Origin of the sequence: Arthrobacter sp. OV608, assembly GCA_900110595.1 — a bacterium.
Taxonomy (GTDB): Bacteria; Actinomycetota; Actinomycetes; order Actinomycetales; family Micrococcaceae; genus Arthrobacter.
Window position 1 is genome coordinate 1 of record FOEZ01000026.1, and the last position, 47,324, is coordinate 47,324.

Here is a 47,324-nt window from a genome sequence, read left to right on the forward strand (position 1 = left end):
GTGTCAAGCTTCACATACTGCCCAGTGCCTTCCGCACGAAGCCGCTTATCCCGCTCCTGCCGATACTTCTCGCGAAGCGAATCACGCTCTTCCTCCGGCACAAAGCCCTCATTCTCCGAATTCATACAGAGCCTCCGCTTATCCGTTGCCTCACCGTGGATCGCATGCGACACCCCCACGAAATCGGACATGACCCTCAATGTCCGCACGCCGCTACATCCCACGGAATCCAATTAACCCTTCCGATGGTATCGTATCCAGATTTGGAAATCGAGTACCACCATGGAAGTGATTGTCGCTGACAGCACAAACCTGCATACGTATCCGCTGATGGACCGCACTAGTGCGGAGATACCCCCGCTGTCACACCACCGCCAACGGTCAACACCTGACCAGTGAGCACGGCGGAGGCCAGACTGATGAGCGTAAACGCGAGTCCATGAGCTCCTGGAGGCCTACAAGCTCACGCCGTGAGTAAATGTCCTTCGTTGGGCGAAGGGATAGATTGCTTTTCGTCGGGCAATGCGCGGCACTCACGTCAGCCATGGAACGTACCTACTCGACCAGATGGAAGAACCTGACGACAACAGGTGTTTCGTCAGTAATGCTCCAGTTGGGATCAGATGTCGCACCCTGAATAGCGGCAGCATACGATTGCCAGCCCTGGACGTGCACACGGCGCCAGTCTTCGACGCCCTCAAAGAATCCGCCCTCCGCGCTCGAAACGTCCTCTCCGACGGCCGCGAGTGGCATGATCCTCACTTCGTCGATCTCGATGATGCCGGCGACGCTGCCGTTGGAGCCGACGACCTCGTATCGATCGCCAGGTTTCGAGATTTCCTTCTGTTCAAGGTCGAAGATCGCGGCGAGTCTGCTTGTTGCGGTCTTCTTACCACTCAAGACAGACGCGATTATCCGATCCCGCAGTTCGCCTGGCTGTGCGAATTCGATGCGTTGCATTTTCTTTTTTCGCCAGTCGTCGCCAGACAGGTTCGCCCGGGTAACGGGTTCGATCACATCTGGCTCGTCCCCCTCACTTTCGGCCATCAGCTGCCCTCGCGCTGAAGGCGTCGGGCACGAGGTCACGTTCGATGGTTGTCTTCAGCGGCACTTCCTTCACAAGGCACAGCAGCACCAACGCGATGAGGGCAAGCGGCGCCATCCACAGCCTGAGAGGGGTGAGCGCGTCGTTGTAACCGTGCACGACGATGTCGCGCACCGGCGCCGGCAGCTCAAGCACACCCTGCGGCGTGAGCGACGAGATGTCACCGACCCGCGGTTCGGCGTCCAATGGCAATCGCTCGCGCATGATGTCGATCAGCCGCAGGGCGAACAGGCTGCCAATGACGGCACTGCCCAGCGACGCACCGATCTGACGACAGAAGGTGTTCGCCGCAGTCGCCGTACCCACGACTCGGTCCGGGAATGAGTTCTGCACGATCAGCAGCAGGATCTGGAGGTTCACGCCCAGCCCCCAACCCAGCAGTCCGATCTCGACGCAGAACCACCAAAGCGGTGTCTCGGGTGTCATCGTGCCCAGCAGGACGAGAGCGATAGCAATGAATGCCGCGCCGGTGATTGGCATCCACTTATATCGCCCGTACTTGCTGACAAGCCACCGCTCAACAGGGATGCGACAATCATCATGGCCATCATCGGCACCATAAGAAGGCCTGTCGATGTGGCATCCGCCCCAAAGGTCATCTGCAGGTACGTCGGCAAGTATCCCATCGCACCACATGGTGACGCCGACCAGCAGGCTCGCCGCGGTCGTGAGATTGAAGTTGCGGTCCCGAAACAGGGTGGGCGGAATGATCGGCTCGGTCGCCCGGCCCTCGATGAGAACGAACAGCATGGCCAGGACCGCGGTAGCCGCGATCAACGACAGGATTACGGGCGAGGTCCACTCGTAATCGTTACCCGCCCACGACGCCACCAGGATCAAACACGCCATCGCCCCGGCAAGCGTCATAATGCCGTATACGTCGATCTTCGGCCTCGAGCTAATACCCTTCGGTAAGTGCAGTAATGTGATCGCCGCGAGAAGCGCCAGCGTGCCAAGCGGGACGTTAAGTCAGAAGGTCCAACGCCAGCCAATTTCTTCTGTAAGCCAGCCACCCAGCAACGGACCGACGACCGACGCCACTGCGAAGACCGCACCCATGATGCCCATGTACTTGCCGCGTTCACGCACCGGCACGACGTCGGCGATGATCGCGTGCGACAGGATGATCAGGCCTCCACCACCGAGCCCCTGCACAATGCGCCCCGCGATGAGCACACCCATGTCGGGAGCGAGTGCGCCGATGACCGAACCGAAAATGAATGCGATGATCGCGAAGATCATGGGCCCTTTGCGTCCGATCAGGTCGCTCATCTTGCCGTAGATCGGCATCGTGATGGTCGAGGCCAGCATGAATGCGGTCATCACCCACAGCATCTGGTCGACACCGCCGAGCTCTCCCACCATCGTTGGCATCGCGGCGCTGAGCGCCGTCTGGCTCAACGCAGCGAGGAGCATCGCGAGCACCAGTCCGATAATAAGCAGGACCATCCCGCGCCTCGATTCGTGCGAGCGGGGGCGTGGAACAGTCCGGGAATCGGTCATGGCAGCGTACGCAGTACTTCTCGAAGTGTGTGTAAGGTCTCCTCGACCTGTACATGGATGTCCGACGACGCCGACTCGACACCGATCATCCGTGCCCACTGGCGCTGAATGAGCTGCGGATGCTCCGTCATCAGCATCTTGCGCTGCTCGAGTAGCTTCTCGTCGCTAGGCGTGAATACACCGACCATCACCGAAAGCATGTCTCCGTGGAGATCGTTCGACCCTCCGGAGCGGAGCTCGTCAAGCTCATCGTCGGTCGGCAGCCCTCATGCAGCCCTACGATCGCATCTTCCTTCGTCGGGTAGTAACGTGGTGTCGATCGTGGAAGCAAGAAAAAGCCTCCGCCGAGCAGGCCTCCGAACTGGTGCCGCGCCACAGACGGTGTCTCCAAAACGCTTGCCCGGGATTATGGAGATCAGCGGGGAAACCGTCTACCAGTACCTGCGCAAGCCACGAAGGCTCCTGCTTATTTTGCTGCTCAGAGCCAGGCAGGGAACGGGTGACTTGAAGTAATGCGCCCTTGTCGAGACCAGCTCTGACGCTGCAATCAGGTTTCGACGACGGACCGGAGGACTTTGGTCTCTCTGGCCCGCCGTCGCTGCGACGTCATCCACACAATGCCCGAAGCGCAACCCTCTGCTAAGACGAACTTTCCCAAGCCGCTTGAAAAGCATAGGGACAACCCCCGGCTGAGCCTACTGAGGCGCCATGCGGAGCGCCCCGTCCATGCGCACCGTTTCGCCGTTGATGTAGTCGTGTTCGGCGAGCATCAGAACGAGTTGCGCAAACTCGTCGGGCCGAGCGAGCCGTCCGGGGAAGGGAACACCCGCAGCGAGCCGTGCCCTGTAGTCGTCAGCCACGGTGGCCAGCATCGGGGTGTCTACTATTCCGGGGGCGATCGTGTTCACCCGGATTCCGGACCGTGCAAGGTCTCGAGCGGCCACGATCGTCATCGCGGCGACTCCGCCTTTCGATGCTGAGTATGCGATCTGTCCGATTTGACCTTCGAACGCCGCAACGGAGGCGGTGTTGATGATGAGGCCACGCTGGCCGTTTTCATCCCCGGATTTTTCGCACATTTTCTCGGCCGCGAGGCGCATCACGTTGAACGTGCCAACGAGGTTGATATCGATGGTTCGCTGAAATGTCGCCAGATCGTGGGTGCCTTTGGATGACAGGATCCGCCGAGCCGGCCCGATCCCCGCGCAGTTGACAGCAAGGCGAAGAACGCCATTTCCAACTGCATCGAGCGCCGCCCTCACCTCATCCTCTTTCGTAACATCCGCGGCTACGTAGGTCAGTCGATCCTTACTGGGGGCCTGCTCAATAGAGGAAGGCAGATCAATGCCCACCACGGCGGCGCCTCTCGCAAGGAGGGCATCCACGGTTGCCGCACCCAGCCCGGATGCGGCTCCGGTCACGAGGGCGGTTGTGTCTTTCAGTTCCACGATTCTCCTTCGTCTAAAATCATCAATCACAAATGCTCGGCATCCGCGGCAGACTCCGTATTCAATTCACGTCAAGCTACGGGAGGTGTCCGATTCCTGTTCGCGGAATGGCACAATCATCTCGGCCGCGCCGGCTTGGAAATCGGTCTGCGGTGTCACGCCCAGATCACGCTGAGCCGCACTGCCGTCGATGAGCGCCGTTTCCCAACCTCTGGAAGTGGATTCGTGAGAGATACACGCACCAGGAACCCAGTAGTTTGATCCCGGGCTGGTCACTAGTGCTATGCAAACGAGTGACCAGCCTGGGCATGCTTGAGAGGTTACCGGCCATTGAATACGATGTCAATCAAGTCGCGACCTATCTGAAATCCCACGGAGATAGGCGGATATGATGTGTGCTGCTTGGCTCGGCGCAGGAGCTTTTGACTACCTAATGTGATGTCTCGGCAGATCGGTGACGGTTCTACCTTAGGACATCGGCCCCGGCAACCACCACTGGTTCGGCAAAGACCACAGCCGCCGGCGCGGGTGCGCTGGCATTGGCATCGGGGAAGAACCGGGATTATATTGGCCTGGGCGCTTCGGCTACGGCTGACGTCCCCGGACTGCTGCGGGGTTATGCGCCCGGGCAGTCCCGATTGAATACGTTCGTCGTTCGACAGCCAAGGTCGCCGGGTTGGACGCTAGTATCTGTGGTGTGACCATTACAAGTGAAAAAGACATATTGACGAGCAGAGACATCGCGCGGATGAGCGGTGTGTCTCAAAGTACGGTGTCGCGCGTCCTGAGCGGACACCCTAATGTCTCGGCGAAGACCCGCGCCGCGGTCACGGAGATCCTCAATCAGACCGGGTTTGTGCCTAACGCCTCCGCTCGAGCAATGCGTACTCAACGCTCAAGGTCGATCGGTGTGGTCGTGTCTACGCCTGTTAACTTGTATGGGCTGGAAGTGATGGGACAGGTGCACGAACACGTGGCCCGTCACGGCCTCCGTTTGAGTGTGTGGCTTGCCGATGTTGATGGCAGCGCCCCGGATGCCTTGCAGGCGCTGCGCGAGCGGTCCGTCGACGGCTTGATCTACACCGCGGCGGTGGATCATATGCCGGAGCTTGAGGCCGACATAAATGCCGGCGCACCGATCGTGCTCATGGGGCGAACGATCCGCGGCGTGGCTACGGACACAGTGGCCGGAGCGAACGCCCAAGGCGGCCGCCGGGTAGCTGACTACCTGATCCAGCATGGCCGTCGTGACGTCGCATGGGTAGGAGGCCGCGCGTTCAGCCCAGGGCGTGAAATCGAGCAAGGTTTCCGGAATCGGCTAGCGAGCCTCGGGTCCCCAATAGACGAAAGTCGCGTCGTCTACGGAGACCTTTTCTACGCTTCCGGCGAGGCGGCAGTCGAGCAGCTCTGGAATAGCAAAAGCAAACCCGATACGATTTTCTGCGCCAACGATCTCGTCGCATACGGCGTACTTGACGCCGCCCGCAAGTCCAACATCCGTGTTCCGGAGGACCTCTGGGTGATCGGGTACAACAACATTCCGATCTCGGGCTGGGCTGCGTACGACCTAACCACGGTGTATCAGCCGATTACAGACATGGCGCGGGTAAGCGTAGAGCTGCTCCTGCAGCGGATTGAGGGAAAACAAGGGACCTCGCCACAGCGGCGACGGCTCGAGGGGAAGCTCATTGTTCGAGGCTCCACCGCCCACGCGCCCCACGAGTCGAGTTGAGACGAAGCCTGGACGCGGCCAGCTTCAGCCGCACCTTCCGCGGCGCCTTCGGCCTGTCCCCCACCAACTGGCACCGCCAGGCCTGATCCGACGCGCGAGCGTACGACGGCGGGCTGGCGCCGGCTTGGAGCCTAGATCAGCCCCTGTGCCAGCATGGCGTCGGCGACCTTGACGAACCCGCCGATGTTCGCGCCCAGGACATAGTCCCCGGGGGCACCGTATTCTTCGGCGGTGGCAGCGCACAGGTCATGGATTCCCACCATGATGTCCGTCAGGCGCTGCTCGGTGTGCTCGAAGGACCAGGAATCGCGGCTGGCGTTCTGCTGCATCTCCAGAGCGGAGGTGGCAACTCCACCGGCGTTGGCTGCCTTGCCGGGCGCGAACAGGACGCCTGCCTGCTGGAAGACCGCGACGGCGTCGGGTGTGCTCGGCATGTTGGCGCCCTCACCCACGGCGAGCAGGCCGCCCTGCACCAGGGCAGCGGCAGCGTCGCCGTCGAGCTCGTTCTGCGTTGCGCACGGCAGCGCCACTGTGGCGCCGGCATCCCACACCGAGCCGCCGTCCACGTAGGTGGCGCCCGGCTTGCGGACGCCGTACTCCTTGAGCCGTGCACGCTCCACTTCCTTGATCTGGCGCAGCAGCGGAACGTCGATGCCGGCCTCGTCGATGATGTAGCCGCTGGAGTCTGAGCAGGCAACCACAGTGGCGCCCAATGCCTGGGCCTTCGCGATGGCGTTGATGGCCACGTTGCCGGAACCGGAGACCACCACGCGCTGCCCGTCGAAGGAGAGTCCGCGGGTTTTGAGCATTTCGCTGGTGAAGATGACCGTCCCGAAACCAGTGGCTTCCGGCCGCACCAGGGACCCGCCCCAGGAGATGCCCTTTCCGGTGAGGACGCCGGATTCGTAGCGGTTGGTGATGCGCTTGTACTGGCCGAAGAGGTAGCCGATTTCGCGCCCGCCCACGCCGATGTCGCCGGCCGGGACATCGGTGTACTCGCCGATGTGGCGGTAAAGCTCGGTCATGAAGGACTGGCAGAACCGCATGACCTCGGCGTCGCTGCGGCCGCGGGGGTCGAAGTCGGAGCCGCCCTTGCCGCCGCCTATGGGCATGCCGGTCAGCGCGTTTTTGAAGATCTGCTCAAACCCGAGGAATTTGACGATGCCCAGGTTCACTGAGGGGTGGAACCGCAGTCCGCCCTTGTAGGGACCCAGCGCTGAATTGAATTCCACGCGGAAGCCGCGGTTGATCTGCACCCGGCCTTGATCGTCCGTCCAGGGGACGCGGAAAATGATCTGCCGCTCAGGTTCGCAGAGCCGCTCGAGGATGGCTGCTTCGAGGAACTCGGGGTGGCGGTCGTGGACCGGACCGAGGCTTTCGAAGACCTCGGTGATAACTTGGTGGAATTCCGCTTCACCGGGGTTTCTGGCCAGGACTGTATCCCTGATGGCCTCCAGCCGAGCATGCATGAACTTTTCCTTACGTGGCCGAACGAGGGCAGGCACACGCAGGGCGGCGCTGTCCCAAAGGTTTATGTTTCAACTTATCCGATTACGACTGCGGACTGTTAGGCGGGCGCCGCAGCTTCCGCTAATCTCCGTATTGTGACAGTTATATTCCACTTTATGAAATGTTTTTCGGGTGAACCTGCCGGCAGCGGGGCGGCCTGATGCCGTACGTCTGCCTCCTCCTCTCCGCCGCCGCGCTGCTGATCAACGGCCTGGCCATGCTGGGGCACGTACCTCGCCGTGACGCAGCCGTGCTGAGCCTGGTGGTGGGCATCGTCCAGCTGGTGCTCGGCGTCGTCGTCCTGTCCCCGGGCAGCTCTGCGGGCGGAGCGCTGACGGCCGCCGGCATGTTCCTGTTCGGCCTGACGTACGTCTACGTGGGCCTGGACTTTTTGCTGGGGCTAGGGTCGAAGGGGCTGGGCTGGTTCTGCGGCATGGTGGCCCTTGTTGGGTTGCTCCTGGCGGCGGCGTGGTTTGTCAAGGATCCACTGCTGGCCGTTCTCTGGCTGGGCTGGTCCCTGCTGTGGGGTTTGTTTTTTGCCTCGATGGCCCTCGGCCTGTCCCGGCTGGACCCGTTCACCGGCTGGGCGCTGGTCCTCACCAGCCAGGTGAGCGCCACCGTCCCGGCCTTTCTGGGGCTCGCCGGGCTGTGGCCGCGCAGCCCGACGGTTGCTGCCGCTGCAGCCGCCGTGCTGGCCGGACTGTTCGCCGCCGCCGGCGTCCTGGCACGCCGGACCCCTTACGCACACGGAAAGGCCCGATCCGGTGCAGCTGCACCAGACCGGGCCTCTAGCCAACGCCTCGCTGCCGAAAAGGACGCAGCGCGTTAGCCGGCCTTCCCAGGCTGCTGATCCGTTGCCGCCGTTCAATCCGGACCTCCGCCATGACACCGGCGGCGAACATCACGGGGACAGCCACCAGCAGGGCCTCCGGGTTGACCCACAACGTCCACGTGGTTGCGCGGACGCTGTTTGCTTCACTGGACGGCCTGGTTCTCCAGTACTTGGCGGGGGTGGATCGCGAGGAAATCGCCGCTTCCCTGGAAGAAGTGCACCAAGTCCTGCTGCTCAGGACCGGCGCCGCCACCTGAACCGCACCTCCATGGCATACTGCCCTAGACCAGAAATTGCCGGAGACACCGGCCGGAAGGGGCCCCTTGATGCAGGAACTCGCCAGTGTGGATGAGACGGCGCGGCAGCACGTCGTCGAGGCCATTGCCCGGGCGGACGTCAGCGCAGGAGCTGACTTCGAGCAGCGGTTCCACCGGCACTTCCCGGACCTCCTCCGGCTGTTCCATTCGCTGTACGGTTCGCGCGGGGACTGGCTGGACCAGCTCACTGCACTGGTCCTGCAATGCGCGCGTTCGTGGCAGGACCGCCCGGCGGAGCTGAAGGCCATCGATGGCGAGCGGGAGGCCAACCCCGGATGGTTCCAGGCCAACACCATGCTGGGCGGCGTTTGCTACGTTGACCGGTACGCGGAAATCCTCGAAGGAGTCCGGAGCCGCATCCCGTACTTCAAGGAACTCGGCCTCACCTACCTGCACCTCATGCCGCTGTTCCTGGCGCCCGAACCCCACTCCGACGGCGGCTACGCCGTCTCCAGCTATCGCCAGGTCAACCCGAAACTGGGCACCATGGGGCAGCTCCGCGATCTGGCCGCAGAACTCAAGGCCAACGGGATCAGCCTCGTGGTGGACTTCATCTTCAACCACACCTCGGACGAGCACGAGTGGGCCAGCCGCGCTGCCGCCGGCGATCCCGAGTTCAGTGACTACTACTGGATCTTCCCGGACCGCACCATGCCGGACGCCTTCGAACAGAACGTGCGGGAGATCTTCCCGGAGAACCACCCCGGTTCTTTTATCCGGATGGAGGACGGCCGCTGGGTCTGGGCGACATTCCACACCTACCAGTGGGACCTGAACTACTCCAACCCTGACGTTTTCCGCGCCATGGCAGGCGAGATGCTGTTCCTTGCCAACCAGGGCGTGGACATCCTGCGCATGGACGCGGTGGCCTTCATCTGGAAACAGCTCGGCACCCCCTGCGAAAACCTTCCCGAAGCCCACACCCTGTTGCAGGCCTTCAACGCCGTATGCCGGCTGGCGGCGCCGTCGCTGCTGTTCAAGTCCGAGGCCATCGTGCACCCGGACGAGGTGGCCCTCTACATCGACCCCGCCGAATGCCAGATCTCCTACAACCCGCTGCAGATGGCCCTGATCTGGGAATCCCTGGCCACCCGTGACGCCTCGCTGCTGGCCCAGGCACTGGAGCGCCGGCACAACATCCCGGACGGAACCTCCTGGGTGAACTACGTCCGCAGCCACGACGACATCGGCTGGACCTTCGCCGATGAGGACGCCGCCGAACTGGGCATCAACGGCTTCGACCACCGCCGGTTCCTCAACTCCTTCTACGTCGACCGCTTCCCGGGCAGCTTCGCCCGTGGCGTGCCCTTCCAGGACAACCCCAAGACCGGGGACTGCAGGATTTCAGGCACGACGGCGTCCCTGTGCGGCATGGAAATCGACCCGGCTGAGGCGGTGGAGCGGATCCTCCTGGCCCACTCGGTTGCCTTCAGCACCGGCGGCATTCCGCTGCTGTACCTGGGCGACGAGGTGGGCCAGGTGAACGACTACGGCTACGCCTCCGAGCCGGGGCACGAGGCGGACAGCCGGTGGGTCCACCGGCCGCACTATCCGGCCGAGCAGTACGCCCGCCGCCGGGATCCGTCCACTCCCGAAGGAGCGGTTTTTGCCGGCCTGAAGCGGATGATCGAGGTCCGGGCAGCCACGCCCGAACTTGCCGGCACCCGGCTCATCGACTTCGCCACGAACAACCGCAGCGTCCTGGCCTATCAACGCCCCGGGTGGCAATTCTGGATCCTTGCACTGGCCAACTTCAGCGACCAGCCGCAGTCCCTGCCCGCCGAAACCTTTTCCGGATACGCAAGTGCCGCCGTCGACCTTCTCTCCGAAGCCGGCCTGCAGCTGGACGAAGGAGTCACGCTCCTGCCCCGGCAGTACCTCTGGCTGCGCGTCACCCCCGTCTAATCCCAACTAAGTAGCGCTAAGTGCTGTTATGACTGCCCAAAACGACACTTAGCGCGACCCAGTTGGGCGGGCGGGGGCGGGGCGTGAAACCATACGGATCATGGCCTCCAAGATTGCGTACCAGGGTGAGCCCGGCGCCAACTCCAATATCGCGTGCAAGCAGATGTTCCCGGACATGGAAAGCGTGCCCTGCGCGAGCTTCGAGGACGCGTTTGAACTCGTCTCCAGCGGCGAGGCGGACCTCGGCATGATCCCCATCGAGAATTCGATCGCGGGCCGGGTGGCGGACATCCATGTCCTGCTGCCCCAGTCCAACCTGCAGATTGTGGGTGAGTACTTCCTGCCCATCCACTTCGACCTGCTGGGCATCCCGGGCAGCACCATCGACGGTGCCACCGAGGTCCACAGCCACATCCACGCCCTGGGCCAGTGCCGGAAGCTGATCCGCGAGCACGGGCTCAAGCCGGTCATCGCCGGCGACACAGCGGGATCGGCGCGCGAAGTGGCGGAGTGGAACGATCCGCGAAAACTCTCCCTCGCTCCCCCGCTCGCCGCGCAGATTTACGGCCTGGAGGTACTGGCCTCGCGGGTTGAGGACGATCCCTCCAACACCACCCGCTTTGTGGTCCTGGCCCGGGAAACGGCGCTGCCGGCCCGGGACGAACTCCCCGGGCCGGCCGTCACCAGCTTTGTGTTCCGCGTCCGCAACGTCCCGTCCGCGCTGTACAAGGCGCTGGGCGGGTTCGCGACGAACGGCGTGAACATGACCCGCCTGGAAAGCTACATGGTGGGCAACGAATTCGCGGCAACCATGTTTATGGCCGACGTGGAAGGCCACCCCGAGGACCTGCCGCTGAAGCTGGCCCTCGAGGAACTGGACTTCTTCACCACCGAGGTGCGGATCCTCGGCGTCTACGCGGCCGCGCAGTACCGGACAGCTCAGACCGTCAGCGGCTGACCCGAGGCCTGGTGCGGTTTGCGCAGGGCGGCGAAGAACTCCCCGAGCTCGGCCGTCGCGGTGAGCGGCAGGACGTTCGCCACGTACTGGTCCGGGCGGACCACCACCACCACGCCGCCGCGGTCCAGGCCGCGCTGGTCAAAAATGTCCGCGGCGGGGTCGGTGGCGTAGACCTTCTCGTAGTCCGTCAGCTTGAACGGGCCCACCTGCGGCTTGAAGACTGCGGGAACCTTTCCGATGTCCACGGCCGTGTGCGGCTGCTGGTAAATCACCTTCAGGTCGAACCAGGCGTCAGGATCAGCGGCCGACGGCGTTGCGGCCAGCGGCGAGTCCGGCGAGTTCGCGATCCACTCGGCGAAGTCCGCCACCCCTGAGTGCACTCCGGCCGGCGCGGCGTCGGCGAAGACGTAGATGCGCCACCGCCCGTCGGCCGTGGCGTGGTGGCCGAGGTGGAGCGGGTTGGTGTCGCCCACGCGCACCACGGGTGCCGATTTGAAGCGTTTGCCTACCGGGAAGCCCGTGGCCAGCGCCTGGTGCTTGGCGGGGGCCACCAGCATGGATGGCGCGTATTCGGTCATGAATCCGGCCGGGAATTCGGCGGTGCGCACGTAGAAATCCTCGAGGTCCGAGGGGTTTTCGAACTCCTCGGGCTTCTTGGCCATCATGGTGGACCATTCCTTGTCGAAGTCGATGAGGTTCTTTGCCACCACCTGCCGCTCGGCTGAGTAGGTGGACAGCAGGCTTTCCGGGCTGCGGCCCTCAAGGACGTGCCCCAGTTTCCAGGCGATGTTGAACCCGTCCTGCATGGAGACGTTCATGCCCTGGCCGGCTTTGGCGCTGTGCGTGTGGCAGGCGTCGCCGGTGATGAACACCCGCGGGGTCCGCGCGCCGCGCTCCTCCGCCAGGACGTCGTCGAACCTGTCCGTGAGCCGGTGCCCCACCTCGTAGACGCTGTGCCACGCTACATTGCGCACGTCCAGGGTGTAGGGGTGGAGGATCTCGTTGGCCTTCTCAATGATCTGCTCGATGCTGGTGTTCCGCACGGCGTGGTGGGTTGCGGGGTCCACCTCGCCGAGGTCCACGTACATGCGGAACAGGTGGCCGCCTTCGCGCGGGATCAGCAGGATGCTGCCCTTTTCGCCCTGGATGGCGCACTTGGTGCGGATGTCGGGGAAGTCGGTGACGGCGAGGGTGTCCATGACACCCCAGGCGTGGTTGGCCTGGTCTCCGGCGAGGGTGCAGCCAATTGCTGCGCGTACTTTGCTGCGCGCGCCGTCAGCCCCCACCACGTACTTGGCGCGGACCACGCGCTCCTGGCCCTCGTTGGGACCCGCAGTGTGGAGCAGTGTGACGGTGACGGGGTATTCGCCTTCGTTCGCGACGCTCAGTGACTGGAACTCATACCCGTAGTCGGGCTTCAGGCGGGTGGGCGAATTGGCGGCGAATTCGGCGAAGTAGTCCAGCACGCGGGCCTGGTTGACGATCAGGTGCGGGAACTCACTGATGCCCATCTCGTCGTCCACAGCACGGGCACTGCGGATGATGTTGGCGTGGTTGGCGGGGTCGGGCTTCCAGAAAGCCATCTCGGTGATGCGGTAGGCCTCGGCGATAATGCGCTCCGCGAATCCGAAGGCCTGGAAAGTCTCCACGCTGCGCGCCTGGATACCGTCGGCCTGGCCAATGGCGAGACGTCCGGGGCGGCGTTCGATGATCCGCGTGGTGACGTTGGGGAACATCGAAAGCTGCGCTGCGGCGAGCATTCCCGCCGGGCCGGTGCCAACGATCAGGACGTCAACCTCGTCCGGGAGTTCATCAGGCCGGTTGAGGCCGACGCCGGCTGCCGGCTTTACCCGTGGGTCTCCGGATACGTAACCGTGGTGGTGAAACTGCACGGGATTCCTCACTTCGTTGTGTGGCTGGGAGCCAAAGGATTGTTGTTCGATAATAGAATTTGGGTTTCCATATGAGAAAACCATGCTGTGGAGCACCACTGTACGCCAGATGTGACGGGGGCGACAAGGGCGGCAGAATTGGCAACGTGCCAGGCTTGACAAACGCCGGGTCGGAGCGTGAAAGTGATCGTATACGATTTCGTACTTCAGTAGGAGATGCTTTGGAGCAGGTCAACGGGGACACCCTCGCCGCGGCACGGAAGGTGATCGCGGTGCATATCAACTACCCCAGCCGTGCTGCGCAGCGGGGACGCACGCCGGCCCAGCCGTCCTATTTCCTCAAGCCGTCGTCGTCGCTTTCCCTGACCGGGAACGCCGTCGAACGTCCCGCGGGCTGTGAACTGCTGGGCTACGAGGGCGAGATTGCCCTGGTCATCGGCAAGGCGGCCCGCCGCGTCGGGATCGATGACGCATGGAGCCATGTCGCCGCTGTTACGGCCAGCAATGATCTTGGTGTGTACGACCTTCGCTGGGCGGACAAGGGCTCGAACCTCCGGTCCAAGGGCGGCGACGGGTTCACACCCGTGGGCCCGGCACTGATCCCGGCAGACGCCGTCGACCCCGCCGGCCTGCGCATCCGCACCTGGCACAACGGGCAGCTCGTCCAGGACGACACCACCGAGGACCTGCTCTTCCCGTTCGCCCGCCTGGTCGCCGATCTGTCCCAGCTGCTCACCCTCGAGGAGGGGGACATCATCCTCACCGGCACCCCCGCCGGCGCCTCCGTCGCCAGGCCGGGTGACGTCCTCGAGGTGGAAGTATCCGCAGGTGGCCTCACCACCGGCCGCCTGGTCACCCGGGTGGAGGAAGGCACGACGCCGTTCGCGGACTTTGGTGCCGGACCGAAGGTTGATGACCTGCAAAGGGAGGAGGCATGGGGTTCACGCGAAGCCGCCGGCCTCCCGGCGGTCGAAGAAACGGAGGCGGCGGCCGCCGTCGCGCCTTCCCTCTCCCCGGAGCTGAAAGCAAAGCTGGAGTCCGTGGCCACAGCCACCCTGTCGTCGCAGCTGCGCAAGCGCGGCCTTAATAACGTCAGCATCGACGGGCTGCAGTCCACCCGCCCGGACCGCCGCGTCGTGGGCCTGGCCCGGACCCTGCGCTACGTCCCCAACCGCGAGGACCTCTTCAAGACCCACGGCGGCGGGTTCAACGCCCAGAAGCAGGCCATCGACTCCGTCAACGAAGGCGAAATCCTGGTCATGGAAGCCCGCGGCGAAAAAGGCACCGGCACCGTGGGCGACATCCTGGCCCTGCGCGCCCAGGTCCGCGGCGCCGCGGCCATCATCACCGACGGCGGCGTCCGCGACTTCACCGCCGTGGCCGGCCTGGACATGCCCACCTATTTCGCCAACCCGCACCCCGCTGTACTGGGCCGCCGCCACATCCCCTGGGACACCGACATCACCATCGCCTGCGGCGGCGCCACCGTCCAGCCCGGCGACATCATCGTGGCCGACTCCGACGGCATCCTGGTGATCCCGCCGGCCATCGCCCAAGAACTCGTGGAGGACTGCATCACCCAGGAGCAGGAAGAAACCTTCATCTTCGAAATGGTCAAGCAGGGCAACAGCGTGGACGGCCTCTACCCCATGAACGCCGAATGGCAGGCCAGGTACTTGGAGTGGGAAGAAATGGAAGGCAGGCAACCCTCATGACTGAGACTGTGGCTGAGCTTACCGCTGCCCCCGGCAGCAAGTCCGAACAGGCCTACCAGGCCGTCAAAGCCCGGATCATCGAAGGCACCTACACCCCCGGGTACCGCCTGGTCCTGGGCAGCATCGCCAAAGACCTCGGATTCAGCGTGGTCCCGGTCCGCGAAGCCATCCGCCGGCTGGAGGCCGAGGGCCTGGTGACGTTCGAACGCAACGTCGGGGCCACCGTGGCCGGGATCGACCCCACCGAATACCTCTACACCATGCAGACCCTCAGCATCGTGGAAGGCGCCGCCACAGCGTTATCCGCACCGCTGATCGATTCCGTGGCGATTGCCCGGGCCCGCGCCGTGAACGAGGAGATGCGCGAATGCCTGGAGCACTTCGACCCCGTCCGCTTCACCCGGCTCAACCAGGACTTCCACAGCGTCCTGTTCGAACACTGCCCCAACCCGCACATCCTGGACCTCGTGCACCGCGGCTGGAACCGGCTCGCAGCACTACGGTCCTCCACCTTCCGCTTCGTCCCCGGCCGCGCCCACGACTCCGTAGACGAACACGAGGCACTCCTGAAGCTGATCGAAACCGGAGCCGACCCCGACTCGATCGAAAAAGCAGCCCGCCTGCACCGCTCCGCCACCCTGGACGCCTACCTCGCCCAAGCATCCCCATCCGAACGCAACGCGGGGTCAGTAAACGCCCAATATTAGGCCTCCAATGGGCCAAAAGTGACCCCGCGTTGCTCTCAACCACAGTAAGGACTTCAACGATGACGACCTCTGCAGAAACCGCCAAGCACTACGTGCCGCAGGACCTTCCCACCCATATCCAGCACTTCATCAACGGCCAGTTCGTCGACTCCGTGGGCGGCAAGACCTTTGATGTGCTGGATCCTGTATCCAACCGGAACTACGCCACCGCCGCGGCCGGCCAGAAAGAGGACATCGATCTGGCCGTGGCGGCCGCCCGCGAAGCCTTTGTCAACGGCCCGTGGCCGAAGATGAAGCCCCGCGAACGTGCCCGCATTCTTAATAAGATCGCAGACGCGGTCGAGGCGCAGGAAGCCCGGCTCGCCGAACTCGAAACCTTCGACACCGGCCTGCCGATCACCCAGGCCAAGGGCCAGGCCCTCCGGGCGGCGGAGAACTTCCGGTTCTTCGCGGACCTGATCGTGGCCCAGTTCGATGACGCCATGAAGGTCCCCGGCTCACAGATCAACTACGTGAACCGCAAGCCGATCGGCGTCGCAGGCCTGATCACGCCGTGGAACACCCCGTTCATGCTCGAGTCCTGGAAGCTCGCCCCCGCCCTGGCCACCGGCAACACCGTGGTCCTCAAGCCCGCCGAATTCACCCCGCTCTCGGCCTCGCTGTGGGCCACCATCTTCAAGGAAGCCGGCCTCCCGGACGGTGTCTTCAACCTGGTCAACGGCCTGGGCGAGGAAGCGGGCGACGCCCTGGTCAAGCACCCGGACGTCCCGCTGATCTCCTTCACCGGCGAAACCACGACGGGCCAGACGATCTTCCGCAACGCCGCGGCCAACCTCAAGGGCCTGTCCATGGAGCTGGGCGGCAAGTCCCCCTGCGTGGTGTTCGCCGACGCCGACCTGGACGCCGCGATCGATTCGGCCCTGTTCGGGGTCTTCTCCCTCAACGGCGAACGCTGCACCGCCGGCTCCCGCATCCTCGTCGAACGGGCCATCTACGACGAGTTCTGCGAAAAGTACGCCGCCCGGGCCAGGAACATCGTGGTCGGCGACCCGCACGATCCCAAGACCCAGGTGGGCGCCCTGGTCCACCCGGAGCACTACGAAAAAGTGGCCTCCTACGTGGAGATCGGCAAGTCCGAAGGCCGGCTCCTGGCCGGTGGCGGCCGCCCCGAACACCTCCCCGAAGGCAACTACATCGCACCCACCGTGTTCGCCGACGTCGCCCCCGACGCCCGGATCTTCCAGGAGGAAATCTTCGGCCCCGTCGTCGCGATCACCCCGTTCGAGAACGACGACGAAGCCCTCGCCCTGGCCAACAACACCAAGTACGGCCTCGCCGCCTACATCTGGACCCAAAACCTGACCCGGGCCCACAACTTCTCCCAGAACGTCGAAGCCGGCATGGTGTGGCTGAACAGCCACAACGTCCGCGACCTGCGCACCCCCTTCGGCGGCGTCAAAGCCTCCGGCCTGGGCCACGAGGGCGGCTACCGCTCCATCGACTTCTACACCGACCAGCAGGCCGTCCACATCACCCTCGGCTCTGTCCACACCCCCAAGTTCGGCAGCATCGAAACCTCCGCCGCCAACGAAGGCTAGGTTCCGGCACCCAGCCCGGCTGCCGCCGTCGTACTTATCCGAACCCTTTCAAAGAAGAGAGACCATCATGACCAACTTCGTCCCCACCCCCACTGTCCCGGCACCGGACATCGTCCGCTGCGCCTACATGGACATCGTGGTCACCGACCTCGCCAAATCCCGCGAGTTCTACGTCGACGTCCTCGGACTGCACGTCACCGAAGAAGACGAAAACGCCATCTACCTGCGCTCCCTGGAGGAGTTCATCCACCACAACCTGGTGCTCCGCAAGGGACCCGTCGCCGCCGTCGCCGCGTTCGCCTACCGGGTCAAGTCCCCCGCCGAGGTGGACGCCGCCGAGGCCTACTACCGCGAGCTCGGCTGCCGGGTTGAGCGGCGCAAGGAAGGCTTTACCAAGGGCGTCGGCGACTCGGTCCGCGTTGAGGACCCGCTGGGCTTCCCGTACGAGTTCTTCTACGAGGTGGAGCATGTGGAGCGCCTTACCCAGCGCTACGATCTCTACTCAGCCGGGGAACTGGTCCGCCTGGACCACTTCAACCAGGTCACCCCGGACGTCCCCCGTGGCCGCGCCTACCTCGAAGACCTGGGCTTCCGCGTCTCCGAAGACATCAAGGATTCCGACGGCGTCACTTACGCCGCGTGGATGCACCGCAAGCAGACCGTTCACGACACCGCGCTGACCGGCGGCAATGGACCGCGGATGCACCACGTCGCGTTCGCCACCCACGAGAAGCACAACATCATCCAGATCTGCGACAAAATGGGTGCCCTGCGCATCAGCGACCGGATCGAACGCGGCCCCGGCCGGCACGGCGTATCCAACGCCTTCTACCTCTACATCCTGGACCCGGACGGGCACCGCATCGAGATCTACACCCAGGACTACTACACCGGCGACCCCGACAACCCCACCATCACCTGGGACGTCCACGACAACCAGCGCCGCGACTGGTGGGGCAACCCCGTGGTCCCCTCCTGGTACACCGAAGCCTCCCTCGTCCTGGACCTCGACGGCAACCCCCAGCCCGTCATCGAACGCGAGGAAAAAACCGAAATGGCAGTCACCGTCGGCGCCGACGGCTTCTCCTACACCCGGCCCACCGAAGCAGCCGGGGCTGAGGGCTTCAAGCTCGGAGCGCAGCTGTAACCATGCTGGATGCCAAGACGATCGAGGCCATCGCGGACGAACTGCTGGAAGCCGGCCGCACCAGGACGCCGGTTCCCCGGCTGACGGCCCGCTACCCGCACATGACCGTGGAGGACTCCTACGCGGTGCAGCAGTTGTGGCGGCGCAGGAACGAGGAAGCCGGCCGGACCCTGGTGGGGCGCAAGATCGGCCTCACGTCCAAGGCCATGCAGGACGCCACCGGCATCACCGAACCGGACTACGGCGCCATCTTCGATGACATGGTCCTCGAAACCGGCTGCTCCGTTGAGTGGGACCAGTACACGCATCCGCGGGTTGAGGTGGAACTGGCGTTTGTGCTCAAGGACGGGCTCAAGGGCCCGGGCGTCACCATCTTCGATGTCCTGAAAGCCACCGACTATGTGGTCCCGGCCCTCGAAATCCTGGACTCGCGGATTGAGATGGAGGGCCGGACCATCGTGGACACCATTTCGGACAACGCGGCCATGGGCGCCATGGTGATCGGCGGCAGCCCCGTGAAACCGGACGCGGTGGACCTCCGCTGGGTTTCGGCCATCCTGTACAAGAACCAGACCGTGGAGGAAACCGGCGTGGCCGCCGGCGTCCTGGACCACCCCGCCAACGGCGTCCACTGGCTGGCCAACAAAATCGCCGCCCACGGCGACTCACTGAAAGCCGGGGACATCATCCTCGCCGGGTCCTTCACCCGCCCTCTCTGGGTCTACAAGGGCGATACCGTCCACGCCGACTACGGACCCCTCGGGAGTGTCACATGCCGATTCCACTAGAGAACACCTTCCGGGACGCTTTGGCTGAAGCCAAACGCCCACTGGCCGGGATGTGGGTCTGCTCCGGCAGCCCGCTGATCGCCGAACTCTGCGCCGGATCCGGCCTGGACTGGCTGCTGATCGACGCCGAGCACAGCCCCAACGGCCTCGAATCCATCCTCGCCCAACTCCAGGCCACCCACGCCTACCCCGTCCACACCCTGGTAAGGCCACCCGTCAACGACACCGTGCTGATCAAGCAGTACCTGGACCTCGGCGTCCAGAACCTGCTCATCCCCATGGTCAACTCCGTGGCAGAGGCGGAGGCCGCGGTCGCGGCCACCCGCTACCCGCCCCAGGGTGTCCGCGGGGTCGGCTCCGCGCTGGCCCGCGCCGCCCGCTGGAACCGGATCCCCGACTACCTCAACCGTGCCAACGAAACGATCAGCGTCACCGTCCAGATTGAGTCGACGGCGGCAGTGGATGCCGTGGCGGACATCCTCAAAGTCGACGGCGTCGATGCCGTCTTCGTCGGACCCTCCGACCTCGCCGCGTCCATGGGCCTGCTCGGACAGCAGGAACACCCCGAGGTGCGCGCCGCCGTCGAACACTGCCTCACCGCCGCGAAAGCCGCCGGCAAACCCGCCGGCGTCAACGCCTTCAACCCCGACACCGCCCGGCACTACCTCAACAACGGCGCCAACTTCATCCTGGTGGGGGCCGACGTCGCCCTCCTCGCCCGGGGCTCCGAAGCCCTCGCCAAGCAGTTCATCCAGCCCGCTGACGGCGGCACCCCCGCCAGCTACTGACGCCACCGCTTCCGAGCAGCGTAGGCGGGAAGGCGTCCGACGGCGTCACGCAGGGCATGCTTTCGGCCCACCTCGGACGGCGGGATCCCGGAAACCGGGGGTCCTGCCGTGGCGCGTCCCGCGAAAACATGCCTGGCGTGACACGGCGTTCGCTCCCGGACAAGGGCTCTGCGCACAAACACAAGAGCCCGCGGCAGGCGGTCACCCAGACTGGGAGCAACCCGCCGGCCATCCGGCAAGCGCCTGACTACTCGAAGTGGAGTACCCCATGGAAACTTACGATGCCCTTCTGGCGTCCATATCTCCCGCATCCGGCACCGGCCGTACCATCCTGGACCCGGCCACGGGTGAAGCCGTGGACGAGGCACCTATCCACTCCGTCGAAGACCTGGAACAGGCAATTGCCGCAGCCCAGGCAGCCCAGCCCGCCTGGGCTGCCTTGGGACACGACGCCCGGTCCGCCGCACTCCTGAAGGCAGCCGACGCCGTCGAACGCTCCGCCGAAGAGCTCGCCCGCCTGCTCTCCCGCGAGCAGGGCAAACCACTCAACGGCCCCAACGCCCGCTTCGAAGTGGGCGCCTGCGCCGCCTGGCTGCGCGTCGCCGCCACCACCCCTATGGAACCGGAGACGGTGGTGGACGACGGCGAAACCCACGCCGAGCTGCACTACAAGCCCATCGGCGTCGTGGGCGCCATCGGCCCGTGGAACTGGCCCATGATGATCACCGTCTGGCAGATCGCACCTGCCCTGCGCATGGGCAACGCGGTGGTGGTCAAGCCCTCCGAGTACACACCGCTCAGTGTCCTGGCACTCGCGAAGGTCATCAACGAAGAACTGCCCGAAGGACTGCTCACGGTCGTCAGCGGAGGGCGTGACGTTGGCGCCCGGCTGGCCGAACACCCGGCCATCGGCAAGATCATGTTCACCGGCTCCACAGCCACCGGCAAGGCCATCATCAAATCCTCCGCGGACACCGTGAAGCGCCTCACCCTGGAACTGGGCGGAAACGACGCCGGAATTGTCCTCCCCGACGCCGACCCCCCAGCCATCGCACAGGACCTCTTCTGGGGCGCCTTCATCAACACCGGCCAGACCTGCGCCGCCCTCAAGCGCCTCTACGTCCACACCGATATCTACGACGCCGTCTGTGAAGAACTCACCAAGGTCGCCGCAGCCATGCCCATGGGCAACGGCCTGGACGAAAACAACGTCCTGGGACCGCTGCAGAACAAGGCCCAGTACGACGTCGTCGCGAACCTCGTGGACGCGGCCAGGGCTTCCGGAGCCCGCATCCTTCTCGGCGGAAACCCTGACACCAGCCAGCCCGGCTACTTCTACCCCACCACCCTCGTGGCGGACATCGACAACAACAATCCGCTCGTGACTGAGGAACAGTTCGGCCCCGCCCTGCCCATCATCCGCTACGACACAGTGGACGAAGCCGTGGAGAAGGCGAACGCGCTCGACGTCGGACTCGGCGCCTCCGTCTGGTCCGCCAACCGCGACACTGCCCGCGAAGTTGCAGCACGCCTCCAGGCCGGCACCGTCTGGATCAACAAGCACGGCGCAGTGGACCCGCGGATCCCGTTCGGCGGCGCCAAACAGTCCGGCTACGGCCTCGAGTTCGGCGTCGAAGGCCTCAAAGCCCTCGGCGTGCCGCAGGTCATCAACGGCTGAACCCCTGCCGCCGCCCCATGGGCTAATCCAGCCGGCTTACCCCATGGCAGGGGCCGCGGCGGTCCGGCCCGAAAGCTGGCGGCGGGCCCAGCGGGCGAGCTTCTTGCCCTTGCCCTTCCACCAGTTGTCCTCATCCTTGTCGTGATGCAGGCGGAAAATGATGGCCATCAGCACGAACATCCCCATCACCACATCAATCCAGGACGCGAGCACCAGGGCAATCAGGACCGTCACACCGTTGGCAATGATGGAAGGAACGGCAAGTGTCCGGAAAACCGTGCTCGCCACATATCGCCGGTGGGACCGCGGCACGGACAGGGCACGCACCATGTCGAAGCACACGCACACCACCACCACCGTCTGGCCGAGTGCCAGCAGGATCTGGCCCGGGATCGAGCCGCTGAATGCTGCCACGGCTTCCATGCCCGGGCTCACGGCCGGGCCTTGCTTTGAGAACCAAACATAAAAACCCCCAGAAACGTGGAACCACTGCTGCTGATCCAGCGGCAGTGGTTCCATTCAAGTTTCCGGGGGTAAAAGCGTCACGAGTAGTGGGTACTCGAATTTCAGCCGGCACGTATAAAGCGGTACCTACTGGCCAATCGCCCGCGGCCGCCAGAGCACCATGGCCTGGGACCGTGGCCGGGGGCGCTGCCCGCGGGCCAGGCTGACCACGTCTCCCGCAGCGCCTGCCGCGAAGATCCGGGAATCGAATGGCTGTGGGCGGCGGCTGAGTTCCTCGGAGAGTTCCGAGACCCGGCGCTGCAGGGCTGCTACCTGGTTTTCGAGTTCCAGGATCCGTTTGATGCCTTCGAGTGAGACGCCTTCCTGGGAAAGCCGCTGCACCTCGCGCAGCATGTTGACATCCCGCTGGGAGTACCGGCGGGACTTGCCAGGCGCGCGGCTGGGCGAAACGATGCCCAGCCGGTCGTACTGGCGGAGCGTCTGGGGGTGCATGTCCGCCAGTTCAGCCGCTACCGAGATGACAAAGATCGGCTGGTCTGAGTTGATGTTCGCGGCGTTGATGTCCACGGCTCACCCCGTTGCTATAGCCGGGCCTTGGCGGCCAGGCCCTCTCGGACGTCGGCATCGGCGGTGGCCTCAGCAAACGCCTTGACCGCGGCTTCGGCGTCCTTGTTCAGGTTCTTGGGGACCGCGACGTCGATGGTCACCAGCAGGTCGCCGGTCCCCTTGGACGTCTTCACGCCTTTGCCCTTCACCCGCAGGGTACGGCCCGACGGCGTCCCTGCCGGTACGCGGACCCGCACCTTTTCGCCCTCGATGGTGGGCACTTCGATGTCGGCGCCCAGGGCAGCCTCCGGGAAGGTGACCGGGACGTGGATGCGGAGGTTATCGCCGTCGCGCGTGTAGAACGCGTGCGGCTGGACCGAGACGGTCACCACCAGGTCGCCGTTGCCGGCAGGACCGGGCTGGCCCTTGCCGCGCACCCGGACCTTCTGGCCGTCCTTGATGCCGGCAGGGACGCGGACATCGATGACGTCGCCGCTGGGCTCGCGCAGCCCGATGGTGGTGCCGCGGATGGATCCGGCAAACGAGATGCTGGTGGACGCGGTCCGGTCCGCACCCTTCTGCGGGGCGCGCTGGAAACCGGGAGAGCCACCGAAGCCGCCACCGAACAGGTCGGCGAACTCGGGTGGAATGCCGCCGGCGGACGGGTTGAAGCCGCCTGCATGCCTTCCGGTGTTGCCAGTGAAGAGGCCGCCGAACAGGTCCTCGAACCCGCCGTTGCCCGCACCGGCGCCGCCGGGGGCGAAGCGGGCTCCGCCGCCCATCGCCCGGATGGCGTCATACTGCTGCCGCTCGTCGGGATCGGAAAGTACGGAGTAAGCCTCGGAGATGTCCTTGAACTTCTTCTCGGAAGCAGTGTTCCCCGAGTTGGTATCAGGGTGGTGCTGCCGCGCAAGCTTCCGGTAGGCCTTCTTGATGTCGGCGTCGGAAGCGTCCTTGGCAACACCAAGGATCTTATAAAAGTCCTTGTCCACCCAATCCTGGCTAGCCAATGGCGTTTCCTTTCAGTGTGTACTTGCTAAAGCTCTACGCGCTGCATGGGCCCCCGCCCCTACGCCGGGTGGCCTGGGATCTGCGATCCCACGCCACCCGGCTCCGATAGGCCCGATGCCACTCCCGGGGCCCATGCAGCGCTTCGAGCTTGTGATCATCTCACCTTAGGTGACATGAACGCCGAACGCCGGAGCGGATGAGGGGGCCCGGGAGTGGCTTCGGGCCTGCCGGAGCGTGGCGGCTTTGTCCGTAGGACCAAAGCCGCCACGCGTAGGGGCGGGGCCCCCTCATCCGCGGAGGCGTGGAGGGTTCGAAACTAAGCCGGAACAGCCACGATGACCTGGGCGGCGCGGAGGACTCGGTCACCTGACTTGTAGCCGGACCGGAGCACCTGGCTGACGGTGTCGACTTCAAGGTCCTCGCCGGGCTGCTGGATGAGGGCTTCGTGGATGTTGGGATCAAACTCCACGCCGGTCTCATCGATGCGTACCAGGCCGTAGGTTTTCAGCGCGTTCTCCAGCTTGGTGGCGATCGCGGCGAACGGTCCGTCCGTGAGGTCACCGTGCTGGCGGGCGGCGTCGATATCGTCCAGGACCGGCAGCAGCGAGTTCAGGACGCCGATGACGGCCATCTCCCCTGCCACGGCCCGGTCGCGTTCAACGCGCTTGCGGTAGTTGACGTACTCGGCCTGCAGGCGGAGGAGGTCGTTCTTCAGCTCGGCTGCCTCGGCGCTGGTTGAGCCTGCGGGAACACCCTGGGCCACGGATTCCTCAGCCGGCACCTCGACGCCGTTGAGGATTTCCTCAGCCTGGGCCAGCGCATCGCCGTCGGAGTCCTCGGAACCGGTACCGGGGGCAGACTGGCTGCCCTCAGCGTGACCGCCCTCGGGGTGCCGGGCCTGGCCGGTCACCGGGTCAACCTTGCGGTTGTCCCGGATGACCGGTTCCTGGTGGCCGTTGCCCTGCTGCTCCTGGCTCGCGGATGAGTTGTGCTCTTCCTCGTTACCGTGATGCGGCATGGTTACTTCTTCGCTTCGTCTTCGTCGATGATTTCGGCGTCGACGATATCTTCGTCGGCCTTGTCACCTGCAGCACCACCGGCAGCGCCTTCAGCACCTGCCGAAGCACCGGCACCGTCCGGCGAACCGGCCTGGGCGTAGATGGCCTCGCCCAGCTTGGTCTGCGATGCCTGCAGCTTCTCGAAGGCGGACTTCACCGCGGCGTCGTCGGTGCCTTCGAGGGCCTTCTTGAGGTCGTCGACGTCGGTCTGGACCTCGGTCTTGACCTCTTCAGGCAGCTTGTCGGCGTTGTCGGCGATCAGCTTGTCTACGGAGTAGGCGAGCTGCTCGGCGGAGTTGCGGGTGTCGGTAGCCTCGCGGCGGGCCTTGTCCTCGGCAGCGTGCTCCTCGGCGTCACGGACCATACGGTCGATGTCTTCCTTGGAGAGCGCGGTGCCGCCGGTGATGGTCATGGACTGTTCCTTGCCGGTGCCCTTGTCCTTCGCGGAGACGTGGACGATGCCGTTGGCGTCGATGTCGAACGTGACCTCAACCTGGGGAACGCCGCGAGGAGCCGGGGCGATGCCGGTCAGTTCGAACGTGCCGAGCGGCTTGTTGTCGCGGGTGAATTCGCGTTCGCCCTGGAAGACCTGGATGGCCACGGACGGCTGGTTGTCGTCAGCGGTGGTGAAGGTCTCGGACCGCTTGGTGGGGATCGCGGTGTTGCGCTCGATCAGGTGCGTCATCACGCCACCCTTGGTTTCGATGCCGAGGGACAGCGGTGTGACGTCGATCAGCAGGACGTCCTTGCGCTCACCCTTCAGCACGCCGGCCTGCAGGGCTGCGCCAACGGCCACAACCTCATCCGGGTTCACGCCCTTGTTCGGCTCCTTGCCGCCGGCCAGTTCCTTGACCAGTTCGGAGACGGCGGGCATACGGGTGGAGCCGCCCACGAGCACGATGTGGTTGATGTCGGAGAGCTTGATGCCGGCTTCCTTGATCACATCGTGGAACGGCTTCTTGGTGCGCTCCAGCAGGTCCTTGGTGAGGTCCTGGAACTTGGCGCGGGTCAGCTGCTCGTCCAGGTGGACCGGGCCGTCGGGGGTGACGGACAGGTACTGGAGCGAGACGTTGGTGCTGGTGGAGGAAGAGAGTTCCTTCTTGGCCTGCTCAGCTGCTTCGCGGAGGCGCTGCAGGGCAATCTTGTCCTTGGACAGGTCGATGCCCTTGACCTTGAGCTGGTTCAGCAGGTAGTCAACAACCCGCTGGTCCCAGTCGTCGCCGCCGAGGCGGTTGTCACCGGCGGTGGCGCGCACCTGGATGGTGGAGAAGTTGTCTTCGTCCTTGCCGACTTCCAGCAGGGAGACGTCGAAGGTACCGCCACCGAGGTCGAAGACCAGGATGAGTTCGTCTTCCTTGCCCTTGTCCAGGCCGTAGGCGAGAGCCGCCGCGGTGGGCTCGTTGACGATGCGCAGGACGTTCAGGCCTGCGATTTCGCCGGCTTCCTTGGTGGCCTGGCGCTCGGCGTCGTTGAAGTACGCGGGAACGGTGATCACAGCGTCGGTGACCTTTTCACCCAGGTAGGACTCGGCGTCGTTCTTCAGCTTCATGAGGATACGCGCGGAAATTTCCTGCGGGGTGTACTTCTTGCCATCGATGTCCACCTTCCAGTCAGTGCCCATGTGGCGCTTGACCGAAGCGATGGTGCGTTCGATGTTGTTGACGGCCTGGCGCTTGGCGATCTCGCCAACCAGGACTTCGCCCGACTTGGAGAATGCAACGACGGACGGCGTGGTGCGGCCACCCTCGGCGTTGGCAATAACGGTGGGCTCGCCACCTTCGAGAACGGAGACGACGGAGTTAGTGGTTCCGAGGTCAATACCTACTGCACGTGACATGTGTTGCTTCCTTCTTTCCTTGGAAACTTGCTGGCGCCCCGATGATTGAGCGTTCTGCACTCAACTTTACTCAGGGCGCCAGCGATGTCAATCCAAGTTGAGTGAAGTAGGCTCAACTTTGATTTAGGCAGGAAATCGGAAGGGTATCTTTTCCTTGAAATTCCGGAGATAACGGACGACGGCGGTCCTCCGTTCGCTCTTGGAGAACCGCCGGGGTGCTTTCGTGCTGGGTTGCCTGCCGCTGTTACCGTTCGCTGTCAGTGTCGCCATGCAGGGGGCCGCGTTCCTCGGCAGTGGTGTTGACCTGCCCGTCGGTGAGCCGCTCGCGGACAGCATCCGCTTCATGGGCAGCGCCAGTGGTACCGGCATCCCCATAGTCCCCATCCGGGTATTCGGCATCCTGAAGGTTCCCGGCAGGCTCGCCCACAGTGCCGGCGTCCCCGTAGTCGCCGTCCACATACTGCCCGCCCTCGCCTTCCAGGCCGGGGGCCGTGCTTCCCCTGCGGGCCTCCTCGCCGGGGACTTCCGGGTTCTCAGTCATGGTGCATCTCTCCTCTGAGTTGCGCGTCCACGCGGGCGCACTTGCAGTCTAATCAGCGCGAACTTCCGCCAACAGGGGCTGGTTCCCTCGCTTGCAGGCAGGGCCACCCCTCCGCCAGGCGTGTCACGCACGGCATGCTTTTAGCCCGGCAGCGCCGCCGCGAGCCCGGAAAACCGGGACCGCGGCGATGGTGGGAGCCCAAAAGCATGCTGTGCGTGACGCCGGGAGCGGGACTACCGGCGTCCGGCGCCTTCAATATCGGTTTCGGGACTGCCGCTGGAGTCGCGCTGCGCTGCGGCGTCCAGCTCCGGCAGGCCCAGCTTGCCCGGCCACCAGATCCGCGGACCGATGTCATAAGCAAGGGCGGGGACCAGCAGCGAGCGCACCAGGACGGTATCCAGCAGCACTCCGAAGGCCACGATGAACGCGAGCTGCACCAGGAACATGATCGGAATGACCCCCAGCGCCGCGAACGTGGCGGCCAGGACCACCCCGGCGGAGGTGATCACGCCCCCGGTCACACCAAGCCCGCGAAGGATGCCGGGCCGCGTGCCGTGCTTCAGGGATTCCTCGCGGACCCGGCTCATCAGGAAGATGTTGTAGTCCACGCCCAGCGCCACCAGGAACACGAAGCCGAACAGTGGAACGGTGGCATCTGCGCCCGGGAAGCCAAGGATGTTGTTGAAGACGAAAGCGGAAACACCCATGGCCGCGGCGTAGGACAGCACCACCGAGAGCACCAGCAGGACCGGCGCCACAACCGAGCGCAGCAGCAGCATGAGGATCAGGAGGATCACGGTCAGGACCACAGGGATGATGATCACCAGGTCGCGCTGGGCGGTGGTATTGGTATCCAGCGCAGTCGCGGTCACGCCACCCACGAGCGCGCCGGTATCCACGGACTTCACATTTTCGCGAAGAGCCTTAACCGTCTCCTCAGCCTCCAGTGAATCCGCTGCGTTGTTCAGTGTGGCGTTGATCAGCACCTTTCCGTCGCGGACGTCCGGGGCGGTGGGAGCTCCCGGGGCTCCGGTGATGGGCACAGAACCTTGGGCCAGCAGATAAGCCTCGCCCACGCCGTCGGCCGCCTTTACCGCGTCCAGCACTTCCTGCGCCTTCCCCTGGTCCGCAATCACGACGGCGGGGCTGCCGCTGCCGGCGTCGAAATGGCGCGCCAGCGCCTCCTGGCCGTCCACGGCGTTGGACGCCGTGAGGATAACGTCCGTCTGCGGAACACCGTTGGCCTTCAGTTGGAGCAGGCCGCCTGCGGCAACCACCAGCAGCAGGACCGAGGCCACCCAGACAGCCCGCGGCCGGCGCGAAACCAGGGAGCCAGTAGCACGCCACAACCCTTTCTGGCCTTCGAGCCCGGTGACAAGCTCCGGTTCACGCTGGTCCGCGGGGACGAGCTTGGGCCGGAACGGCCAAAATGCAGCGCGGCCCAGGAGTGCCATCAGGGCGGGAAGCAGGGTTAGGGCTGCAAACAGCGAGCAGAGGATGCCGGCCGCGGCCACGGGACCCAGCGCCTTGTTGGAGTTCAGGTCGGAGAAGAGCAGGCACAGGAGCGCGATGATCACGGTGGCGCCGGAGGCCAGGATGGGCTCGAAGGAGGCCTTCCAGGCTTTCAGCACGGCAGCGGTGCGGTTGGTGGTGCGGGTCAAGGCTTCACGGAACCTTGCTACAAACAGCAGGGCGTAGTCCGTGGCGGCGCCGATCACCAGGATGGAAAGGATGCCCTGGCTCTGCCCGTTGAGCTGGATCCAACCGGCCTTGGCCATGCCGAAAACCAGCAGGATGGCCGCACAAAGCGCGAACACGGAGGTCAGCAGCACCACGATGGGCAGCAAGAGCGAGCGGTACACCACCAGCAGGATCACAAACACCGCGCCCAGCGCCACCAGCAGGAGGATGCCGTCGATGCCCGCGAATGCCGCCGTGAGGTCAGCTGCCAGTCCTGCGGGACCGGTGACATACGTTTTGATGCCCTCCGGGGCTGATTCTGCGACGGTGTCCCGCAGTTCCTGGACAACCTCCTTCACCTCTTTGGAAGAGTTGATCGGGACGATGAACTGAACCGCCCTGCCGTCCTCAGACGGGATAGGCCCGATCACCGCGCTGCCCGCCTGGAGCCCTTCCAGCTCTGCACGGAGAGCTGCTGCTCCGGCGAGCTGTGTGGGACTTAGGGGCTGGTCGCCTTCGAGGACGATAACGCCAGGCACCTCGTCCGAATCGCGGAACTTCGATTGCCAGTCCTGGGCCGCGGTGGCCTCTGCACTGGCAGGCAGGAACGATGCCTGGTCGTTGGACGAGACTTCGTCCAGGCGGCCGAACGTGGGTCCGCCGGCGCCTGCGAGCGCCAGCCAGGCCAGCACGAGGATGACGGGGACCAGCCAGCGCAGCCAGAATGGCACGCGCTCTTTGGCCGGGGAATGGGATTTCATGATGCCTTCCGGACAGCGACGGGAGTAGGATTGATTCCATACTAGAGTATCTCCATCATGGAGATAAGTGCTGGCCTAGCTTTTCTTTTGCCGCCGATGCCCGAGCGCTCCCGCGGCTGAAGTAATATCCGTCAGTACGGCCGGACGCTGCAGGCGCTTCGCCCGGTAATGACTCGTGCGGCAAGGAATCTGGAGGTGGACGTGGCTGGCAACAGGACTCCCGCCGCGCCCGAACCTCCCGAGGGCCGGCCCGCGCCGGGCGCACCGCTTCAGGGACCGCCCCGCGGCGCCGGCCCCCACCCGCTGATCCGCCTCCTTCAGGAGTTCACGCTCGAAGCCAACCGCTACGTGGACGCGGCGGGCGGGCGGAAGGACATGCACCGGACGGACCTGAATGCGCTGGCAGTCATCATGCGGCACACTGCAATCGGGGGCAGCGTCACGCCCGGGCTGCTGCGGAAGGAGCTGAACCTCAGCTCTCCGGCCACCACCGCACTGATTGATCGGCTGGACAACTCGGGACACGTGGTGCGGGAGCGGGACAGCTCCGACCGCCGGCAGGTCCACCTCCGGATGACGCCCAAGGCCTTCGAGGAAGGCGGCGCCATTTTCGCTCCGCTCGCCCGCCACATGGGCAGCGCGATGGCCCACTTCTCCCCCGAGGAACTGGAAACAGTCACCCGCTTTATGACCGCGATGGTGGAAGCCACGGTGGCGGCCCGGGAAGAACCGTCCGGCGCACCCAGTTCCCCCGCCCACCCAAGTAAGTAGCAGCAAGTGTCGTTTTGACGCGGCAAAACGACACTTAGCGCAACCCAGTTGGGGGTAGCGTTTGCTTATGAGCGCGCAGCAGCCCGAAGACGACGTTTACACGCACGGCCACCACGAATCGGTGGTCCGCGCCCATGCCGCCAGGACCGCCGAGAATTCGGCCGCGTTTGTCCTGCCGCACCTCACCCCCGGAACTGCCCTGCTCGACGTCGGCTGCGGCCCGGGCAGCATCACCTGCGATTTCGCTGGCTTGGTGAGCCCCGGCAAGGTCATCGGCCTGGACCGCTCGCCGGACATCATTGCCCAGGCCAAGGCCCTCGCCGTCGAGCGTGAAGTAGCGAACGTCGAATTCGTTGCCGGCAACATCTACGACCTCCCCTTCGAAGACGAAACGTTCGACGTCGTCCACGCCCACCAGGTGCTCCAGCACCTGACGGATCCTGTGGAGGCGCTGCGGGAGATGCGCCGGGTGGCGAAGCCGGGCGGAATTGTGGCGGTGCGCGACGCCGACTTCCACGGCATGAGCTGGTACCCCGCCATCCCTGAGCTGGATGAGTGGATGGAGCTTTACCAGCGCATCGCGCGCAGGAACGGAGCAGAGCCCGACGCCGGTCGGCGGCTGGTGAGCTGGGCCCAGTCAGCAGGCTTCACAGACGTCGCGCCCACCAGCAGCAACTGGCTTTACGCCACGGGACAGCAGCGGCGTTGGCAGGCGCGCGTCTGGGGCGAGCGGGTGCTCCATTCCGCCTTCGCCGAGCAGGCGCTCGAATACGGCTTCGCCAATCCCGCGGACCTGGCCAGGATCTCTGCCGGCTGGCACCGCTGGGGCTCCACCGACGACGGCTGGTTCCTGATTCCCAACGGCGAGGTCATCGCGCGTGCCTAGGTAACGGCAAGCGCCAGCGCCAATATCCACATAGCCACTTTGCGGGCTGCCGCTGGTTGCTGCCTCGGGAATATCGTCGGCCCATGAGCTACTACGGCGACAACGAATACTGGGCAGAACCGTACACAGTGGAGGTTGACCAAGTAGACTTGGTCAACATGGGACAGTACAACGTCCAGGAAGCAAAAACGCGTTTGTCCGAGCTGTTGAACCAAGTGGAAAACGGCGAGGACGTGGTCATTGCCAAAGCAGGAAGGCCTGTTGCCCGGCTGGTAAAGATCGAACGCCCCCATAAGCGGGAACTGGGATTCCTGGGCCCCCTTCACATTCCTGACGAGTTCTACGAGCCTTGGAGCGACGAGGAGATGGGTGCCGCTCAATGATGCGGCTGCTCCTGGATACCCACGTTTTCCTGTGGGCGGTCGCGGAACCCAAGAGGCTGTCCACCAAGGCCAGGAGTTCCATTACCAAACTGGAAAACCAAGTCTTCGTCTCCCCGGTCACCGCTTACGAGCTGTCCTCCAAGCACCGGCAAGGAAAATTGCCCTTTGGAGCGGCAATCGTGACGAGCTTTGGCCGGCAGGTTGCCCACCTCTACGCTTCCGAACTCGCCGTCTCGTCTCCCCACACCCTGGCGGCAGGACAACTGGACTGGGACCACAAGGATCCCTTCGACCGAATGCTCGCTGCCCAGGCGATGGTGGAGGGGCTTACCCTCGTTACCGCGGATGAAGACCTGCAGGCGTTCGGACCCGTGGCAACCCTCTGGTGATTGCGGCACTAAACTTGGCTGGTGCAATTTTCCATGTGGCTCACCCTGGCCGGTGCCGGCGTCCTGATCAGTTTCACCCCCGGCGCAGGGGCCATCAACACCATGAGCAATTCCCTGAACTCCGGGTTCCGGCGCTCCATGTGGGGAATCCTCGGCCAGCAGGCAGCACTGGTGATCCATGTGGTGATCGTGGCCCTTGGCGTGGGCGTCCTCGTGGCCAGCTCGCCCATCGCCTTCAATGTCATCCGCTATTCAGGCGCTGCCTACCTGGTGTACCTGGGCATCAGGCAATTCCTCGCCAAGCCGGATCTCGAGCAGGAGAAGATCGCCGGCCTTCAGAACGAGCCCGCCTGGTCCATCTTCCGCCGCGGCTTCTGGGTAAACCTGCTGAATCCAAAGGCCATCATCTTCTTCCTGGCCTTTATGCCCCAGTTCATCCGCCCCGAACAACCCCTCCTGGCCCAGTACGCGGTGTTGACGGCAACGATCGTCGCCATCGACGTCCTGGTGATGTGGTTCTTCTTCGCGGCGGCCGCCAGATCCTTTGAGCGGTTCACCCACAGCGCCCGCGGGCAGCTGGTCCTCAACCGCTCATTCGGCGTTCTGTTTGTCGCCGTGGGAATCCTGCTGGCCTTCCTCCACTGAGCACCCCTGAGCCAGGCGGCAGCAGGGCGATGACGGATAAGCACAGTTTCTTTACAAAATAGTCATGCATTATGAACCCACCGGCTAGCCAACAGGGCTCATTAGCACGCATGCTTAGCTTATGAACTCAGCGTCGAGCCCATACCGTGTTATCGCCGTCTGCACTGGAAACATCTGCCGGTCCCCCATGGCTGAGCTGATGCTCGCTGCGGCTCTCGAACGCGAAGGGCTTGAGGGCCTGGTGGCCGTTGATTCTGCGGGCACTACCGGCTATGAGGCAGGCCGACCGATAGATCCGCGCGCGGCCCGACGCCTCGGCGCGACGCAGCTCAATTGGGACAAACACATCGCCCGCGAGTGGCAGCACTCGTGGTTCCGGGAACGGGACCTGATCCTCGCACTGGACATTGACCACCACGCCTGGCTCAGCGAGTCCGCCCCGGACCAGGAATCCAGGAACAAAATCCGCATGCTGCGCAGCTTTGATCCGCGGCTGGCGGACAAAGACCTGCTGGACCAGGGCATTGAGGACCCCTGGTACGGCGGGCAGGCCGACTTCGACGTCGTCTGGCACCAGGTCCATAACGCCCTCCCCGGCCTGGTGGAATACATCAAAGGGGCCGTCCTGAAAAACACGCAGCTCCAGCGGCAGGTATAAGTCCCAGGCCCTGCTCCGGCAGGGGCGGGCTCAATCGAAAGTGAAAGCCTGGCAGGGATACCGGTACGCTCTAATCCATGAGCCCAGCCCCCGTCATCATCGCCATCGACGGGCGCTCGGGGGCAGGCAAAACCACCCTCGCCATCGAACTGGCGGCACAGCTGCGCGCCCACCACAAGGTCTCCCTGTTCCACCTTGAGGACATCTACCCGGGCTGGAACGGCCTGTTGGCCGGCATCGACCGCTATGTCGCCACAGTCCTGGAACCGCTGAGCCTTGGTGGGGCGGCCACGTGGACCAGCTGGGACTGGGAAAGACATTACGACGGCGACTCCCGCGTCACGCTGCCCGCCGAGATTGTGATCGTTGAGGGAGTGGGGGCCGCCGCCGCCGCGGCCAGGCCCCTGCTCAGCGCCGTCATCTGGGCAGACTCCCCGGATGACATCCGCAGGACCCGCGCGTTGGAGCGCGACGGCGGAACCTATGAACCCTACTGGGATCAATGGGCGGCCCAGGAAGAGGAATGGCTGCGCGGTGACCACGTCCCGGAGCACGCGGACGTGCGCGTGCTGAACCGCGCTGACGGGTCCGCCCCGAGGGACGTGCTGCAGCTCCTTCCATACCTTCCCGCGCTGGCCCCGGTACTGGCGCCCGAACTCTCGGCCCGGCGCGGCCTGGGTATACATGCCGAACGTCTGGACGCGCGCCCGGATGCCGCCACCCTGTTCAACGCCCTCTATGGGACTTCCGCCAACGCAGTCTGGCTGGACTCGTCCAACGCCGGCGCTCCGGCCGTGAACTTTCCCAAGGCCCGCCATGCTGCCCCCGCCGGGGAGGACCAGGCCGAATCCGTCGCAGCGGAACGCAGCCGCTTCAGCATCATGGCGGACGACGGCGGGCTGTTGGGCCAGAAGGTGTCGCACCGTTCGGGCGTCACCAGTATCCAGGCCGGCTGCGCATCAGCGACGGTGGAAGGCACGTTCTTCCGCTGGCTGGACAGCGTGTGGGGCGACGCGTTGGTCAGCACCCCGGACGGCTACCCGGGCGAATTCACACTGGGATGGCTCGGATGCCTGGGCTACGAACTCAAACGGGAAACCGGCGGAACCGATCATTCCGCCCCCACCCCCGATGCTGCCCTGATCTTCGCAAGCAGGGCCGTGGTCCTGGACCACGCCGAAGGCACCGCGTGGTTGCTGGCCCTGGACGCACCGGATGGCCCGGAATGGTTCGACAAGGCCCGTACAGCGGTCGAAGACGCTGCCGTCCCTGAAGCCCAGGCGGGCGATGCCAGCCAGGCCGGCGGCAGCACCGGCGTCGTCCTTCAAGCGGCCAGGTTCACAAGCCGCGATACCGGTGCCGCGTACCGGGAGAAGATTGCGGCCGCCCAGTACGAAATTGCCGAGGGGAATACCTACGAGGTCTGCCTGACCACCACGTTGTCAGCCCGGATTCCCGCAGCCGCGCTCGACCCCTGGCCGACGTACCTCGCCCTCCGCCGCAAAAACCCGGCGCCTTTTGCCAGCTACTTCCGGTTCGGCAGCCTGGCCGTGGCCAGCACCTCCCCCGAGCGCTTCCTGAAGATTGCGTCCGACGGCGGAATGCGCGCCGAACCCATCAAGGGAACCCGCCGCCGAGCCTCCGATCCGGCTGAAGACACTGCGCTGCGCACTGACCTTGCCACGTCGTTGAAGGACCGCGCCGAGAACATCATGATCGTGGACCTGCTGCGGAACGACCTCAGCCACTTCGCCGTCCCCGGCTCCGTGACCGTCAGCCGGCTCTGCGCCATCGAAAGCTATGCCACCGTCCACCAGATGGTGAGCACCATCGACGCCTGGCTGCAGCGCGGATCGTCCCGGGCCGAGGCCGTGGCAGCATGCTTCCCGGCAGGCTCCATGACCGGCGCGCCGAAAATCAGCACCATGGCCATCCTGGACCGGCTGGAAGGCGGCTCACGCGGGCTCTATTCCGGGGCCATCGGCTACTTCTCGCTGAATGGCGCCACGGACCTCGCCGTCGCCATCCGGACCCTGGTGATCAGCGTCGGCGGCGACGGGACCGCGGAACTCACGCTCGGCGTCGGCGGCGCCATCACGGCCGATTCAGTCCAGGACGAGGAATACGAGGAAATCCGCACCAAGGCCTTCGGCGTCCTCTCCACACTGGGCGCAGAGTTTCCCAACGCCTGACACTCTCTCGAGCCGCTACTGCACCGTTGCCGTCAGCCGCGCCACGTTGTCCACGTACCGCGTGGCCAGGGGCCGCTTGATCCAGTCGGCCAGCTTGAGCTCATGCGAGATGTCCCGGTACGTGTCCTCGATGGCGCGCATCTTGGTGACAATGTCCTCCCCCAGCAGCATCACCGACACCTCAAGGTTGAGCGAGAACGAGCGCATGTCCATGTTGGACGAACCAAGAACGGCAACCTCGTCGTCAATGGTGAAGTGCTTGGCGTGGAGCACGAACGGGGCCTTGTACAGGTAGATCCGGACGCCGGCCTCCAGCAGGGCCTCATAGTATGAGCTCTGGGCGTGATGGACCAGGAATTGATCGCCCTTCTCCGAGACGAACAGCTCCACGTCCACGCCCCGCTGCGCGGCAGTGGTGATGGCGTAGAGAAGGGAATCGTCCGGGACGAAGTACGGGCTGCAGATGGAAATCTTGTGCTGGGCCGAATAGATGAGCGTGTTGAAGAGCCGCAGGTTGTTCTCGGTGATGAAGCCCGGGCCGCTGGGCACTACCTGGGCCGTGACGTTGCCCGGATGCGGGTTGGCCGGCAGCTGCAGCTGGTGCTCCAGGGACTCGTCCGTTTCGCTCAGCCAGTCCGTGGCAAAAACAACGTTCAGGGTGGTGACGATGGGTCCGCGAAGGCAGGCCATCAGCTCCACCCATTCACGGCCGGCTTTCCGGTGGCGGGGGTTGTTGTAGGAGGGCTCGATCAGGTTCTGCGAGCCGGTAAAGGCGATTTCGCCGTCGATCACCATGATCTTGCGGTGGTTGCGCAGGTCCGGACGGCGCCACTGGCCATGGATGGGCAGCAGCGGAAGCATGCGCTTCCACTGGATTTTGCCGGCCCGAAGCCGCTTGAGCAGGTTACGGTAGCCCTTCACGCGGAGGGTGCCGATGTGGTCGAACAGCACCCGGACTTCCACTCCGCGTTCGGCGGCTTCCTCCAAGGCGGTCATCAGGTCGTCAGTGATGTGGTCCGTGCTCATGATGTAGAACTCGGCGTTGACGAACTTCTTTGCGTTCCGCACCGCCTTGGTCATCTCAAGGATCGAGTCCGGGTACCCCGGGATCAGGTCCACGGAGTTCCCGTCCACCATCGGCAGCGAACCCAGCCGCCGGTTCAACTCCGCAGCGGAACGCACCCATTCCGGTCCGGGATAGTCGCTTTCGACGTCGGCCAGGGAGGAAATTCCGGCCCGGACCCTTTCGTTGACCTGTAGCTGCTGCTGCCGTCGGCGGCTGGACAGCTTGAAGTTGCCGAACAGCAGGAACAGGATGATGCCCACGAACGGGACAAAGAAAATCCCCAGCAGCCAAGCCATGGCGGTAGTGGGCCGGCGGTTGCCGGGGATGATGCCAACCGCGAGCACCCTGATCACGAGGTCGGCGACGGCCAGCAGCACCACCACCCACGTCGGTGCGGTGCCGGCAAGCGAAAATGGCCACAACACGTGAATAACCCCCGGAGGACGGCTCCCGGCGGACGGGTTCCGGCCAGGGCACTCCGCCCAGCTTATCCGTGAGCGCCGCACTAAGCTGGACCCATGACCTCTCCAGCCCCCGTGGTTCTCGCCTTCCTCGATCCCGCCTTCCCCGACGGCCGGTTTGCCGATGCGTCCCAGCCCCAGCTGCTGGTGACGGACCAGGGCGCCACCCGGGGCGACGGAATCTTCGAGACCATGCTCGCCGTGGGGGGTACCGTCCGGAAGATCCAGGCGCATCTGGACCGCCTTACCGGTTCTGCTGGGGCGCTGGATCTGGCCATTCCCGGCGAGGATGAGTGGCGCCGCGCCATCACCGCAGCCGTGTCCGAGCACCGGGCCCAGCACCCGCCCGCCTCCGCCACCGACGACGAACTGGTGGTGAAGCTCGTGGTGACCCGCGGTGTGGAGGGAGCGTCCACCCCTACCGCCTGGGTGCAGGTGTCCCCTGCCGGTGCTGCCGGCCGCCGCCAGCGCGAGACCGGCATCGACGTCATTCTGTTGGACCGCGGCTACGACAGCGATGTTGCCGAGCGCGCCCCCTGGCTGCTGCTGGGCGCCAAGACCCTCTCCTACGCGGTCAACATGGCCGCCCTCCGTTACGCCCGCAAGCAGGGCGCTGACGACGTCATTTTTACTTCCTCCGATGGCCGCGTGCTTGAGGGCCCCACGTCCACCGTGCTGATGGCACACGTGGAAACGTCCGACGACGGGACATCCGTTAAGCGCCTCATCACGCCCCTGCTGGACAGCGGCATCCTCCCCGGCACCTCCCAGGGCGCGCTGTTCGCCGCTGCCAAGGCCGCCGGCTGGGAGTTGGGCTACGGGCCGCTGGAGCCGCAGGACCTGCTGGACGCCGACGCCGTCTGGCTGATCTCCAGCGTGCGGATGCTGGCGCCGGTAAACCGGATCGATGGCAAGGAAATCGGCACGCCCTCGGTGCAGAAGGAGCTGACTGCCGAGCTGAACGAGCTGTTCGCCGGCATTCAGTAACCTTCCCCGGGGGCTAAGCATGGCCTTAGGGTATGGTTCATGAACCCTGACGCGGAGCACACCGGGAAACTGACCTTTGACGACTGCTGGGAACTGCTTGAAAGTGACACGCTGGGCCGGCTCGCACTGGTTGTGGACGGACACCCCGAGATTTTCCCGGTCAATTACGTGGTGCACCGCCGGAGCATCGTCTTCCGGACCTCCGGCGTGACCAAGCTGTGGAACGCCAAGGAGGAACGGCCCGCCGCCCTGGAGATCGATGGCTACGACCCCCACACGGAAGAAGCGTGGAGCGTGGTGGTGCGCGGGGATACGGGCATCATCGAGGACCAGGCTGACAAGGACGCGGTGGACAGCCTGGGGCTGGAGCCGTGGGAGCCGGGCGAGAAAGCCCACTACATCAGGTTGTCGGCACGGGCGCTGACGGGCCGCCGCTTCAAGGTGAACACACCGGACGTCTGGAACACGCGCAGCACTGACCGGCGCCGCGCGTCCTTCGAGTAAATACGTTTGACCAGCAGCCCCTCACGCAGCGGGCGTTCCCCTAGGCGGACGAGGGAACCGGCTTCTTGGAGAGCTGCCCTTCAAGCCCCGTGAGCAGGATTGTCAGGCCCTGGTCCAGCTCTTTTTCCCCGTCGTATTCGGAAAGGTTCGGCGCCAGCGCCCTGAGCCGGGGAAATTCCTTGGCCGGGAGCCTGTGCAGCCCGAGCCGCAACAGCGCTTCGTTTTCTTCCGGATCCACCACAAACTCCTGCAGTTCGTTCAGGATGTGGCCGTAGAGGAAGCCATAGTAGGCGCGGTAGACATGGAGCGCCCCGGCCGGGTCAAACCCGGCCCCGCTGAGCAGGGAGAGGATCTGCTCCAGCGGGCGCAGTGTGCCCAATGGCCTCAGCCCCAGCGGCGTAGAGAGCGGCCGCGTGACCAGCAGCGGCACTACGTTGGGGTGTTCGAGCGCGAGCTGGCGGAGATTGTGCGCAATTTGCCGAAGCTGCGCTTTCCAGTCGGGGTCCTCGGACTGGATGGACAAATCGTTGAGTACCAGCTCCGAAACTCCGTCAAGCAACGCTGCCCGGTTCTCCGCATAGCGGTAGAGGCTCATGGGGTCGCGGCCCAGTTCCTGGCCAAGGCGTCGCATGGTCAGTGCGTCCAGGCCTTCGGCGTCCACCAGTTCGAGCGCTTTGGCCAGCACCAGCTCACGGCTGAGCCGGGCCTTGCGGGCGCGGTCTTCAGTGCCTGAGGTCTTCGGCGGCGGCATGTGTTTTTCCGTTCTGGAACTCGCGGCATGTGCTGCCTGAACATAATTCCAGACGCTTGCCGTATATGTAGTCTACGGGTACAGTCTACAGCGTAGACAAGGTGTTAGCGCCGCCTTGGACCATCGATTCCCAAAGACTCGATTAACACTCCATTGCCTTGTGCACGGCTTTGAGTTCCCGCTGCTGTAGCCGAACGGCGGCACCAGGCACGTAGCGAAGGGACGCCGTCATGGCACATTCGCAGTTCGATCTTTTCCTCCAAGAAGCCACCCACCTGGATAAGGCCTACGACCACAGTCTCGACGATGACCGCCTTTACGGCCTGTACACCAGCTGGTGCTTCATTAACCAGCAGAAGCCCGGCAGAGAGTCTGTCTTCTGGGCAGCCATGAAACACCGCATGCCCGCAGGTCACAGCGGCCTGCGAATGAAGGGCCCCGCAGCCGCGGATTACATCCTGACGAGCTACCCGGGGCTCGTCTAAGCGCCTCGTAATGCGCCAAAAAAGGCGTGAACACTGTCCCCGCGGGGCAGGTGTTCACGCCTTTCGCGTTAATGCTCCCTGCCGGCCGGCCCGCGGCCCTCCCTGCGAAGCCCTCAGGTGGGGATGATGCGGAAGAGGAACCGCGTCCGGACCATCACCCAGAGGAGCCCCAGGACCAGTGCGTACGCCGCTGTGTTGATCCAAATGTCGCCCTGGCGCAGTGCCGGTATGTTGGCGATGACGGCAATCAGGACCACATGGATGATGAAGACGTACAGGGTGGCCCGGCCCAGTGGAATCAGGAACCAGCCAAGGGCGCGTGCCACCGGCTTCCAGTAGGCCGTCAGGAATGCGTAGGCGGCCACCACCAGCACCAGGACGTTCAGGAGTCGGCCGGGAGCCAGGTAGGTGCGGCCAAAGAAGAGGTCGTACATGCTCCGGTACACCGTGTCCGGAATAATGGCCAGCCGTACGTCGAAGCCGTTGGCCAAATAGGGGTTGCCCCAGGACAGGAACGCGAAGGCGAACGCGGCAGCCGTGCACACTCCCACAACCCAGGTGTGGTCAGTGAGCCACGAAACGATGCGCTGCCGGTGGAAGCCGGCCACGAGGCCGACCACAAACAGGACCTGCCATACCAGCAACGGGAATGAGTCCTCAAACTGCGAGGGCAGGATCCGGAACCTGGTGACAGCCCCTACCGCATACACCGCCAGGGTGCCGGCCAGCACCCACACGGCCTTGCCCCGGTTAAGCGCGGCAAGGATGAGCGGGCTGACGAGCAGCAACACCACGTAGAGGCCCATGACGTTGAACTGCCAGGGACCGAATTGCAGCAGCAGGATGGCGGGCAGGACCTGCGGGGGCACCGGGAACTGGAACAACGAGCCCATTCCCGCGTAGAGGTCATAGGTGCGGCCGGCCCCGTTGTGGCCCGCGCCGCCGGTTCCCTGGTCAACGAAGGTGGTCAGTGCATCGGTCTGGAACACAGGCACCAGGGAGATCAGGAAGACGCCGATCAGCACGGCGAGCGCCGTTACATAGAGCTTGCCTGCCCGGCGGGATGTCAGGTCCACCACGGTTCCGAAGTCCGCGTTCACCCTGGGTCCATAGACCATGCCCACCACGATGCCCGAGAAGAGGACAAAAAGCTCGGCCCCCGAAACGAAGCCCACAGCTTCCTGGGTCAACAGCTGGAACAGCGACGTCATGCCCAGGTGGTTCACCACCACAAACACAATGGCCATGCCGCGCAGGAGGTCCACCCGCGAATCCCGCTTTGAAGGATCCGTGTAGCTCCACGCAGTTGCTGTGTTGATCCTGCGGGGGACCTGCCACAACGCCACCAGGAGGATCAGCAGCGCCGCACCCACAGTCCAGGCGGCGGCGCCGGTGAGTGTGTTGGCCCGGACGTATCCGCTGCCGGCCGCAACATGGGTCACCGGGCCGGTCACCATTGAGGACGTCTCTAAACGGTCCCGGGCGGCGGCCGCAACCGCAGGGCTTCCGGTGAGCAGCCAGTCAATGCTGGCCACCCCGGTGTCCCTGGTGCTGGTCCGCTCGTCCCAGATTACGGCCGCCGTTTTGGCGAAGTCCGTGGAGGTTGCCGTACTCAGGACCTGGTCCCACCAGCCCGCTTTGATGTCCAGATCCGAGGCGCCGCCGGATGCCGGGCTGTAAAACGCAGCCGTCTGCAGGACGAACGGCTTGTCCTTCCCTGCCGCATATGTGGCGTAGAAGTCTTCCCCGCCGGAGGTTGTGAGCATTTCCTGGAGTTCGTTCGGCCGCGGCACGGTGTTGACCGGCGCCCCGCCGGCAGTGTCATCGTGGAACGCGGTCAGACCCACCCAGTCCACGGCATCGTCCCCGGGGTAATACGGGGCATACGCCGCGTCCGAACCGTTCCACGCATCGTCGCGGTTGGTATCGAGGAGGGCGAAACCCTCGCTGCCCGGCGCAGGGGCATTCCGGTTCCGGTCAAAGGGGTAGCCCGTTCCCAGGTATGGCTCCCACACCATCGACGTACGGCCGCCGGTATCCTCAAAGGCCTCAGCGGCGGCCCGGAAGGCGGACCGGTAGGCGGCCGGCTGCTGGCCCCACTCCACCCAGCTGGCATTCATATCGGGGGCAAAGCGGATCAACACCTCGCCCTTGAAGTTCGCAGTCAGCTTCCGTACCTCAGCGGCAAACGATGCGGCGGCCTCGGCGGTGACCTGCTCCAGGGCGATGCTGGGCTTGACCGTCAGCATGGCGTGGGCGCCCTGCATCCCCGATTGCTCCAGGAAGCCCCTGATGTTCTTCTCCTCCGAGCCGCGGAAGGGCAGGGCGATGTCATGCCCGAGGAGCGCCGGGGATGCTCCCAGCCTGTCTGTAAAGCCAGCCGCGGTGTCCTCGCCCCATTCGAGGACTGCGCCCAGAAGCGGCTTGCCCTCGGCCGGGATGGTGTCTGCAGCACGGGCGGGCCCTGCGGGCAGTATCACTGCCAGGACGGCAATCAGCATCGCGGCAAGAAGGGCAGCTGCGGCGCGGAGAAGGGACTGTCGGGTGAGTTGCCAGCGACGGTTTGGCGGACGGCCATGTCCTAAAAGATGTTGCAGTTCGGCGGCTGTTGGCGTACTGATGAGGACCCCCAAGGACTTTGCTCCGACTGCCGGGGCGGCGCCCCACAAGAACCCTATCTGCCCGGAAAGCAGCCACGGGCGCCAGGTGCCCTGAGCCGCCCGCGGTGGCTCCCGCCGTCGTCCGTTCCGGGAACCGTCTGCACGTGCGCCCAAGTTGCTACAGCGGCGCTTCGGTTACGGAACATGACGACGACGGCGGTGCGGGCCCACGTGCCAAGTGTTACGTTTTTGGGGAGTAATGAGTACCGGCGCCAAGCCCTGACTGGCCGGTCGGCAACCCTCCTTCCGCGGCGGGGTGCCTCAGGTGAATACTCGGCATATCGACCGATTCGAGCTGCAAGCGTGAGAGAAGGAGATCCGTCATGTCAGACGCCCCTGCCAACGAAGAAAAACTGGCCTACCGCCTTATCACGGGGCCTGATGACCGCTCCTTCTGTGAGCGGATTTCCGCCGCCCTGGCCGAGGGCTATGTGTTGCACGGAAGCCCCGCCGTCACGTTCAACGGCAGCACCGCCATTGTGGCGCAGGCCGTCGTCCTGCCGGCAGCGATCGCTTCCGCTGATGCCGCGGTGGCCACTGCGGTGGATGAGCTTGAACTGTCAGGCGAAGACCTCGAGTTCGCAGGCGAGGGCCACGCATGAGCTACGCCGGCGACCTCACCCCCCAGGAAGCCTGGGACAAGCTGCAGCAAGGTGCCATCCTGGTGGACGTCCGCACCGAGGGTGAATGGGCCCACATCGGCATCCCGGACACCAAAGCCACCGACAACGATCCCCTGTTCATCCAGTGGACCTTCCCGGGCGGAATCCCCAACCCCGACTTCATCAAGGACCTGAGCCTGCAGGCCCCCGAGGATGGTTCCACCGAACTGCTGTTCCTGTGCCGCTCCGGCCAGCGGTCCATCGCTGCCGCCATCGCCGCCACGCAGGCCGGCTTCACCTCCTACAACGTGCTGGAGGGGTTCGAAGGTGAGCCGGACCGCTATGGCGAACGCACCGTCAACGGCTGGAAGAACCGCGGCCTGCCGACCAACCTGGGAAAGAACTAAGTGACCTTCAACGAAGACGCCCCCGGCTGGAGCCCTGACACCCAGGCCGTCCGCGGCGGACTGGACCGCACCAACTTCCAGGAAACCAGCGAGGCGGTGTTCCTGAACTCGGGCTTCGTGTACGAATCCGCCGCCGCTGCCGAGCGCGCCTTCACCGGCGAGGACGAGCGCTTTGTCTACTCCCGCTACGGCAACCCTTCTGTGGCCACCTTCCAGGAGCGGCTCCGACTCCTTGAGGGCACCGAAGCGTGCTTTGCGACGGCGTCCGGCATGTCCGCCGTTTTCACCGCCCTGGGTGCCCTGCTGGCTGCCGGCGACCGGGTGGTCGCCGCCCGCTCGCTCTTTGGCTCCTGCTTTGTGATCCTCAACGAGATCCTGCCGCGGTGGGGCGTTGAGACTGTCTTTGTGGACGGCCCGGACCTCGACCAGTGGCGCGAAGCCCTGTCCCAGCCCACCACCGCCGTTTTCTTTGAGTCGCCGTCCAACCCCATGCAGGAGATCGTGGACATCGCGGCGGTGAGCGAACTCGCCCATGCGGCGGGTGCCACCGTGGTTGTGGACAACGTTTTTGCCACTCCACTGCTGCAGCGCTGCGGCCAGTTGGGCGCCGACGTCATCGTCTACTCCGGCACCAAGCACATTGATGGCCAGGGCCGGGTCCTGGGCGGTGCAATCCTGGGCACCAAGGAATTCATCGAAGGTCCGGTCAAGCAGCTCATGCGCCACACCGGCCCGTCACTGTCCGCCTTCAACGCCTGGGTCCTCACCAAGGGCCTCGAGACCATGGCCCTGCGTGTGAACCACTCCTCCGCCTCCGCCCTGCGGATCGCCGAGTGGCTGGAGCAGCAGCCCGCAGTGAGCTGGGTGAAGTACCCGCTCCTGAAGTCGCACCCGCAATACGAACTCGCCGCCAGGCAGATGAAGGCCGGCGGAACGGTGCTCACCCTCGAACTGGCACCATCAGGCGGGCGCTCCGGCAAGGAAGCCGCCTTTGCACTGCTGGACTCCTTGCGGATCATTGACATCTCCAACAACCTGGGCGATTCCAAGTCCCTGATTACGCATCCGGCCACCACCACGCACCGCGCCATGGGGCCGGAAGGACGCGCCGCCATTGGCCTCAGTGATGGGGTTGTTCGGCTTTCGGTGGGCCTCGAGGACGTGGACGACCTGATCGGCGATTTGGAACAGGCACTGAAGCAGATTTAGCGCCGGCCGGGGCTCGCTTCGGGCTCCGCGGCCGGGTTTTCCCCGTATCCAGGTCAGAGGCCGTCGAAGGAAAGGTGAACGGTTACTTCGTCGCCTTCGCCGATCTTGGCTTTGTCCCTGACGCCCTTCTTCACCGGCAGCAGGTACGAGTTGCTTTTGTTGTCCCGGAAGAGCGAAGTCTGCCAGGAGCGTCCGCCGATCTCGGCCGTGACTTTGATGGAGCCGAACGCTTTGCTGGCCCCTGCCGTCTGAATGCGGACGTCATCCGCCACATCTTCCGGCAGGGTCACGAAGTGCCAGCCGGCCTCGCCGGGATACAGCCACAGCTCGGCTTTGAAGGAATACGACGGCGTCACGCGCCGAGTATCGCATGCCGCCTTTGCGGGCGCCACAATGCCCGACCCTCGCAAGCCTCTCACACGCTTATAGGCTAGGGAGGGGAAAACCGCCACTAAGAGGGGGATCGATGGGCGACCAAGGCAGTGCTCGGTGGGAATGCGAATTGTGCGGCGAGCAGCACGAGGGACTGGCGACGGTGTTTGGAGCCCAGGCCCCGGACCCCTGGCTTCAGGCCGCGCCAGCAGAACGCGAAGACGGTGAGTTGACCCCGGATGTGTGCGTGCTCAAGATCGACGGGGAATGGCACTACTTCATGAGGGGCCATATCGAAATACCCCTCACGGACCTACCCGGCGACCGATTTGCCTGGTCCGCATGGGTCTCGCTGAGCGAAACAAGCATGAAGCTGGCGGTTGATCACTGGGATGGCCCAGAACGCGGAAATCTAGCTCCCATGTTTGGTTGGCTGTGCAATGAGCTGCCCTACGGGAAGTCAACGTTGTCTATCCCGACTCATGTGCATCAGAGAGAACCTGGAATGACTCCCCTCATTCAACTCGATCCATCCGTCCCCCACTCATTGGTGACGGAACAGGCAACGGGCATAGGGATGCATCGGTTAGCGGAAATCAATCGCGCCGTGTTGGGATAGCACCCGGCCGACGAAGTCGGCGGGGATTCTCATCTGCGGCACCAAGAACGACCGCAGCGTCCGGTACAGCCTCGGCCGCTCAACTTCCCCCCATGGACGTCGCTGCCTACACCTACGACAAGCTTCCCGTGGCCGAACAACAAGCGCTGCCCGACGACGGACACCTCGTCGCCGCCTTGGAATGGGCTGAACCGGACTCCGAAGTTCCACAAGGTGGCGAGTAAAGGGGCAGGTTTCCTTCGAAGCTCCAGCAGTCATTTCGGGACGGAAACGCACGAGTGGTTGCCGAAACCCACTTACGGGAAAGATCGAGTACCCGCTACTCGTGCGCTTCAACCCTGAGTAGCTTGTACTGGTGTCTGTACTAGAGCGCTGCCTGCAGGCCGCTGCGAACATCAAAGTGATCCAGTGGATGGGGGAATCCAGTATGAAGCAGCGTCACAGGACCGGTAAGAGCCCTTGCCGCGGCCCCTATGCATGGGCTCGCAGCGGCAAGACAACTGAAGGAGAACGGCCGGCATGAGCCCTCGCGAAGCACAAGCCCCCAACTCCCGGGTCGGGGAGAACGTCTACGAGCCGACACAGTACGAAGCCACAGGGCGCTTGAGGCCGCGCCCATGGCCCGTTGGCCCGAGTGAAAGCTACGGGAAAGTGGACTTTGATGACGGCGAGGGAAAGACCGTCCTTACCCTCTACATCCAGCGCGGGCCGGAACAAGGTTACGTCCTGCACGTCGAGCACCTAGCCGCGCCGCTGCGGGTGGATGGCACACTCCTTCGCCTTAACCCGACACCGCAGGTTGACAAGGGCGCCGCGGACTTCCGCCGAATCAGTGCTGCCCGTACGGCTGCCGCGAAGGCCGAGGCCGAGCTTGCCGCCGCCGTCAGCGCCGCCCGCGCAAACGGAGACTCCTGGGAAGTTATCGGTGCCGCCCTCGGCACATCCGCTCGAACTGCCCGGGAGCGGTTCGGACACGCACTCAGGCGACCACGAAACGAGCCGTAGACTACGTGACGATGGGTCCTGTTGCGTTCCTGGTAGCCAGGACAGTCCAGTTGGAATCTCAGACCCACTCACGGGTGTGTGCTCAATAGCAGATTTCGACCCTAACCTGACAGGTGTTGGGGGATCAGCTGACGTGAGGTTGGGGTGTTCCCTGGCCTGACGAGTGGCAGAGGGACTTTGCTTCGCAGACGCCCACCGGTGAACGAAGACTTTGAGCCGGAGGTCTTCCGAAGCCCCTGGACCGTTCGCCTGGAAGTTTCCAGCCACATCGACGTCCTTACCGCATGCAATACCGCGGATGGCCGATTGCTGTCCCCCGGCTCACGGCAACGTCCACCTTCAATTGATGGATTCGTCCTCCAGTACAACTTCTTTAACTATATTGACCACTGGTTACGTCGATTTCCCAGCATGTGAAGGCTCAGGGGCGCGCGGTGTGAGTACGTTACTGGGGCTGCGGCTGGAAGCGTTAGCCCTGCTAGGACGGGCTTTGCTGCTTGTCGCATGGCCGACTAGGGCTGTTTTGATCGCTGCCGGTGCGAAGAGAACATTGACAAGAGATCTAGATCACTTTACCGTTCTATATTGAGCGCTCAAATTGTAGCGCTCAGAAGTTTGCTGGCCACCGAACGCTCGAACTGCACGCGCAGAAGCTTGTTGCGCCACTGACTCAAAAACGATGACTCCAGAGATTACTGGGTCCAGAAACACAGGTGGTCAAAGATGACACAATCCATATCGGCCGGGGCTC

Annotated in this window: 46 protein-coding genes, 1 pseudogene and 1 riboswitch; of the genes and pseudogenes, 28 read left to right on the top strand and 19 right to left on the bottom strand. The window is 64.5% G+C overall.

What is annotated here, in order from left to right:
• The 6 genes and pseudogenes from BMX78_RS23295 to BMX78_RS20725 form a co-directional block, all read right to left on the bottom strand.
• On the bottom strand, positions 1 to 191 hold a 191-nt coding region (locus tag BMX78_RS23295), incomplete at its 3' end, for a hypothetical protein (RefSeq protein WP_139205057.1).
• Positions 192 to 555: 364 nt separating this feature from the next.
• Positions 556 to 1,047: an ASCH domain-containing protein gene (locus BMX78_RS20710; RefSeq protein WP_091423902.1), complete on the bottom strand. Its 492-nt coding sequence runs from the start codon at positions 1,045 to 1,047 to the stop codon at positions 556 to 558.
• Positions 1,034 to 1,741: an MFS transporter gene (locus BMX78_RS23755; protein ID WP_353615456.1), complete on the bottom strand. Its 708-nt coding sequence runs from the start codon at positions 1,739 to 1,741 to the stop codon at positions 1,034 to 1,036. Before BMX78_RS23755 ends, BMX78_RS20710 begins: the two co-directional genes overlap by 14 nt.
• Before the next feature lie 27 nt (positions 1,742 to 1,768).
• Positions 1,769 to 2,608, bottom strand: a pseudogene (locus BMX78_RS23760) (MFS transporter); the annotation flags it as partial.
• A complete protein-coding gene (locus BMX78_RS20720; RefSeq protein WP_091423905.1) occupies positions 2,605 to 2,808 on the bottom strand; it encodes a hypothetical protein in 204 nt (67 codons plus the stop codon). The pseudogene BMX78_RS23760 and the gene BMX78_RS20720, both read right to left, overlap by 4 nt.
• A gap of 495 nt (positions 2,809 to 3,303) precedes the next feature.
• Positions 3,304 to 4,056 carry an SDR family NAD(P)-dependent oxidoreductase gene (locus tag BMX78_RS20725; RefSeq protein WP_091423907.1) on the bottom strand — a complete coding sequence of 251 codons (753 nt, stop codon included), beginning with the start codon at positions 4,054 to 4,056 and terminating at the stop codon, positions 3,304 to 3,306.
• Positions 4,057 to 4,753: 697 nt separating this feature from the next.
• On the opposite strand from BMX78_RS20725, the gene BMX78_RS20730 reads away from it, so the two are divergent.
• Entirely contained in the window at positions 4,754 to 5,788 is a 1,035-nt protein-coding gene (locus BMX78_RS20730) for a LacI family DNA-binding transcriptional regulator (RefSeq protein WP_139205058.1), read from the top strand.
• Positions 5,789 to 5,919: 131 nt separating this feature from the next.
• Here BMX78_RS20730 and gdhA read toward each other — a convergent pair whose 3' ends face one another.
• Positions 5,920 to 7,257 (bottom strand): NADP-specific glutamate dehydrogenase, encoded by a 1,338-nt coding sequence (gene gdhA, locus BMX78_RS20735; protein ID WP_091423911.1) that lies wholly within the window; start codon positions 7,255 to 7,257, stop codon positions 5,920 to 5,922.
• A 200-nt stretch (positions 7,258 to 7,457) separates the two neighbouring features.
• Here gdhA and BMX78_RS20740 point away from each other — a divergent pair, with 200 nt between their 5' ends.
• From BMX78_RS20740 to BMX78_RS20755, 4 genes are all read left to right on the top strand, one after another.
• Entirely contained in the window at positions 7,458 to 8,126 is a 669-nt protein-coding gene (locus tag BMX78_RS20740) for an AmiS/UreI family transporter (protein ID WP_091423913.1), read from the top strand.
• Positions 8,127 to 8,179: 53 nt separating this feature from the next.
• Complete coding sequence (locus BMX78_RS20745; RefSeq protein WP_286139201.1) at positions 8,180 to 8,386, top strand: hypothetical protein; 207 nt, start codon at positions 8,180 to 8,182, stop codon at positions 8,384 to 8,386.
• A 69-nt stretch (positions 8,387 to 8,455) separates the two neighbouring features.
• Positions 8,456 to 10,351 carry an amylosucrase gene (locus BMX78_RS20750; RefSeq protein WP_091423916.1) on the top strand — a complete coding sequence of 632 codons (1,896 nt, stop codon included), beginning with the start codon at positions 8,456 to 8,458 and terminating at the stop codon, positions 10,349 to 10,351.
• A 100-nt stretch (positions 10,352 to 10,451) separates the two neighbouring features.
• Positions 10,452 to 11,309 carry a prephenate dehydratase gene (locus BMX78_RS20755; protein ID WP_091423919.1) on the top strand — a complete coding sequence of 286 codons (858 nt, stop codon included), beginning with the start codon at positions 10,452 to 10,454 and terminating at the stop codon, positions 11,307 to 11,309.
• Here the strand turns inward: BMX78_RS20755 and BMX78_RS20760 are convergent.
• Positions 11,291 to 13,201 carry an FAD-binding monooxygenase gene (locus tag BMX78_RS20760; protein ID WP_091423924.1) on the bottom strand — a complete coding sequence of 637 codons (1,911 nt, stop codon included), beginning with the start codon at positions 13,199 to 13,201 and terminating at the stop codon, positions 11,291 to 11,293. The genes BMX78_RS20755 and BMX78_RS20760 overlap by 19 nt on opposite strands.
• A 221-nt stretch (positions 13,202 to 13,422) precedes the next feature.
• Here BMX78_RS20760 and BMX78_RS20765 point away from each other — a divergent pair, with 221 nt between their 5' ends.
• From BMX78_RS20765 to BMX78_RS20795, 7 genes are all read left to right on the top strand, one after another.
• Positions 13,423 to 14,916 (top strand): fumarylacetoacetate hydrolase family protein, encoded by a 1,494-nt coding sequence (locus tag BMX78_RS20765; protein WP_091423927.1) that lies wholly within the window; start codon positions 13,423 to 13,425, stop codon positions 14,914 to 14,916.
• Positions 14,913 to 15,623, top strand: a complete 711-nt coding sequence (locus tag BMX78_RS20770) for a GntR family transcriptional regulator (protein WP_091423931.1) — start codon at positions 14,913 to 14,915, stop codon at positions 15,621 to 15,623. The genes BMX78_RS20765 and BMX78_RS20770 overlap by 4 nt, the downstream gene beginning before the upstream one ends.
• 59 nt (positions 15,624 to 15,682) lie before the next feature.
• The gene (hpaE, locus tag BMX78_RS20775) at positions 15,683 to 17,221 is read left to right on the top strand and encodes a 5-carboxymethyl-2-hydroxymuconate semialdehyde dehydrogenase (protein ID WP_091423934.1); all 1,539 of its coding nucleotides are present in this window, start codon (positions 15,683 to 15,685) and stop codon (positions 17,219 to 17,221) included.
• 67 nt (positions 17,222 to 17,288) lie between these two features.
• Entirely contained in the window at positions 17,289 to 18,368 is a 1,080-nt protein-coding gene (hpaD, locus tag BMX78_RS20780) for a 3,4-dihydroxyphenylacetate 2,3-dioxygenase (RefSeq protein ID WP_091423937.1), read from the top strand.
• Positions 18,369 to 18,370: 2 nt separating this feature from the next.
• Entirely contained in the window at positions 18,371 to 19,156 is a 786-nt protein-coding gene (hpaH, locus tag BMX78_RS20785; RefSeq protein WP_091423939.1) for a 2-oxo-hept-4-ene-1,7-dioate hydratase, read from the top strand.
• The gene (locus BMX78_RS20790; RefSeq protein WP_170850899.1) at positions 19,141 to 19,944 is read left to right on the top strand and encodes an HpcH/HpaI aldolase family protein; all 804 of its coding nucleotides are present in this window, start codon (positions 19,141 to 19,143) and stop codon (positions 19,942 to 19,944) included. The genes hpaH and BMX78_RS20790 overlap by 16 nt, the downstream gene beginning before the upstream one ends.
• Positions 19,945 to 20,212: 268 nt before the next feature.
• A complete protein-coding gene (locus BMX78_RS20795) occupies positions 20,213 to 21,622 on the top strand; it encodes an aldehyde dehydrogenase family protein (protein ID WP_091423946.1) in 1,410 nt (469 codons plus the stop codon).
• Between the two features lie 36 nt (positions 21,623 to 21,658).
• Here the strand turns inward: BMX78_RS20795 and BMX78_RS20800 are convergent, their stop codons facing one another.
• From BMX78_RS20800 to BMX78_RS20830, 7 genes are all read right to left on the bottom strand, one after another.
• The gene (locus BMX78_RS20800) at positions 21,659 to 22,045 is read right to left on the bottom strand and encodes a hypothetical protein (protein WP_091424007.1); all 387 of its coding nucleotides are present in this window, start codon (positions 22,043 to 22,045) and stop codon (positions 21,659 to 21,661) included.
• A gap of 168 nt (positions 22,046 to 22,213) precedes the next feature.
• Entirely contained in the window at positions 22,214 to 22,648 is a 435-nt protein-coding gene (locus tag BMX78_RS20805; protein ID WP_091424010.1) for a heat shock protein transcriptional repressor HspR, read from the bottom strand.
• Between the two features lie 20 nt (positions 22,649 to 22,668).
• A complete protein-coding gene (locus BMX78_RS20810) occupies positions 22,669 to 23,643 on the bottom strand; it encodes a DnaJ C-terminal domain-containing protein (RefSeq protein WP_170850900.1) in 975 nt (324 codons plus the stop codon).
• Positions 23,644 to 23,960: 317 nt separating this feature from the next.
• On the bottom strand, positions 23,961 to 24,662 hold the full coding sequence (locus BMX78_RS20815; RefSeq protein ID WP_091423950.1) for a nucleotide exchange factor GrpE: 702 nt from the start codon (positions 24,660 to 24,662) through the stop codon (positions 23,961 to 23,963).
• Positions 24,663 to 24,664: 2 nt separating this feature from the next.
• A complete protein-coding gene (gene dnaK, locus BMX78_RS20820) occupies positions 24,665 to 26,539 on the bottom strand; it encodes a molecular chaperone DnaK (RefSeq protein WP_091423953.1) in 1,875 nt (624 codons plus the stop codon).
• Positions 26,540 to 26,783: 244 nt separating this feature from the next.
• Positions 26,784 to 27,080, bottom strand: a complete 297-nt coding sequence (locus BMX78_RS20825; protein ID WP_091423955.1) for a hypothetical protein — start codon at positions 27,078 to 27,080, stop codon at positions 26,784 to 26,786.
• 233 nt (positions 27,081 to 27,313) lie between these two features.
• Positions 27,314 to 29,521 (bottom strand): MMPL family transporter, encoded by a 2,208-nt coding sequence (locus BMX78_RS20830; RefSeq protein ID WP_091423958.1) that lies wholly within the window; start codon positions 29,519 to 29,521, stop codon positions 27,314 to 27,316.
• Between the two features lie 201 nt (positions 29,522 to 29,722).
• On the opposite strand from BMX78_RS20830, the gene BMX78_RS20835 reads away from it, so the two are divergent.
• The 7 genes from BMX78_RS20835 (at position 29,723) to BMX78_RS20865 (ending at position 35,445) form a co-directional block, all read left to right on the top strand.
• Positions 29,723 to 30,292 (top strand): MarR family winged helix-turn-helix transcriptional regulator, encoded by a 570-nt coding sequence (locus tag BMX78_RS20835; protein ID WP_502686317.1) that lies wholly within the window; start codon positions 29,723 to 29,725, stop codon positions 30,290 to 30,292.
• A 67-nt stretch (positions 30,293 to 30,359) separates the two neighbouring features.
• Positions 30,360 to 31,178 (top strand): methyltransferase domain-containing protein, encoded by an 819-nt coding sequence (locus BMX78_RS20840; protein WP_091423963.1) that lies wholly within the window; start codon positions 30,360 to 30,362, stop codon positions 31,176 to 31,178.
• An 83-nt stretch (positions 31,179 to 31,261) separates the two neighbouring features.
• Entirely contained in the window at positions 31,262 to 31,561 is a 300-nt protein-coding gene (locus tag BMX78_RS20845) for a type II toxin-antitoxin system Phd/YefM family antitoxin (protein WP_285250008.1), read from the top strand.
• A complete protein-coding gene (locus BMX78_RS20850; protein ID WP_286139202.1) occupies positions 31,558 to 31,950 on the top strand; it encodes a type II toxin-antitoxin system VapC family toxin in 393 nt (130 codons plus the stop codon). Before BMX78_RS20845 ends, BMX78_RS20850 begins: the two co-directional genes overlap by 4 nt.
• A 21-nt stretch (positions 31,951 to 31,971) precedes the next feature.
• Entirely contained in the window at positions 31,972 to 32,595 is a 624-nt protein-coding gene (locus BMX78_RS20855) for a LysE family transporter (protein ID WP_091423968.1), read from the top strand.
• 121 nt (positions 32,596 to 32,716) lie between these two features.
• The gene (locus tag BMX78_RS20860; RefSeq protein ID WP_091423969.1) at positions 32,717 to 33,253 is read left to right on the top strand and encodes a low molecular weight protein-tyrosine-phosphatase; all 537 of its coding nucleotides are present in this window, start codon (positions 32,717 to 32,719) and stop codon (positions 33,251 to 33,253) included.
• Positions 33,254 to 33,330: 77 nt separating this feature from the next.
• Positions 33,331 to 35,445, top strand: coding sequence for a chorismate-binding protein (locus BMX78_RS20865; RefSeq protein WP_091423972.1), 2,115 nt, complete (start codon positions 33,331 to 33,333; stop codon positions 35,443 to 35,445).
• Between the two features lie 15 nt (positions 35,446 to 35,460).
• Here BMX78_RS20865 and cls read toward each other — a convergent pair whose 3' ends face one another.
• A complete protein-coding gene (gene cls / locus BMX78_RS20870; RefSeq protein ID WP_091423975.1) occupies positions 35,461 to 36,933 on the bottom strand; it encodes a cardiolipin synthase in 1,473 nt (490 codons plus the stop codon).
• Between the two features lie 96 nt (positions 36,934 to 37,029).
• On the opposite strand from cls, the gene BMX78_RS20875 reads away from it, so the two are divergent.
• Together BMX78_RS20875 and BMX78_RS20880 are read left to right on the top strand one after the other, a co-directional pair.
• Positions 37,030 to 37,959, top strand: coding sequence for an aminodeoxychorismate lyase (locus BMX78_RS20875; RefSeq protein ID WP_091423978.1), 930 nt, complete (start codon positions 37,030 to 37,032; stop codon positions 37,957 to 37,959).
• Positions 37,960 to 37,998: 39 nt separating this feature from the next.
• The gene (locus BMX78_RS20880) at positions 37,999 to 38,463 is read left to right on the top strand and encodes a pyridoxamine 5'-phosphate oxidase family protein (protein ID WP_091423980.1); all 465 of its coding nucleotides are present in this window, start codon (positions 37,999 to 38,001) and stop codon (positions 38,461 to 38,463) included.
• A 40-nt stretch (positions 38,464 to 38,503) separates the two neighbouring features.
• On the opposite strand, the gene BMX78_RS20885 is transcribed toward BMX78_RS20880, so the two are convergent.
• A complete protein-coding gene (locus BMX78_RS20885; RefSeq protein WP_091423983.1) occupies positions 38,504 to 39,214 on the bottom strand; it encodes a TetR/AcrR family transcriptional regulator C-terminal domain-containing protein in 711 nt (236 codons plus the stop codon).
• Positions 39,215 to 39,444: 230 nt separating this feature from the next.
• On the opposite strand from BMX78_RS20885, the gene BMX78_RS20890 reads away from it, so the two are divergent.
• A complete protein-coding gene (locus BMX78_RS20890) occupies positions 39,445 to 39,699 on the top strand; it encodes a hypothetical protein (RefSeq protein WP_091423986.1) in 255 nt (84 codons plus the stop codon).
• A gap of 113 nt (positions 39,700 to 39,812) precedes the next feature.
• Here BMX78_RS20890 and opgC read toward each other — a convergent pair whose 3' ends face one another.
• The gene (gene opgC, locus BMX78_RS20895) at positions 39,813 to 42,200 is read right to left on the bottom strand and encodes an OpgC domain-containing protein (RefSeq protein ID WP_091423989.1); all 2,388 of its coding nucleotides are present in this window, start codon (positions 42,198 to 42,200) and stop codon (positions 39,813 to 39,815) included.
• A gap of 354 nt (positions 42,201 to 42,554) precedes the next feature.
• A riboswitch (SAM riboswitch) is annotated at positions 42,555 to 42,669 on the top strand.
• Positions 42,670 to 42,682: 13 nt separating this feature from the next.
• Here opgC and BMX78_RS20900 point away from each other — a divergent pair.
• From BMX78_RS20900 to BMX78_RS20910, 3 genes are read left to right on the top strand one after another with little or no spacing between them, the layout of a single operon-like run.
• Complete coding sequence (locus BMX78_RS20900) at positions 42,683 to 42,961, top strand: DUF1737 domain-containing protein (RefSeq protein ID WP_091423992.1); 279 nt, start codon at positions 42,683 to 42,685, stop codon at positions 42,959 to 42,961.
• A complete protein-coding gene (locus BMX78_RS20905) occupies positions 42,958 to 43,368 on the top strand; it encodes a rhodanese-like domain-containing protein (RefSeq protein ID WP_091423994.1) in 411 nt (136 codons plus the stop codon). The genes BMX78_RS20900 and BMX78_RS20905 overlap by 4 nt, the downstream gene beginning before the upstream one ends.
• On the top strand, positions 43,369 to 44,577 hold the full coding sequence (locus tag BMX78_RS20910; protein ID WP_091423997.1) for an O-succinylhomoserine sulfhydrylase: 1,209 nt from the start codon (positions 43,369 to 43,371) through the stop codon (positions 44,575 to 44,577).
• Positions 44,578 to 44,630: 53 nt separating this feature from the next.
• On the opposite strand, the gene BMX78_RS20915 is transcribed toward BMX78_RS20910, so the two are convergent.
• Positions 44,631 to 44,933 carry a DUF1905 domain-containing protein gene (locus tag BMX78_RS20915; protein ID WP_091424000.1) on the bottom strand — a complete coding sequence of 101 codons (303 nt, stop codon included), beginning with the start codon at positions 44,931 to 44,933 and terminating at the stop codon, positions 44,631 to 44,633.
• A 110-nt stretch (positions 44,934 to 45,043) separates the two neighbouring features.
• Between BMX78_RS20915 and BMX78_RS20920 the strand changes: the two genes are divergently transcribed.
• From BMX78_RS20920 to BMX78_RS20930, 3 genes are all read left to right on the top strand, one after another.
• Positions 45,044 to 45,568 carry a DUF2199 domain-containing protein gene (locus BMX78_RS20920; protein ID WP_170850902.1) on the top strand — a complete coding sequence of 175 codons (525 nt, stop codon included), beginning with the start codon at positions 45,044 to 45,046 and terminating at the stop codon, positions 45,566 to 45,568.
• A gap of 92 nt (positions 45,569 to 45,660) precedes the next feature.
• Positions 45,661 to 45,792 (top strand): hypothetical protein, encoded by a 132-nt coding sequence (locus BMX78_RS20925; RefSeq protein WP_286139203.1) that lies wholly within the window; start codon positions 45,661 to 45,663, stop codon positions 45,790 to 45,792.
• A gap of 295 nt (positions 45,793 to 46,087) precedes the next feature.
• Positions 46,088 to 46,573 carry a hypothetical protein gene (locus BMX78_RS20930; protein WP_091424006.1) on the top strand — a complete coding sequence of 162 codons (486 nt, stop codon included), beginning with the start codon at positions 46,088 to 46,090 and terminating at the stop codon, positions 46,571 to 46,573.
• The last annotated feature ends 751 nt before the right edge of the window (positions 46,574 to 47,324 follow it).

Excerpts from the sequence above, each read along its gene's own strand:
- BMX78_RS20710 (WP_091423902.1), bottom strand. The coding sequence starts at position 1,047 with ATGGCCGAAAGTGAGGGGGACGAGCCAGATGTGATCGAACCCGTTACC.
- BMX78_RS23755 (WP_353615456.1), bottom strand. The coding sequence starts at position 1,741 with ATGTGGTGCGATGGGATACTTGCCGACGTACCTGCAGATGACCTTTGG.
- BMX78_RS20720 (WP_091423905.1), bottom strand. The coding sequence starts at position 2,808 with ATGCTTTCGGTGATGGTCGGTGTATTCACGCCTAGCGACGAGAAGCTA.
- gdhA (WP_091423911.1), bottom strand. The coding sequence starts at position 7,257 with ATGCATGCTCGGCTGGAGGCCATCAGGGATACAGTCCTGGCCAGAAAC.
- BMX78_RS20740 (WP_091423913.1), top strand. The coding sequence starts at position 7,458 with ATGCCGTACGTCTGCCTCCTCCTCTCCGCCGCCGCGCTGCTGATCAAC.
- BMX78_RS20745 (WP_286139201.1), top strand. The coding sequence starts at position 8,180 with ATGACACCGGCGGCGAACATCACGGGGACAGCCACCAGCAGGGCCTCC.
- BMX78_RS20750 (WP_091423916.1), top strand. The coding sequence starts at position 8,456 with ATGCAGGAACTCGCCAGTGTGGATGAGACGGCGCGGCAGCACGTCGTC.
- BMX78_RS20755 (WP_091423919.1), top strand. The coding sequence starts at position 10,452 with ATGGCCTCCAAGATTGCGTACCAGGGTGAGCCCGGCGCCAACTCCAAT.
- BMX78_RS20770 (WP_091423931.1), top strand. The coding sequence starts at position 14,913 with ATGACTGAGACTGTGGCTGAGCTTACCGCTGCCCCCGGCAGCAAGTCC.
- hpaE (WP_091423934.1), top strand. The coding sequence starts at position 15,683 with ATGACGACCTCTGCAGAAACCGCCAAGCACTACGTGCCGCAGGACCTT.
- hpaD (WP_091423937.1), top strand. The coding sequence starts at position 17,289 with ATGACCAACTTCGTCCCCACCCCCACTGTCCCGGCACCGGACATCGTC.
- hpaH (WP_091423939.1), top strand. The coding sequence starts at position 18,371 with ATGCTGGATGCCAAGACGATCGAGGCCATCGCGGACGAACTGCTGGAA.
- BMX78_RS20790 (WP_170850899.1), top strand. The coding sequence starts at position 19,141 with ATGCCGATTCCACTAGAGAACACCTTCCGGGACGCTTTGGCTGAAGCC.
- BMX78_RS20795 (WP_091423946.1), top strand. The coding sequence starts at position 20,213 with ATGGAAACTTACGATGCCCTTCTGGCGTCCATATCTCCCGCATCCGGC.
- BMX78_RS20800 (WP_091424007.1), bottom strand. The coding sequence starts at position 22,045 with ATGGAAGCCGTGGCAGCATTCAGCGGCTCGATCCCGGGCCAGATCCTG.
- BMX78_RS20815 (WP_091423950.1), bottom strand. The coding sequence starts at position 24,662 with ATGCCGCATCACGGTAACGAGGAAGAGCACAACTCATCCGCGAGCCAG.
- dnaK (WP_091423953.1), bottom strand. The coding sequence starts at position 26,539 with ATGTCACGTGCAGTAGGTATTGACCTCGGAACCACTAACTCCGTCGTC.
- BMX78_RS20825 (WP_091423955.1), bottom strand. The coding sequence starts at position 27,080 with ATGACTGAGAACCCGGAAGTCCCCGGCGAGGAGGCCCGCAGGGGAAGC.
- BMX78_RS20830 (WP_091423958.1), bottom strand. The coding sequence starts at position 29,521 with ATGAAATCCCATTCCCCGGCCAAAGAGCGCGTGCCATTCTGGCTGCGC.
- BMX78_RS20840 (WP_091423963.1), top strand. The coding sequence starts at position 30,360 with ATGAGCGCGCAGCAGCCCGAAGACGACGTTTACACGCACGGCCACCAC.
- BMX78_RS20845 (WP_285250008.1), top strand. The coding sequence starts at position 31,262 with ATGAGCTACTACGGCGACAACGAATACTGGGCAGAACCGTACACAGTG.
- BMX78_RS20850 (WP_286139202.1), top strand. The coding sequence starts at position 31,558 with ATGATGCGGCTGCTCCTGGATACCCACGTTTTCCTGTGGGCGGTCGCG.
- BMX78_RS20860 (WP_091423969.1), top strand. The coding sequence starts at position 32,717 with ATGAACTCAGCGTCGAGCCCATACCGTGTTATCGCCGTCTGCACTGGA.
- BMX78_RS20865 (WP_091423972.1), top strand. The coding sequence starts at position 33,331 with ATGAGCCCAGCCCCCGTCATCATCGCCATCGACGGGCGCTCGGGGGCA.
- BMX78_RS20875 (WP_091423978.1), top strand. The coding sequence starts at position 37,030 with ATGACCTCTCCAGCCCCCGTGGTTCTCGCCTTCCTCGATCCCGCCTTC.
- BMX78_RS20880 (WP_091423980.1), top strand. The coding sequence starts at position 37,999 with ATGAACCCTGACGCGGAGCACACCGGGAAACTGACCTTTGACGACTGC.
- BMX78_RS20885 (WP_091423983.1), bottom strand. The coding sequence starts at position 39,214 with ATGCCGCCGCCGAAGACCTCAGGCACTGAAGACCGCGCCCGCAAGGCC.
- BMX78_RS20890 (WP_091423986.1), top strand. The coding sequence starts at position 39,445 with ATGGCACATTCGCAGTTCGATCTTTTCCTCCAAGAAGCCACCCACCTG.
- opgC (WP_091423989.1), bottom strand. The coding sequence starts at position 42,200 with ATGCTGATTGCCGTCCTGGCAGTGATACTGCCCGCAGGGCCCGCCCGT.
- BMX78_RS20900 (WP_091423992.1), top strand. The coding sequence starts at position 42,683 with ATGTCAGACGCCCCTGCCAACGAAGAAAAACTGGCCTACCGCCTTATC.
- BMX78_RS20905 (WP_091423994.1), top strand. The coding sequence starts at position 42,958 with ATGAGCTACGCCGGCGACCTCACCCCCCAGGAAGCCTGGGACAAGCTG.
- BMX78_RS20920 (WP_170850902.1), top strand. The coding sequence starts at position 45,044 with ATGGGCGACCAAGGCAGTGCTCGGTGGGAATGCGAATTGTGCGGCGAG.
- BMX78_RS20925 (WP_286139203.1), top strand. The coding sequence starts at position 45,661 with ATGGACGTCGCTGCCTACACCTACGACAAGCTTCCCGTGGCCGAACAA.
- BMX78_RS20930 (WP_091424006.1), top strand. The coding sequence starts at position 46,088 with ATGAGCCCTCGCGAAGCACAAGCCCCCAACTCCCGGGTCGGGGAGAAC.